The 56447-nt window shown below is 56.7% G+C and carries 54 protein-coding genes and 1 tRNA gene (2 of these 55 cut by a window edge); 31 read left to right on the top strand and 24 right to left on the bottom strand.

What is annotated here, in order from left to right; genetic code table 11:
- A protein-coding gene (locus ACQY4Z_RS14480; protein ID WP_428522380.1) for a peptidylprolyl isomerase crosses the window boundary here: on the bottom strand, positions 1–840 show its 5' portion. 9 nt of this gene lie to the left of the window's left edge; 840 of the gene's 849 nt are visible here — the first part of the coding sequence; its start codon is at positions 838–840; its stop codon lies beyond the left edge, outside the window.
- Positions 841–1124: 284 nt separating this feature from the next.
- Here ACQY4Z_RS14480 and secA point away from each other — a divergent pair, with 284 nt between their 5' ends.
- Genes secA through ACQY4Z_RS14450 form a run of 6 tightly spaced genes read left to right on the top strand, consistent with a single transcriptional unit; the run spans position 1125 to position 9127 of the window.
- Positions 1125–3893 carry a preprotein translocase subunit SecA gene (secA, locus tag ACQY4Z_RS14475; protein ID WP_428522378.1) on the top strand — a complete coding sequence of 923 codons (2769 nt, stop codon included), beginning with the start codon at positions 1125–1127 and terminating at the stop codon, positions 3891–3893.
- Between the two features lie 60 nt (positions 3894–3953).
- Positions 3954–5075 carry a glycosyltransferase family 2 protein gene (locus ACQY4Z_RS14470; RefSeq protein WP_428522376.1) on the top strand — a complete coding sequence of 374 codons (1122 nt, stop codon included), beginning with the start codon at positions 3954–3956 and terminating at the stop codon, positions 5073–5075.
- Entirely contained in the window at positions 5065–5496 is a 432-nt protein-coding gene (locus ACQY4Z_RS14465; RefSeq protein ID WP_428522374.1) for a GtrA family protein, read from the top strand. The genes ACQY4Z_RS14470 and ACQY4Z_RS14465 overlap by 11 nt, the downstream gene beginning before the upstream one ends.
- 18 nt (positions 5497–5514) lie before the next feature.
- Positions 5515–7035 carry a glycosyltransferase family 39 protein gene (locus ACQY4Z_RS14460; protein ID WP_428522372.1) on the top strand — a complete coding sequence of 507 codons (1521 nt, stop codon included), beginning with the start codon at positions 5515–5517 and terminating at the stop codon, positions 7033–7035.
- A gap of 43 nt (positions 7036–7078) precedes the next feature.
- Positions 7079–8299 (top strand): adenylate/guanylate cyclase domain-containing protein, encoded by a 1221-nt coding sequence (locus ACQY4Z_RS14455; protein WP_428522370.1) that lies wholly within the window; start codon positions 7079–7081, stop codon positions 8297–8299.
- Between the two features lie 30 nt (positions 8300–8329).
- Positions 8330–9127 (top strand): alpha/beta fold hydrolase, encoded by a 798-nt coding sequence (locus tag ACQY4Z_RS14450; RefSeq protein ID WP_428522368.1) that lies wholly within the window; start codon positions 8330–8332, stop codon positions 9125–9127.
- 89 nt (positions 9128–9216) lie between these two features.
- Here the strand turns inward: ACQY4Z_RS14450 and ACQY4Z_RS14445 are convergent, their stop codons facing one another.
- Together ACQY4Z_RS14445 and ACQY4Z_RS14440 are read right to left on the bottom strand one after the other, a co-directional pair.
- The gene (locus ACQY4Z_RS14445) at positions 9217–10401 is read right to left on the bottom strand and encodes an NAD(P)/FAD-dependent oxidoreductase (protein ID WP_428522366.1); all 1185 of its coding nucleotides are present in this window, start codon (positions 10399–10401) and stop codon (positions 9217–9219) included.
- Positions 10402–10517: 116 nt separating this feature from the next.
- Entirely contained in the window at positions 10518–12524 is a 2007-nt protein-coding gene (locus ACQY4Z_RS14440) for a methyl-accepting chemotaxis protein (protein ID WP_428522364.1), read from the bottom strand.
- Between the two features lie 141 nt (positions 12525–12665).
- Between ACQY4Z_RS14440 and ACQY4Z_RS14435 the strand changes: the two genes are divergently transcribed.
- Entirely contained in the window at positions 12666–13541 is an 876-nt protein-coding gene (locus ACQY4Z_RS14435) for a DMT family transporter (protein WP_428522362.1), read from the top strand.
- On the opposite strand, the gene ACQY4Z_RS14430 is transcribed toward ACQY4Z_RS14435, so the two are convergent.
- The gene (locus ACQY4Z_RS14430; RefSeq protein ID WP_428522360.1) at positions 13538–14422 is read right to left on the bottom strand and encodes a YihY/virulence factor BrkB family protein; all 885 of its coding nucleotides are present in this window, start codon (positions 14420–14422) and stop codon (positions 13538–13540) included. The genes ACQY4Z_RS14435 and ACQY4Z_RS14430 overlap by 4 nt on opposite strands.
- Before the next feature lie 155 nt (positions 14423–14577).
- Between ACQY4Z_RS14430 and ACQY4Z_RS14425 the strand changes: the two genes are divergently transcribed.
- Positions 14578–16266: an acyl-CoA dehydrogenase family protein gene (locus ACQY4Z_RS14425; protein WP_428522358.1), complete on the top strand. Its 1689-nt coding sequence runs from the start codon at positions 14578–14580 to the stop codon at positions 16264–16266.
- Between the two features lie 33 nt (positions 16267–16299).
- On the opposite strand, the gene ACQY4Z_RS14420 is transcribed toward ACQY4Z_RS14425, so the two are convergent.
- On the bottom strand, positions 16300–16707 hold the full coding sequence (locus tag ACQY4Z_RS14420; protein WP_428529565.1) for a DUF4399 domain-containing protein: 408 nt from the start codon (positions 16705–16707) through the stop codon (positions 16300–16302).
- A gap of 198 nt (positions 16708–16905) precedes the next feature.
- Between ACQY4Z_RS14420 and ACQY4Z_RS14415 the strand changes: the two genes are divergently transcribed.
- Positions 16906–17286 carry a YkvA family protein gene (locus tag ACQY4Z_RS14415; RefSeq protein ID WP_428522356.1) on the top strand — a complete coding sequence of 127 codons (381 nt, stop codon included), beginning with the start codon at positions 16906–16908 and terminating at the stop codon, positions 17284–17286.
- Here the strand turns inward: ACQY4Z_RS14415 and ACQY4Z_RS14410 are convergent.
- Positions 17281–17745: a translation initiation factor IF-3 gene (locus ACQY4Z_RS14410; protein WP_428522354.1), complete on the bottom strand. Its 465-nt coding sequence runs from the start codon at positions 17743–17745 to the stop codon at positions 17281–17283. The genes ACQY4Z_RS14415 and ACQY4Z_RS14410 overlap by 6 nt on opposite strands.
- Positions 17746–18050: 305 nt before the next feature.
- Between ACQY4Z_RS14410 and infC the strand changes: the two genes are divergently transcribed.
- Complete coding sequence (infC, locus tag ACQY4Z_RS14405) at positions 18051–18590, top strand: translation initiation factor IF-3 (protein ID WP_409687307.1); 540 nt, start codon at positions 18051–18053, stop codon at positions 18588–18590.
- A gap of 17 nt (positions 18591–18607) precedes the next feature.
- Here infC and ACQY4Z_RS14400 read toward each other — a convergent pair whose 3' ends face one another.
- Complete coding sequence (locus tag ACQY4Z_RS14400) at positions 18608–19555, bottom strand: GlxA family transcriptional regulator (RefSeq protein WP_428522352.1); 948 nt, start codon at positions 19553–19555, stop codon at positions 18608–18610.
- A gap of 94 nt (positions 19556–19649) precedes the next feature.
- Between ACQY4Z_RS14400 and ACQY4Z_RS14395 the strand changes: the two genes are divergently transcribed.
- Positions 19650–20489: an MBL fold metallo-hydrolase gene (locus tag ACQY4Z_RS14395; RefSeq protein ID WP_428522350.1), complete on the top strand. Its 840-nt coding sequence runs from the start codon at positions 19650–19652 to the stop codon at positions 20487–20489.
- A 4-nt stretch (positions 20490–20493) separates the two neighbouring features.
- Here the strand turns inward: ACQY4Z_RS14395 and ACQY4Z_RS14390 are convergent, their stop codons facing one another.
- A complete protein-coding gene (locus ACQY4Z_RS14390) occupies positions 20494–21504 on the bottom strand; it encodes a Gfo/Idh/MocA family protein (protein ID WP_428522348.1) in 1011 nt (336 codons plus the stop codon).
- A 71-nt stretch (positions 21505–21575) separates the two neighbouring features.
- Complete coding sequence (gene ppk2, locus ACQY4Z_RS14385; RefSeq protein WP_306149619.1) at positions 21576–22481, bottom strand: polyphosphate kinase 2; 906 nt, start codon at positions 22479–22481, stop codon at positions 21576–21578.
- 187 nt (positions 22482–22668) lie between these two features.
- On the opposite strand from ppk2, the gene ACQY4Z_RS14380 reads away from it, so the two are divergent.
- Genes ACQY4Z_RS14380 through ACQY4Z_RS14350 form a run of 7 tightly spaced genes read left to right on the top strand, consistent with a single transcriptional unit; the run spans position 22669 to position 30615 of the window.
- Positions 22669–23313, top strand: coding sequence for a TetR/AcrR family transcriptional regulator (locus ACQY4Z_RS14380; RefSeq protein WP_428522346.1), 645 nt, complete (start codon positions 22669–22671; stop codon positions 23311–23313).
- Positions 23310–24917 carry a carboxyl transferase domain-containing protein gene (locus ACQY4Z_RS14375; RefSeq protein WP_428522344.1) on the top strand — a complete coding sequence of 536 codons (1608 nt, stop codon included), beginning with the start codon at positions 23310–23312 and terminating at the stop codon, positions 24915–24917. Before ACQY4Z_RS14380 ends, ACQY4Z_RS14375 begins: the two co-directional genes overlap by 4 nt.
- A gap of 4 nt (positions 24918–24921) precedes the next feature.
- The gene (locus ACQY4Z_RS14370; protein ID WP_428522342.1) at positions 24922–25344 is read left to right on the top strand and encodes an ASCH domain-containing protein; all 423 of its coding nucleotides are present in this window, start codon (positions 24922–24924) and stop codon (positions 25342–25344) included.
- A 2-nt stretch (positions 25345–25346) separates the two neighbouring features.
- Positions 25347–27341: an acetyl/propionyl/methylcrotonyl-CoA carboxylase subunit alpha gene (locus tag ACQY4Z_RS14365; protein WP_428522340.1), complete on the top strand. Its 1995-nt coding sequence runs from the start codon at positions 25347–25349 to the stop codon at positions 27339–27341.
- A complete protein-coding gene (locus ACQY4Z_RS14360; protein WP_428522338.1) occupies positions 27328–28959 on the top strand; it encodes an AMP-binding protein in 1632 nt (543 codons plus the stop codon). Before ACQY4Z_RS14365 ends, ACQY4Z_RS14360 begins: the two co-directional genes overlap by 14 nt.
- Positions 28960–28972: 13 nt before the next feature.
- Complete coding sequence (locus tag ACQY4Z_RS14355) at positions 28973–29833, top strand: hydroxymethylglutaryl-CoA lyase (protein ID WP_428522336.1); 861 nt, start codon at positions 28973–28975, stop codon at positions 29831–29833.
- Entirely contained in the window at positions 29830–30615 is a 786-nt protein-coding gene (locus tag ACQY4Z_RS14350) for a crotonase/enoyl-CoA hydratase family protein (RefSeq protein ID WP_428522334.1), read from the top strand. The genes ACQY4Z_RS14355 and ACQY4Z_RS14350 overlap by 4 nt, the downstream gene beginning before the upstream one ends.
- A 12-nt stretch (positions 30616–30627) precedes the next feature.
- Here ACQY4Z_RS14350 and ACQY4Z_RS14345 read toward each other — a convergent pair whose 3' ends face one another.
- From ACQY4Z_RS14345 to pcaQ, 4 genes are all read right to left on the bottom strand, one after another.
- Positions 30628–31443 (bottom strand): hypothetical protein, encoded by an 816-nt coding sequence (locus ACQY4Z_RS14345; protein WP_428522332.1) that lies wholly within the window; start codon positions 31441–31443, stop codon positions 30628–30630.
- Positions 31444–31648: 205 nt separating this feature from the next.
- On the bottom strand, positions 31649–32458 hold the full coding sequence (locus ACQY4Z_RS14340; RefSeq protein ID WP_428522330.1) for a response regulator: 810 nt from the start codon (positions 32456–32458) through the stop codon (positions 31649–31651).
- A gap of 201 nt (positions 32459–32659) precedes the next feature.
- A complete protein-coding gene (locus tag ACQY4Z_RS14335; protein ID WP_428522328.1) occupies positions 32660–34417 on the bottom strand; it encodes a thiamine pyrophosphate-requiring protein in 1758 nt (585 codons plus the stop codon).
- Entirely contained in the window at positions 34414–35334 is a 921-nt protein-coding gene (gene pcaQ / locus ACQY4Z_RS14330) for a pca operon transcription factor PcaQ (protein WP_420339637.1), read from the bottom strand. The genes ACQY4Z_RS14335 and pcaQ overlap by 4 nt, the downstream gene beginning before the upstream one ends.
- Before the next feature lie 94 nt (positions 35335–35428).
- Between pcaQ and pobA the strand changes: the two genes are divergently transcribed.
- The 7 genes from pobA to ACQY4Z_RS14295 are packed head-to-tail and all read left to right on the top strand — an operon-like array spanning position 35429 to position 41349.
- Positions 35429–36598, top strand: coding sequence for a 4-hydroxybenzoate 3-monooxygenase (gene pobA / locus ACQY4Z_RS14325; RefSeq protein ID WP_428522326.1), 1170 nt, complete (start codon positions 35429–35431; stop codon positions 36596–36598).
- The gene (pcaD, locus tag ACQY4Z_RS14320; RefSeq protein WP_428522324.1) at positions 36598–37389 is read left to right on the top strand and encodes a 3-oxoadipate enol-lactonase; all 792 of its coding nucleotides are present in this window, start codon (positions 36598–36600) and stop codon (positions 37387–37389) included. Before pobA ends, pcaD begins: the two co-directional genes overlap by 1 nt.
- The gene (gene pcaC, locus ACQY4Z_RS14315) at positions 37382–37771 is read left to right on the top strand and encodes a 4-carboxymuconolactone decarboxylase (RefSeq protein WP_428522322.1); all 390 of its coding nucleotides are present in this window, start codon (positions 37382–37384) and stop codon (positions 37769–37771) included. The genes pcaD and pcaC overlap by 8 nt, the downstream gene beginning before the upstream one ends.
- Positions 37772–37794: 23 nt before the next feature.
- Entirely contained in the window at positions 37795–38520 is a 726-nt protein-coding gene (pcaH, locus tag ACQY4Z_RS14310; RefSeq protein WP_428522320.1) for a protocatechuate 3,4-dioxygenase subunit beta, read from the top strand.
- A 2-nt stretch (positions 38521–38522) separates the two neighbouring features.
- Positions 38523–39143, top strand: coding sequence for a protocatechuate 3,4-dioxygenase subunit alpha (gene pcaG, locus ACQY4Z_RS14305; RefSeq protein ID WP_428522318.1), 621 nt, complete (start codon positions 38523–38525; stop codon positions 39141–39143).
- 7 nt (positions 39144–39150) lie between these two features.
- On the top strand, positions 39151–39987 hold the full coding sequence (locus ACQY4Z_RS14300) for a 3-keto-5-aminohexanoate cleavage protein (protein WP_428522316.1): 837 nt from the start codon (positions 39151–39153) through the stop codon (positions 39985–39987).
- A gap of 54 nt (positions 39988–40041) precedes the next feature.
- Positions 40042–41349, top strand: a complete 1308-nt coding sequence (locus ACQY4Z_RS14295; protein WP_428522314.1) for a lyase family protein — start codon at positions 40042–40044, stop codon at positions 41347–41349.
- 63 nt (positions 41350–41412) lie between these two features.
- Here ACQY4Z_RS14295 and ACQY4Z_RS14290 read toward each other — a convergent pair whose 3' ends face one another.
- The 3 genes from ACQY4Z_RS14290 to ACQY4Z_RS14280 are packed head-to-tail and all read right to left on the bottom strand — an operon-like array spanning position 41413 to position 44312.
- A complete protein-coding gene (locus tag ACQY4Z_RS14290; RefSeq protein WP_428522312.1) occupies positions 41413–42768 on the bottom strand; it encodes a TRAP transporter large permease in 1356 nt (451 codons plus the stop codon).
- Between the two features lie 6 nt (positions 42769–42774).
- Positions 42775–43284 carry a TRAP transporter small permease gene (locus ACQY4Z_RS14285; protein ID WP_428522310.1) on the bottom strand — a complete coding sequence of 170 codons (510 nt, stop codon included), beginning with the start codon at positions 43282–43284 and terminating at the stop codon, positions 42775–42777.
- Positions 43284–44312, bottom strand: a complete 1029-nt coding sequence (locus tag ACQY4Z_RS14280) for a TRAP transporter substrate-binding protein (RefSeq protein WP_428522308.1) — start codon at positions 44310–44312, stop codon at positions 43284–43286. Before ACQY4Z_RS14280 ends, ACQY4Z_RS14285 begins: the two co-directional genes overlap by 1 nt.
- A 375-nt stretch (positions 44313–44687) precedes the next feature.
- Here ACQY4Z_RS14280 and ACQY4Z_RS14275 point away from each other — a divergent pair, with 375 nt between their 5' ends.
- The gene (locus tag ACQY4Z_RS14275) at positions 44688–45011 is read left to right on the top strand and encodes a hypothetical protein (protein ID WP_428522306.1); all 324 of its coding nucleotides are present in this window, start codon (positions 44688–44690) and stop codon (positions 45009–45011) included.
- Between the two features lie 152 nt (positions 45012–45163).
- Here the strand turns inward: ACQY4Z_RS14275 and ACQY4Z_RS14270 are convergent.
- From ACQY4Z_RS14270 to ACQY4Z_RS14260, 3 genes are all read right to left on the bottom strand, one after another.
- Positions 45164–45239 (bottom strand) — tRNA-Thr (locus ACQY4Z_RS14270).
- A 181-nt stretch (positions 45240–45420) separates the two neighbouring features.
- On the bottom strand, positions 45421–47373 hold the full coding sequence (locus ACQY4Z_RS14265) for a heme biosynthesis HemY N-terminal domain-containing protein (RefSeq protein WP_428522304.1): 1953 nt from the start codon (positions 47371–47373) through the stop codon (positions 45421–45423).
- 78 nt (positions 47374–47451) lie between these two features.
- On the bottom strand, positions 47452–48789 hold the full coding sequence (locus ACQY4Z_RS14260) for a mitofilin family membrane protein (protein ID WP_428522302.1): 1338 nt from the start codon (positions 48787–48789) through the stop codon (positions 47452–47454).
- Positions 48790–48847: 58 nt separating this feature from the next.
- Between ACQY4Z_RS14260 and ACQY4Z_RS14255 the strand changes: the two genes are divergently transcribed.
- Both ACQY4Z_RS14255 and ACQY4Z_RS14250 read left to right on the top strand, forming a co-directional pair.
- Positions 48848–48997 (top strand): hypothetical protein, encoded by a 150-nt coding sequence (locus ACQY4Z_RS14255; RefSeq protein WP_428522300.1) that lies wholly within the window; start codon positions 48848–48850, stop codon positions 48995–48997.
- 6 nt (positions 48998–49003) lie between these two features.
- Positions 49004–49402: a hypothetical protein gene (locus ACQY4Z_RS14250; protein WP_409687116.1), complete on the top strand. Its 399-nt coding sequence runs from the start codon at positions 49004–49006 to the stop codon at positions 49400–49402.
- Positions 49403–49455: 53 nt separating this feature from the next.
- On the opposite strand, the gene ACQY4Z_RS14245 is transcribed toward ACQY4Z_RS14250, so the two are convergent.
- Positions 49456–50085 (bottom strand): uroporphyrinogen-III synthase, encoded by a 630-nt coding sequence (locus ACQY4Z_RS14245; protein ID WP_428522297.1) that lies wholly within the window; start codon positions 50083–50085, stop codon positions 49456–49458.
- A gap of 88 nt (positions 50086–50173) precedes the next feature.
- On the bottom strand, positions 50174–51100 hold the full coding sequence (gene hemC, locus ACQY4Z_RS14240) for a hydroxymethylbilane synthase (RefSeq protein ID WP_428522295.1): 927 nt from the start codon (positions 51098–51100) through the stop codon (positions 50174–50176).
- Between the two features lie 96 nt (positions 51101–51196).
- Between hemC and tsaD the strand changes: the two genes are divergently transcribed.
- Positions 51197–52303 carry a tRNA (adenosine(37)-N6)-threonylcarbamoyltransferase complex transferase subunit TsaD gene (gene tsaD / locus ACQY4Z_RS14235; protein ID WP_428522293.1) on the top strand — a complete coding sequence of 369 codons (1107 nt, stop codon included), beginning with the start codon at positions 51197–51199 and terminating at the stop codon, positions 52301–52303.
- Positions 52304–52309: 6 nt separating this feature from the next.
- Here tsaD and ACQY4Z_RS14230 read toward each other — a convergent pair whose 3' ends face one another.
- Both ACQY4Z_RS14230 and ACQY4Z_RS14225 read right to left on the bottom strand, forming a co-directional pair.
- Positions 52310–54085, bottom strand: coding sequence for a creatininase family protein (locus ACQY4Z_RS14230; RefSeq protein ID WP_428522291.1), 1776 nt, complete (start codon positions 54083–54085; stop codon positions 52310–52312).
- 148 nt (positions 54086–54233) lie between these two features.
- Complete coding sequence (locus tag ACQY4Z_RS14225; RefSeq protein ID WP_428522289.1) at positions 54234–54632, bottom strand: hypothetical protein; 399 nt, start codon at positions 54630–54632, stop codon at positions 54234–54236.
- A gap of 236 nt (positions 54633–54868) precedes the next feature.
- On the opposite strand from ACQY4Z_RS14225, the gene ACQY4Z_RS14220 reads away from it, so the two are divergent.
- Positions 54869–55345 carry an NUDIX hydrolase gene (locus tag ACQY4Z_RS14220; protein ID WP_428522287.1) on the top strand — a complete coding sequence of 159 codons (477 nt, stop codon included), beginning with the start codon at positions 54869–54871 and terminating at the stop codon, positions 55343–55345.
- Positions 55332–56339 carry an NAD(P)H-dependent glycerol-3-phosphate dehydrogenase gene (locus ACQY4Z_RS14215; protein ID WP_428522285.1) on the top strand — a complete coding sequence of 336 codons (1008 nt, stop codon included), beginning with the start codon at positions 55332–55334 and terminating at the stop codon, positions 56337–56339. The genes ACQY4Z_RS14220 and ACQY4Z_RS14215 overlap by 14 nt, the downstream gene beginning before the upstream one ends.
- A gap of 61 nt (positions 56340–56400) precedes the next feature.
- Here ACQY4Z_RS14215 and ACQY4Z_RS14210 read toward each other — a convergent pair whose 3' ends face one another.
- A protein-coding gene (locus ACQY4Z_RS14210) for a cytochrome b (RefSeq protein WP_428522283.1) crosses the window boundary here: on the bottom strand, positions 56401–56447 show its 3' end. It continues 475 nt past the right edge of the window; 47 of the gene's 522 nt are visible here — the last part of the coding sequence; its start codon lies beyond the right edge, outside the window; its stop codon occupies positions 56401–56403.

The following is a 56447-nucleotide window of genomic DNA, read 5'->3' as shown; positions in this document are numbered from 1 at the left end:
AGCTGGTTTCTCAGATTCTGCATTGGCAAGCTGCTCATCCAGGATCTCGATGGCAAATTCGTCCTTCAGCTCAATCATGCGCGCTTCATAACGCTCACGCGCAAGCTGCTGACGCAAGTTTGCCTCAACGGCTTCCAAAGCCGGCTTTTCCTGCTGGCGCTTGTCTTCCACCTTGATGACGTGCCATCCAAATTGGGTTTCAACAGGCTCTTTGGTGTAGGCACCCGGCTCCAAAGCGAAAGCTGCCTCTTCAAATGGCGGTACCATCTGACCTTTTCCAAAGTAGCCAAGATCACCACCGTTCGGTCCTGAAGGGCCCGTCGATTTCTCTTTGGCCAATTCCGCGAAATCCGCGCCGCCATCGAGTTCTTCGATCAGGGCCTCGGCTGCAGCTTTGTCCTCGACCAGAATATGACGGGCATTGATTTCTTCCGGACCTACGAAATCAGCAAATTCCCTTTCATAGGCGGCCTTAACGTCCTCATCGGTGATAGCAGCATTGATCTTCTGGCCGAGATAGGCATTGCGCAATGCGCGCAGTTCGAGGAATTCGAGCTGTTTCTTGAATTCCGGATCCTGATCCAGTCCATCGTTCTTCGCAGCCAGAGCCAGCAGCTCCATGTCAATCATGACGTCGAGCAGCAACTGGCGCCATTGCGCCGGCGGAAAACGTTGCAGCTCTTGACCCAAGTCCTGAGCGGCAAACGCAATATCGGCTTCCGTAATGACCGCATCGCCTACCTTGGCAACGACATCGTCCGGTTCGGCCGCCGACAAGGAAGCCGATCCGAGCGTCAGCGCCATGAAGGAAATGGCAAGAGCCTGGACTGGCCTGCGCATCGAATTTCGGAGCATGAGAAAACCTTTACCTATGGGAACATATCTCTTTTATCCCTCGAAACACGAGGGCTCGGGTACATTGCCTATTCCAGCAGCGTTGACAAGCATTCACCCCCCTCTTATCTCTCGGGCGGCCCTGCTGCGAGGCTGGGATGGCATCTTTTCGGCCGCATGAGTTGGCCAGCGCGCTGCGCTACGTGTGCAACGTGTACAACAAATTGAGACGATTTCATGGGCAGGTGTCAGATTGCCAGTGACACCGACCGTAAAGGAAGGACCGCCACATGGCTGGCCTCGGCGCAATAGCACGTAAGTTATTCGGATCTTCAAATGACCGGAAAGTGAAGTCATTCCGGGCGAGAGTTGAGCAAATCAACGCTCTGGAAGCTGAGATCCAGGCTTTGTCGGACGAGGACCTTCGCGGCCAGACGGAGAAATTCCGTGACCAGCTGAAAAACGGCGTGTCCCTGGACGATATCCTTGCGCCTGCTTTTGCGACAGTCCGAGAAGCGGCCAAACGGGCCCTCGGCCAGCGCCATTACGATGTCCAGCTGATCGGCGGCATGGTTTTGAACTCCGGTCAAATCGCGGAAATGCGAACGGGTGAAGGTAAGACCCTTGTGGCAACGGCCCCTGTCTACCTGAACGCCCTACTGGGAGAAGGTGTGCACGTCGTCACCGTGAACGACTACCTTGCCCAGCGTGACAGTGAATGGATGGGACAGGTCTACAAGTTTCTGGGACTGTCTGTTGGTTGCATCACCCATGGCCTGTCGGATGAAGAACGCCGCGCGGCCTATGCGGCTGATGTCACCTATGGAACGAACAACGAGTTCGGTTTCGACTATCTTCGCGACAACATGAAACACGACCGTGCCTCGATGGTTCAGCGCGGTCATGCCTACGCCATTGTTGACGAAGTCGATTCAATCCTGATCGATGAAGCGCGAACACCGTTGATTATCTCCGGTCCCCTGGAAGACCGGTCTGAATTCTACAACACCGTAGATGCTTTTATCCCAAACCTTGTCGAAGAAGACTATGAGCTCGACGAGAAGGCCCGGTCAGCAACATTTACCGAAGCCGGCAACGAGAAGCTCGAGGGCCTGCTCGCAGAAGCAGACCTTCTGAAAGGCGATTCGCTGTATGACGTGGAGAACGTCTCGATCGTTCACCATCTGCAGCAAGCTCTGAAAGCTCACAAACTCTTCCAACGGGACAAAGACTACATCGTCCGCAACGGCGAGGTTGTCATCATTGATGAGTTTACGGGCCGCATGATGCCGGGCCGCCGGTTCTCCGAAGGATTGCATCAGGCGCTGGAAGCGCGCGAAAAAGTTCGCATTCAACCTGAAAACCAGACGCTCGCATCAATCACGTTCCAGAATTATTTCCGCATGTACGGCAAGCTTGCCGGCATGACCGGCACGGCTTCAACCGAAGCGGACGAATTTGCCGACATTTATAAGCTGGAAGTCGTTGAAATTCCGACCAATGTCGCCGTTAAGCGAGCTGATGATGACGATGAGGTCTACCGGACCTTCAAAGAAAAATTCAACGCGATCGTCAAACTGATCGATGAATGCAAGGAACGACGGCAGCCGATTCTTGTTGGCACGACCTCAATTGAAAAGTCAGAGATCCTCGCCGAGCTTTTGAAGCAACATGGCTACAAACAGATCGATTTGAGCGATCCGGCCGCCTTCGCGGCTGCGCAAAAAAAGGACGGCGGCAAGGCGAAGGTCTTTGCAGTTCTAAACGCACGCTATCACGAGCAGGAAGCCTTTATCGTTGCTCAGGCTGGTTTACCAGGTGCGGTCACAATCGCAACCAACATGGCCGGCCGTGGCACAGACATTCAGCTTGGCGGCAACGCCGACATGCAGATCGACATGACCCTCGGCGATATGCCGGAAGGGGAAGAACGCGCTGCGAAGGAAGCTGCCATTCGCGCCGAAGTCGAAGAGCTCAAGCAAGAAGCGCTGTCTGCTGGTGGTCTTTATGTGATCGGCACCGAACGGCATGAGAGCCGCCGCATCGACAATCAGCTGCGTGGCCGGTCCGGCCGTCAGGGTGATCCGGGCCACTCCAAGTTTTTCCTGTCGCTTGAAGACGACCTTATGCGGATCTTCGGTTCCGAGCGCATGGACTCCATGCTCCAGAAGCTCGGTCTTGAAGAAGGCGAAGCGATCATCCATCCGTGGATTAACAAAGCTCTTGAAAAGGCGCAGCAAAAGGTCGAGGCGCGAAACTTCGATATCCGGAAAAACCTCCTGAAATTCGACGACGTTATGAACGACCAGCGCAAGGTCGTCTTCGATCAACGTATCGACCTGATGGACAGCGACGCGATCCAAGATGCCGTGACGGATATGCGGCACGACGTGATCGACGACCTGGTCGCGAGCCACATTCCAGAACGTGCTTATCCAGAACAATGGGACACCGAAGGACTTCAGGAAGAAGTCCGCAAGTATCTGAATCTTGATTTGCCGATCAAGGACTGGGCGGCGGAAGAAGGTATCGCGGATGAAGAGGTCAAGGAACGGCTGACACGGACGGCTGACGAGGCCATGGCCCAAAAAGTCGCCAAGTACACGCCGGAAGTCATGCGCCGGGTCGAAAAGGCGATCCTACTTCAAACGCTTGATAATCTTTGGCGGGAGCATCTGGCCAACCTGGATCATCTTCGCTCTGTCGTCGGCTTCCGCGGATATGGTCAGCGCGACCCGCTACAGGAATACAAAACCGAGTCTTTCACTCTGTTTGAATCCATGCTGGCTCAACTTCGTCAGGTCACGACGGCACAGCTCCTCCGCGTGGAGTTGGTAACAGAGCAGCCGCCGGAAATGCCGCAGATGCCGGAGATGCATGAGCATCACATCAACCCGCTGACCGGTGAAGACGAAATGGCGCAAACAAGAGGTCAACCGCAAGCAAGCCGGGAACGCGATCCGAACGATCCTGCGACTTGGGGAAAAGTCGGCCGCAATGAGGCCTGCCCTTGCGGATCTGGCAAGAAGTACAAGCATTGCCACGGTGCGCTTGTCTAAGTCGGCGCAAACTCCCGATTAACCAAACTGCCGGTGTTCAGTTTTGGACACCGGCTTTTTTTGTTTGCCAAATTTGCAGCCGCGCGCTCCAAAAAGCTGGTGTTTCTTCATCTTTTCCGGCAGGTTGCCGCCAAGATCCAAACAGCCATCGTATCAATGCAGCCGAACCAAGCCCCAAGAATCTACGTCTCCCGCCGGAAGGATGCCCGGCCAGTAAACCCGATGATCAGCGTCATCGTGCCGGTCTACAACGAAGAAGACGTTATCGGTCACTTTCTGGAGGAGACCAAACGCGTTCTTGAGGAAACAGGGCTGCAATACGAATATGTTTTTATCGACGACGGCAGCCGGGATGCCACGGCTGACATACTGACGGATAGGCTTGCCAACGGCTTACCCGGACGGCTGCTCGGCCTCTCTCGGAACTTCGGCAAGGAGGCGGCCCTTTCTGCCGGTTTGGAGGCCGCCAAAGGCGACATCGGCGTCATCATTGATGCAGATCTTCAAGACCCACCCGAATTGATCCACCAAATGATTGATGGCTGGCGGGCCGGCTATGATGTGGTTTATGGCCTGCGGGTGGATCGAACATCAGACACACTGATGAAGCGGTCGACTGCAGGCATGTTCTACAAGGTCTTCAACAAGCTTTCGAACATTGACATGCCTCCGAACGCCGGTGATTTCCGCCTGATCGACAGGGCGGTAATTGATGCGCTGCTTCAGTTGCCGGAACGAAACCGATTTATGAAAGGTCTGTTTGCCTGGGTGGGTTTTCCCGCCATGGCTGTTCCTTATGAACGCCCCCCGCGGAAGGCAGGCGACGGCAAGTTCAACTACTGGAAACTCTGGAACTTTGCGCTCGACGGCATCACGGGCTTCACAACCATGCCACTGCGGATGTGGTTCTATGGAGGCGCTCTGGTGTCAATCCTCGCTTTCGCATATGCCATCTATCTGACCGTGAAAGTGATGATTTTCGGCATCGACGTCCCCGGTTATACATCTCTCATGGTCGCAGTCCTGTTTTTCTCAGGCATGCAGCTGCTTTCGATCGGTATGATTGGTGAGTATGTCACTCGGCTGTTCAACGAGTCCAAACAGCGGCCTGTCTATCTACTTCAAGACGTCATCGAAAGCAGGCAGGCCTCAGCCGCAAAAAAAAATGCCAATGACAGCTAATCCAAACCGGCAAACCTTGAAAACGGAAGCAAATGCTGCTGGAAAATTCGCGCTTGTCGGCATTGCGGCAACGCTGACACATGCTGTTGTTGCGGGCTTTCTACTGGAAAGCGGGTTACTTCAAGCAATGCTGGCGAATCTCGCCGGGTTCATCGTTGCCTTTGGCGTCTCTTTTGCCGGTCATTTTTACTGGAGCTTTTCGCATCTGCGCCAGAAGAAATCCGCTTTGAAAGCGATGTTGCGTTTTTTCCTCATCGCAGGCGCCGGTTTTGCATTGAACTCCAGTGTTCTGGCGCTTTGGTTGAAGCTCACACCGTGGCCGGATCTGCTTGGATTGATGGTTTCAATCGCCATTGTTCCAGGTCTCACGTTTATAGCGGCCCGTTTCTGGGCCTTTTCGTATCCCCAAGTCGGTCCGTAACGGGATTGGAGATTGTTGATGACCGCCAGCCGCGCTGCGCTTCTATATACGGGGGTCTTGTGCCTACTCTATGCGCTCCTGCCGAGCTTGACCTTTCCAAATCCACCACTGGATGTCGTTGAGGGATTTGCCTGGGGAAGAGATATTCAGCTTGGCTACACCAAACACCCACCGATGCAGGCCTGGCTCCTTGAACTCAGCTATCACCTGACCGGCGGGCACGCCTATGGGGCCTATTGGTTGAGCGCACTCAGCATCGGTGTGGGGTTCTGGTTCATCTGGCTGATTGCCCGGGAACTTGGATTTTCCGAAAGACAAGGGTTTTGGGCTATCGTCCTGACGAGCGTGACTTTTTACTTCACCCTCCCGGTACCGGAGTTCAACCCCAATATCCTCCAGATACCGATCTGGGCGGGAATGGTTTATCTCTTTTTGCGCGCTTTGAACTCAGGCGCAGCGCGATACTGGATCCTTCTGGGGGCACTCGCCGCCGTTGGCTTCTACACCAAATATTTTGTCTTCCTGTTGATCGGCACAATCGGCCTTTACGCCCTTGTTTACGCTGATGGCCGCAGATATCTCGCAACCACGGGGCCCTGGATTTGCACACTTTCGTTTCTTTTCGTGGTGGGGCCGCATCTATATTGGCTGTATGAGACAGACTTCCTGACTTTCCGCTATGCCATCGGCCGCAGCAACGCGGCGGGATCATGGGTCGACCACGTCTACAACCCGGCTAACTTCTTCGTGGCGCAGCTGGCCAATCACGCCGGATTGTTTCTGGTCGCTCTCCTGGGGTTCAGCTGGCAAACGCTAAAATCGGCAAAAATATCTTGGTCCACGAGCAACGACGCAGATCTGACTGCACATGCCGATAGGTTTCTTCTCTGGTTTTCCCTTGTACCTCTTGCCGTGGTGCTTCTGGCCTCTGCCGTGACCGGCAGTGAATTCAAACACATGTGGGGCACACCTCTTTTCGTTCTGTCCGGACTGATGGCTGTCCGGTACCTCCATATTCCTGCTCTTTGGTCAGCACCGAAACGCGCATTTGCAGGCACTCTCGTCATTCAGGCCATTTTTCTTGGTGTCCTCTTTGGGCAGGCTGTTCTGGAGCCCCTCTGGAAGACCAAACAGTCCCGTATTCATTATCCGGGCAAGGCAACCGCGGAATTCCTGTCTGACGTCTGGGAAAAGGAAACAGGTACGGAACTGGCGTATGTCGCCGGAGATGAGTGGACGACAGCCAATGTAACCCTTCATGCCCCATCGCGGCCTTCAATGTTTTTGGAGCACAACACAACATTGAGCCCGTGGATCGACTTGGATGATGTCCAGAAAAAAGGGGTGATGATCCTTTGGCGCGGCGAAAACTCAGGACCTGCAGGCCGGATTTTGGAACTCTATCCAAACGCCAGCGGCCAGGGCCAACACACGATGCCGTTCCACTCTTATGGCACCTTTCCCGACCTCATCCTCAATTGGATCATTGTACCGCCGGGAAGCGTCGCCACATCTGTAGACGAAGAACGCACCGATTAGAAAGCCTGATGGCAACAGCACGAAAAGGGTCTAACCTCCCCGCATGATCGACATGATGGAAATCGATGGCATCGAGGACTGGCTGATCGGCGAGGCCCTCGGCGACCCCGAGATGACACCTCTTTTTGCCGAGTTATGCGAGCGCCTGCGCCAATGCCACGTTCCAGTCGATCGCGCAATTCTTGTCTGGTCGACGCTTCACCCCATGATTGAGGCGGAAATCGCCTTTTGGGAAAACGGCGGCGAGGTCTACCATGAAAAGATCGAGCACTCCGAAGAAGATACGGAAGACTGGCTGCAAAGCCCCATTCGGGCAGTTTTGATCAATGAAGAGCCGATGCTTCGCCGGCGGTTGACCAATGCCAATGCACAAACCGAATTTCCGCTCCTGAACCGTCTGGCCTCGGAGGGTTACACGGATTACCTGGTTATACCGACCCACATGGAGATACCTGCGATCAAAGGTGAGTATCCAAACACCGGGATCATCCTAAGCTGGGCAACTCGGGAAGAAGACGGGTTTTCTGAAGATGCCCTCAACGCGATACACTATATCCAGAAACGGCTAGCCCTCGCTGCAAGGGCCGTGCTTCAAGGCCACATAACAAAAATCATCGCCGAAACATACCTCGGCAGCATCGCAGGAACCAAAGTACTGAATGGACAAATCCGCCATGGAGATGGCGAGACCATCGACGCGGTGATTTATTACAGTGACATGCGCAATTCCACGGCTATTGCAGATGCCCTGGGTCCCGAAGATTATCTCAAGTGGCTGAATACATATTTTGAAGCAACTGCTGGCGCGGTTCTCCAGCAGGGCGGCGAAGTCCTCGACTTTATCGGCGATGCGGTTCTGGGTGTCTTCCCAACACAAAAGGGATCACTCTCAGAAGCGGTCCAAAGGGCCATTGCGGCGGCGGATGAGACCCGGCGGAGGCTCCATGACATCAACAAAACCGTCTCCAGCGATCACACAATGAACGCAGGCATCGCTCTTTCGACCGGCCGTGTCATGTTCGGCAATATCGGCGTTGCAAACCGGCTGACCTTCTCGGTTATTGGTCAAACGGTTCACGCCGCTGCGCGGATCGAACATCTGACCAAGCGGATCAAGTCCGACGTTCTCATGACCAGTGAAATCGCTGAATTTGCGGGCGATCGCGCACAGAATACTGGAGCCTATGAGCTGGACGGCTTTACCGACCGCCAACCGCTTTTTTCACTTGAACCTCTGCCCGTTCCCGGCGCACCACACTCCTGATCTCAATTTCTTGATACCAAACGGATACCCATGACAGACCTTCGCCCAAATCCCCGCACGACCCTGCCCTTTCGCGAACAAGTCTGCGAGACCGGAGATGATGGTGCACCTGTCATCCTGCTCCATGGCTTTGGAGGCGACCGCCAAACCTGGGTGAACATTCAAACTGGCCTTGCCAGCCGCAAACGCTCTCTGGCGTTTGATCTGCCGGGGCACGGTGACGCTTTGGATTGGCCCAAGGTCGGTCACGCTGGGATTTCGGCAAAGGCCGTCACACAATCCCTTGAAGCGCTGGAAATGAAGCGCGTGCATCTGGTTGGCCACTCCATGGGCGGCGCTGTTGCCGCATTGGTTGCCCTGCGTGCACCGGAGCTGGTTGCCAGTCTTACGCTTTTGGCGCCCGGTGGATTTGGGCCGGAAATCAATCATCGGCTTTTGCGGCGCTATGCGGTTGCCTCCGAGACCGCGGAAATGGAAGTTCTTCTCGAGCAGTTCTTCGGCTGGGAATTCAAGCTTCCCAAATTCCTCGCAAAAACCGCTGCAGAAAGCCGGGCCCGACCAGGAGGCGCGGCAACTCTGTCGGCGATCGCCGACGAAATCATCGACGGCTCCGTGCAAAAGACTTTGCCGCGGGACGACATGGCAGCGCTTCCAATGCCGATCAAGGTGCTTTGGGGAACTCAGGACCGTGTTCTACCGACACGGCAGGCGCACAAGCTGCCTGGCATTGTTGCCACGCACATCTTTGAGCGCGTTGGTCACATGGTGCATCTGGAAATACCAAAAGAAACCACCCGCCTCATTCTTCAAAACGCGGCTGCAGAATAAGGCGCTCGGCCAGCCGACATGCTGAGGGGTCTTTGCAGGAGCGTTATCGATTTTCAACGCTAACGCTCCTGTATTCAATAGCTGATCGTCTATGCGTCCGGGAGCAAATCGTCCCGCCAGATCTCGCCGATCACCCGCCGCGCCATCATGTGCGAGCGCGGTGAATTGATGCTGTCGACCGCAATAAGTGCATTTTCTTTCAGATACGCAACGTAGAACTTTTTAGCGGCTAGGTCGCCGACAACGATTGTCTTGTCATACCCTTCCGACAGGCCCGCGATCTGCAGCTTGATTTCATACTGATCCGACCAGAACCACGGCAAGGGATCATAATCGACGTCCTGCCCCAGCAACGCCTGGGCCGCGACTTTGGCCTGATCAATCGCATTTTGGACGCTTTCCATCCGCACAGAGCGTGAATACCGCCCAGAATAAAACCGGGTGCAATCGCCAACGGCGTATATGTCCGGATCGCTTGTCTGAGCTGCACCATCAACAAGAACACCGTTGTCTGTATCCAGCCCCGCATCTGCGGCCAGTTGATCATTTGGCTCGGCGCCAACGGCGACAAGCACAAGGTCGGCCGGGACACTGTCCCCATTGCTCAGCTTGATGGATTCGACCGCCTCTCCACCCTCAAGCGCTTCAATGCCTGTGTTCAAACGCAGTTGAACGCCATTATCGGAATGCAGTTTCGCGAAAAAGCCCGACACAGTTTCGCTCACGACCCGCTTCATCGGCCGGTCCTGAGCTTCAATCACGCAGACATCCTTGCCGAGCGCGCGGGCCACTGCAGCGACCTCCAGACCGATGTAACCGGCACCGATGATGACGAGGTTCTGGCTCTTCGACAAACGGTCACGGATCGCATCAACATCGCCAATGGAGCGCAATGTGACCACGCCGTCTTTTTCAGAGCCTTTGATTGGAAGGAGGCGCGCTTTGGTTCCCGTCGCAAGGACCAGTTTTCCGTAAGATATGGTGTCGCCGTTTTCCAGCTGAACACGTTTTGCCGAACGATCGATCCCAACGACACTTGTGTTTGGGATGTGGTCGATAGTGTTGGTCGTGTAGAACGCCGGCGGCCGGAGCCAAAGCCCCTCGGCGCCAATTTCACCAGCCAGGAATTTTTTGGACAGTGGCGGGCGTTGATAAGGTGGATGAGCTTCGTCGCCAATGAGCCGCAACGCGCCTTCAAAACCGCCTTGACGAAGCGATTGAGCGACCTGGGCACCAGCTTGACCAGCCCCGACTATGACGATCTCGTCCTGCATCCCGTTTCACCTTCTTCGTGCAATCAGACTCGTCCCTAGCACGAAGAAAAGCCGCCCGCCAGCGGGGCATTAAGTCCCGGTTGGCAAAGCGGCTTTTGAAACTTCTCGCCTATGCGTTAGGCGCTGCGAACACCTTGCAGGAATGTCGCGATTTCCTGACGGATCAGCCCGCCCTGCTGAGACAGGGATTGCGCCAGTTTATCGACCTCAGCACCATTGGTTCGGGCGAGTTCTGCAGCGGATCCCACGCTCGTCATACGATCGGCTGCTTCATCAGACCGCTGAGACGCACTGGAAACGTTGTCGGAAATCTCTCGGACCGCCTGATCCTGGTGCTGAACGGAATCTGCAACCGAAGATGCCAGGTTTTCCATGTCGGAGATAATTTTGCTGACATCCTCAATGGCCTGCACAGCGTGACCGGACGATCCCTGGATGGCTTCAATCTGGATCGCGATCTCTTCCGTCGCTTTCGATGTCTGATCAGCCAATTGCTTGACCTCGGCTGCAACAACCGCAAAGCCCTTACCCGCTTCACCTGCACGCGCGGCTTCAATGGTTGCGTTCAGAGCGAGCAGATTGGTTTGACTTGCAATGTCCCGGATCAGGCTCATGACTTCGCCGATCCGTTCTGCCGCGCTGGAGAGCTCCTGCATGGTCGAAACCGTTGTGGAGGCACTTAAAACGGCTTGCTGAGCAACTTCCGTAGACCGGGTTGCCTGATTTGAGATCTCGGCAATCGAGGCTGCCAATTCGTCCGCAGACTGGGCTGCCGATGTGACATTTTCCGCAGCTGTTCTCACCGCACCCGTTGCACCAGACGATTGATCCGCCACATCGTCGGCCGCCTGTTCCATTGATTGGGATGTCTGGCGCAATTCGTCATTGGCCCGGTCCAGGCTGCCGAGCGCGTCAGTTACCGTGCCTTCAAACCGGCCGATAATGTCTTCCAGACGGGCGACACGTTCTTCACGGGCCTTGTTTTCCTGTTCCTGGGCTGCTGCAAGCTGCGATCTCTCGACAGCATTGTCCCGGAAGACCAAAACCGTCCCTGCAATGGCAGCAAGCTCAGTTTTCCCCTTTGCTTCCGGCAAGGCGATGTCTGTCTGACCACCCGCCAGAGCTTCCATGGCTTTCTGGAGATGCGCCAACGGTCCGGCTACCGATTGACCAACTAAAAATGCGATTGCGGGCAACAAGATCAGCAAACCAAGAATGGTTCCACCAATTGCATATGTTGCGATCGACCGGGCTGTCTCGAGTTGAGTGGCAGCCTGCGCCTGCAAGTCTTTTGCAGCGGCATTCAGGGCGTCGATGTGTGGCGGCACCAGTTGGAAAAGGTTTTCCAGGAGGGCGGTGCTGCTCGTCTCCTGCTCAACCGCTGCCGTATACTGGGCAAACGTCTCCTGATACGCCGTCATGTTATCGGCGAGCTCTTTCTTGATCGCATCTTGAATGTAGACCCTCTTCAGCAGTTTTTCGAACGCCGCAAACTGCTCATCGAAGACGCCGATTGCTTCGGGCGTGCTGTTGAGGGTGAATTCCTTTTCCGCGAGCTGCACAGCGAGAATAGCGCGCGCCAGCTTTTCAAAGTCCGGGCCGCCGCCAAACTTCATTTCTTCAAACAAACGATCTTTCACTGCACCAGTGAGCGAATCGAGGCGTGCCAGCTGCCCATCCTGGTTCGTATATCCGATTTGTTGCCGGACGCTGTCCAGCATCTCGAACGCGCCGCTTGTGCCCTCTAGCGTATCTTTCACATCGGCAACCTGGGCGGCGTAGCTCGCCGCGGCAGGATTGTTTTCCAGCTTGGCAACCAAATTCGTCGCGACAATCATTTCGGTGGTAAATCTTTGAAACGCTTCGGCAGAGGGCGCTGCAAAGTATTGATTTTCAATAATCTGCAGCCGTGCTGCCGTCTCAGAGAGCGCAGCCACTTCTTCGGCCAGATCGGCACTTTGGTTCATCCTGCTAAAAGCCGAATTCAGCTCGCCCTGGCTCCAGAAATAAACCCCGCCGATAATGACGAGGCCAACGACTGTCACAAGGCTGAGCGCCATAACCCGCACTTTGACCGAGAGTTTGGACAAAACTCCAAAAGTTGATTGCGCACCGATTGCCACTGGCTTATGTCCCCTGAGAGAAATAGTGTTTCCTCAGAGTTAGCTAAAATTGCCAATTTCCGGTTAATCTGAAAATCATTCTTTTTCATTTCCCCTCATCGACCACTTTGCTGGTTTGGCGAACCACCCCCGGAGATTGACTTGGCATATCTGGCCAAAATTGCCCCTGCGCTTTTTGTTCTTCTATGGTCAACCGGTTTTATCGGTTCAAAGCTGGGCGCGCCGTACATCGAACCAATGGCTTTCCTGACGGTCCGGTTCGCTGCGGTCTTGCCCATTTTGTTCCTTCTCGGTCTGTTTTGGGTGAAATCCTGGCCGAAGGACAAAAAGGCAATTGGCCACTGCATCGTGACCGGCATGCTGGTCCACGGGATCTACCTGGGCGGCGTTTTCTGGGCCATCAAGCAAGGGATGCCTGCTGGAGCTTCAGCGATTATCGTCGGATTGCAGCCGGTTCTGACAGCTATTTTTGCAGTTGGTATGATCGGAGAAGTGATCAGTCGCAAACACTGGATCAGTATGGCGATTGGCCTGAGCGGCCTCGGTCTTGTGCTTGGACCCAAGTTTGATCTAGCCGGGTCTGGCATCACACTCGTTACGATCAGTGTTGTCTTCTTTTCTGTTATCGCAATCAGTGTTGGCACGGTTTATCAAAAGCGCTTCGTACCCAACACCGATCTTCTGGCAGCAACCTTCTGGCAATATGTCGGCGCCCTTTTGGTCACAACACCACTCAGCCTTTTCGAGACTTGGCAAATCACGTGGTCGGGCGAGTTGATCGTAGCGCTTGCCTGGCTTGTTTTGGTGCTTTCGATCGGCGCAATCATGTTGTTGATGCTGCTCATCCGCCAGGGCGCGGTTTCGCAGGTGGCCAGCCTGTTTTACCTCGTGCCGATCGCAACAGCCATTGAGAGTTACTTCCTGTTTGGAGAAACCCTCTCAATGATCCAGATCGCTGGCATAGCTTTGGTGGTCGGCGCGGTCTTGATGATCCGCGCGGCTCCTAAACGGACCTAAGCCTGCTGCTGCCGACCCAATTGACGATTGCGGAAGGCACGTTGCCGCGCGATCGCGGCATTGAGCTCGCCGCCCAAGATGAAGGCGAGCGAGCAGATATATAGGAAGATCAGCGCGGTCATGATCCCCGCCAGGCCGCCATATGTTGAGACATAATTGGCAAACCGGGCGAGATACGCCCCGAAGGCACTGCCTGAAACGATCCACAAGAGCAGGGTGGCAATCACACCCGGCCAGATGTCTGAAAACGACCGCTTTCCAGAGGGCAGCAACCAGTGCGTCATGAAAAGCCCGACAATCAACAATGACCCGGCCAGCGTGTAGCGGGCAATGTTGATCGACAACAAAAATGTTTCGACCTGAGGCACAAATCCTCTAAGAGCCTCGATCCCAAGCGGCGCAAGAACGACAAGAAACGTATAGGCCAGAAGGATCACCGCGCCCAGGATCACAAGAGCCAGCGATTGAATGCGCAACAGGATAAATGACCGCTTTTCAACCTGCCGGTAAGCCCGGTTCAGCGCCGTTCTCAGCGCCTCGACCCCATTGGATGCAAACCACAATGCGGCCACCGCACCAAAGGTGAGCAAATCACTGCGCGGGACTGTCAGTACATTTTCGATTTCACGGACGACAGGAGCCGCAACAGTTTTCGGCCAGGCGTCGAAGACAAGTTCAGACACCGTGTCTGCCGCACCGACCATTCCAAAAAAACCCGCAAGAGACGCAATGAAGATAAGCAAAGGGAAAATCGCGAGCAGGCCGGACAACGCCACATGGCTGGCCATAGCAAAGCCGTCATCACGTGAAAAATGACCGATTGCATCTTTCAGCACAGCAAAAGACGCCTTGGCAAAAAGGTAAAGACTCATAGGTTTCATGTTGCTTGGCCGGGAGCTGTCGTCAAGTCTGTGCTCTCGTTATGACAGCCCCCTTCGAAAGACCAACAAGTTTTGGCTCGACAAAGCCCGGTGTGCGACGCAACATAGCTTCAAGAAAACGCGCGCGCGCGCAACAAATGAAAACGGAGATGCCAATGTCCACCGCAGCCGTGAAGGCCGCAGAAATGCAGCCGACTCTATCTGAGCGAACCAGCGCGATCGTCCATAAATTGGACGGTCTTCTGGATCTTGCAGCGCAGCGAGTGCGCGAACGCGTTACGGTGGACGGGCGGATTTCTTCCAGCCGGATGGAAGAAGAACAACGTGCAACACACGGGCTGGCGTGGCTCGCAACATATGTCGAAGCACTCCGCCAGCTCGATGCCTACGCACAGCGTTTGACGGAGAGTGGCCGCTACGGCGATTTGGAAGACAAGATCGTTCAGCTGGGTTTCGCGGAATACGTGGCGCAGATCTTCGGCGGCATCCCGATGAACCAGGGGGAATTCGTCCGCCTCGCCGATCTTGGCATTTCCGATGACGAGGTCCGCTCGTTCCGGACCGCAGACATGGATGCCGTCATTGCGACAGGCAACACCATTGAAGTTCGCGAAGGACTCACGGAGCTGATCCGGGCTCAGGCAGGACAGTCGACCTTCGGTGATGGCGGTCTTGATGAAACCATGGAGCAGATCCGCAACGAAATGCGGAAGTTTGCTGAAGACACCGTCGTGCCCAATGCCCATGAATGGCATCTGAAAAACGAGTATATTCCGCTCGAAGTCGTCAGCCAGATGTCGGAACTCGGCGTTTTCGGCCTGACCATCCCAGAGGAATACGGCGGTCTCGGCCTTGGCAAGGAAGCAATGTGTGTTGTCTCCGAGGAACTCTCCCGCGCCTATATCGGTGTTGGCTCGCTTGGCACCCGGTCGGAGATCGCCGCTGAACTCATCCTGTGTGGTGGCACCCAGGAGCAGAAAGAACATTGGCTTCCGAAAATCGCCTCCGGTGAAATCCTGCCGACCGCCGTTTTTACCGAACCGAATACCGGCTCAGACCTCGCCTCGCTCAAGACACGGGCGGTGAAGGACGGCGACACCTGGAAGATTTCGGGCAATAAGACCTGGATCACCCATCCGGTGCGCGCAGACATCATGACCCTCTTGGCCCGGACCAATCCGGCTGAACCCGGATACAAGGGCTTGTCGATGTTTATTGCCGAAAAGCCGCGCGGAACGGATGAAGATCCGTTCCCGGCAGATGGCATGACCGGCGGCGAGATCGAGGTTCTTGGCTATCGCGGCATGAAGGAATACGAGATCGCCTTCGATGATTTCGAAGTAAAGTCGGAAAACCTGCTGGGTCAGGTTGAAGGCGAAGGCTTCAAGCAGCTAATGCAGACATTTGAGGGCGCCCGAATCCAGACCGCAGCCCGCGCCATTGGTGTTGCGCAATCCGCACTGGATATCGGACTGCGCTACGCAGAGGATCGCGTTCAGTTCGGCAAGGCGTTGATCAGTTTCCCGCGCGTTTCCGACAAGCTCGCACTCATGGCGACCGAGACCATGATTGCCCGTCAGCTGACGTATTTCTCCGCCTGGCAGAAAGATTCCGGCAAGCGCTGCGACCTGGAAGCTGGCATGGCCAAACTGCTTGGGGCCCGTGTCGCGTGGGCCGCTGCGGACAACGCACTGCAGATCCATGGCGGTAATGGCTTCGCTCTTGAATACGCCATCTCCCGCGTACTGTGCGATGCCAGGATCCTGAACATCTTTGAAGGTGCAGCCGAGATCCAGGCGCAAGTTATCGCCCGCCGATTGCTGGAAACCCGCGGCAACGCATGATCAAACAATAGGGCGCCAATAGGCGCCCTTTTTCTATTCAACCGTGATCGTGATCCGCTCGGACATTACTGGCGGGTTGTGTGGGATGTGACTCCAGTCGCCCAAAACCAGCTGCAGCGTGTGTTCGCCGGGCGCCAACTCAACTGTGGTTTCGGTCTGCCCGCCGCCAAAGTGTTTGTGATTGTCATCGGCCGGGATGGCCTCGTTGAGTTCTTCGCCTTCGATCGTTTCATCGATAATCAAATGGTGATGACCGGTTTTTTCTTTTTCAACACCGGCCGGCGCCACGCCCATTCCGGTCAAACCGAACTGGATAAAGACCGGGCCTCTGACACTGTCACCGTCCTTCAAATTGATGAAATAGACCTTTGCACCGTCCGGGGATGGGGTTTCACCGGCATTTGCCGAAACCGCTAATGGCAAGACGAGGCACAAAGCCATCGCAGAAGATTGAAAATATGATCTCATAACGATCCTCCCGTTAAAGAAACGCCCCTCAGCCCAAGCATTACGCTTCTCATCACTGATGAAAGTGACAATAATCACACAAACACGCCAGGAACGCTTGGTAAACTTTATTTGTAATTCTGGCTCACATGCCCATATCACTTGTATGTCGCGAACAGGAATTACGTTGAAATGACCTCCTCATCCCCATTTGAAGATCTGGGATTCGACCCGGAAATTCTCGGACCGGAAGAGGAACAAAATGAAACGGTCCGTCAGAAACTGTTAAAAACAGCCCGGAAGGCGGCGCGCCAAGTTCCGTTTATGGAAGATGTTGTCGCCGGGTACTACTGTGCGCTTGATCCTGCCACGCCGACAAAGGTGCGCGGGACCTTGCTTGCTGCTTTGGCCTATTTTGTTTTACCGCTCGACGTGGTGCCGGATTTTATCCTGGGCGTCGGGTTTGGAGATGATGCAACGGTGCTGATGGCAGCGATTTCGATGATCCGGGCCCATATTCGGCCAGACCATTACCAGGCCGCCAGAGATGCTTTGGAGGACGGAGAACTATAAGTCTTCGTCCGTTGCTTTCTCGTCATGCGGTAGACCTTTTGTCCGCGGGTGCCAGCTCCCGGCGGTCCGTCCGGCAATGATCCAGTAAACAGCCCCGGAAACGAAGCCCGCTGCCAGCACAACCGGACTACCGGGCCTTAACCCAGCATCCGCTGTCCCATCAAGTGTCCAGAGTAGAAATGCGATGGCACCGGCGCTTGCAAGATAAAAAACAATCCCTGACAACCGCGCGATTTCGGAAACCAGTATGACACAAGCTGCAGGGACGAACGCAACAGCACCTACGACACTCGCAGTGACAAACGCCGTTCCGATCATGGCCGCAAACGCAGCGGGATCGGTCTCCGGAGATCCAGGCTGAAACAGCCCCCAGGACAAAAACAATCCGCAGGCGATAACGGCTATGACAAAGCCCACGATGATTTTGATGAGCTGCCAGATGAACAACGTTCCGTTCAATCGGATCTCCTGCTTCGGCAATGGAGGGTCAAATTGGCGCCCGGACCATCCAATTGCAAGACGCCACTGATTCCCAGCGTCGAGCAAGATTGAAAATGTAACAAGATCGCGCGCCGCTCAAAAAAGATCTGTCAAAGGCCCAAGATCGGTGTTTTTTGTTGACTTTTTGGGCGTTTGGCACGAGCTTAGGAGCTGGCGTTCAAGAAGACGCGGCGAGACCCTTGGAGCGAGCGTTCCGGGGCTGTTTGCGTATCTGAAACGGCTTGAAGGCCAAATAGACTGAAACCGCAGAGGAGTTTGCGACCATTCGCCGTCCGTTCCGCGCCCCGCCTCCCACGAAGGAAGGCCCGCGCACAAACCAAGAAATTCGCGTTCGCGAAGTCCAGCTTATTGACCACGAAGGCGCCAACCGCGGCGTTATATCGACCGAAGAGGCGATGGATATCGCCATGGATGCCGGTCTGGATCTTGTAGAAATCCAGCCGAATGCCAATCCGCCGGTCTGCAAAATTCTGGACTACGGCCGATACAAATATCAGGCACAGAAGAAAGCTGCAGAAGCCCGCAAAAAGCAGAAGACTGTCGAGATCAAAGAGATCAAGATGCGTCCGAACATCGACACCCATGATTATGAGGTGAAAATGAAAAACATGCTGCGCTTCTTCAACGACGGCGACAAGGTGAAGGTCACGCTCCGTTTCAGGGGCCGCGAAATGGCGCACCAGGATCTCGGCATGAAGCTTTTGCACAAGGTTCGTGATGAGACCTCGGAAATTGCCAAGGTGGAATCCCATCCGAAACTGGAAGGCCGCCAGATGGTGATGGTCTTGGCACCGCTGAAGTAAGCGACCCGCCAGAAACGTTACAGAACCCCGCCAATCGGCGGGGTTTTTTGTTGCCCATCGTGGCGGGCAAAGTGTTTGCGAAAGGCGTTTGGAGTGAGCCCCGTCAGTTTTGTGAAAAGCCGACTAAAAGACGGTGGATCCTGATAACCGACGGCAAAGCAGATATCCGATACAGTCCGGCCCGTTTCGATCAACAAACCCCTTGCCCGCTCTATGCGCAACTCTTGCAAGTATCCATTGGGCGTCATCCCTGTCGCAGCCTTGAACCGGCGCAAAAACGTGCGATCCGGCAGCCCGGAAGCGCTGGCAATTTCCTTAACGCTCAGGACATCTGCATATCGCGCGTCGATCAGGTGTTGTGATTTTAAGATAGCCGCATCGCCATGCCGCAGATGCGGTGAGAACCGCCTGAACCGGCGCTGGTCCCGGCGGCGCATATCGACGATGAAATAGCCAGCCGTGCGCGCCGCCACGCCGTACCCGAGAAATCGTTCGATGACCACCAGACCAAGATCAACCCAGGCCATCAAACCACCGGCCGTGATGAGGTCGCTGTATTCGATCAACAATTGATCGGTATTGAAGGACATGTCGGGGTAGCGCTTGGACAGTCCCTGCTCCAGCCCCCAATGCGTGGTTACCGGCCGTCCGGCAGCAATTCCGGCTTCTGCGACAAAGGTAACCCCGGTGCAGGCGGAACAGACAACCGCACCCTTCCCGTGCTGGTAAGCTGTGTATCCTGGCAGTTCCGGCACATCGGCTGCACGCACCTCCGATGCAGAGGGCGGCAGGATCAGTGCGTCGAACGACCAGCCTCCCGGCTCAAAGGTCGAGATCGTTTCAACGGCAACCGAATGCTCCGAAATACTTGCGGCATACCCAAGCACATCCTGAAGCCCCAGGACGGCTGATTGAAGACATCCCGGATAAGCCAAAATCGCCAAACTGTAGGAGCGTGCAACCATCTGGCGTATCTAGCACAAGATTTGTCATTTGCGCCAATCGCACTCATCGGCACCCTCTGTACATTTGAGGGCAATGGAAATTCATGGAGCTCTCATGTCAATTACAAGCACCACAAGTCCTCTGCACATCGGCGACATCGCAATCACGCCACTTTCAGATGGCCACCTCGATATTCCCGCCGCCTATTTCTCCAATGCAAGCGATGAAGAGATCCAGGCGGTCAGTCCGACCACACGATTTGGCGCAACATGCTGGCTGATCGAAACCGGACACAAAAAGGTTCTCGTTGATGCCGGGTCCGGAACTTGGCTAAAAGCGCGTTTTCCCGAGACCGGATGCATCACGGCAGCGGGCTCATCCCTGATAAACGCGGCCAACGACATTACAGACATCATTCTGACTCACATGCACGCCGACCACATCGGCGGCCTGGTTGCGGATGGTCAAAGCCTCTTTCCAAACGCAACAGTCCATCTCCAAAACAGCGAGTGGGCGTTCTGGACCGACGAAAATCTTGTAGAGGCCGTGCCGGAGGACAAAAAACCCATCGTCCACCTGATCCAATCCTTGGCGCGCCCAATCGCCTCCCAAATCAGACTTCACGACGGGAGCGCCGACCTGGAGAATGGAGTTCACGTCGCCGGTGCTCCCGGACACACGCCCGGCCATCAGATCGTCAGGATCTCAAGCGGCGGCAAGCAAGCGATGCTGCTCGGGGACGCCTTGGTGTCCGGCGCTCTGCAGTTTACAAATCCTGACGTCCACTATGCTTTGGACAGCGCTCCTGAGACTGCGGCAGCAACCCGGAAAACTCTGTTTGCAGAACTCGCCGCCGAGCAGATCCCTTTCGCGGCAACCCATCTTGACGCCCCGGACTTCGGCACTCTGACAGCAACCGGTAGCGGCGGATACCATTTCAAGCCTTTGGCTTAGGGCTTTAGCTGAGGGACACCCAACCACCGTCCTTTGCGGATTGAAACAACGCATCCAGAACTGCCATGTTCTGGATTGCGTCCTCGACTCCATAAGGAAGGGGTACTTCACCAAGAATGGCACGGCCGAAGACATCTGCCATTTCGGCATACTGATCGCAGGGTGCGATGGTCTCGGTCACCACGGACCCATCTCCGAGCTTTGACCCGTCATCGAGCCTCAATTCGGTCGCCCCGCCTTGCGGCGCGTTGACGGGAATAAGAAGTTCGAGCCGCTTCTTCGTTCCAACAAGCTGGAAACGCTGGTGCGGCGTCAATTGGGTGGACACGGTGAAACTCAAATGACGGCCCTGCCCGAAGTCCAGCATGGCACTCGTTGTCCGGTCGGTTCCGAATTCCGGATCCCGGTCGATCAGCGCAACAACACGGTGCGGCTCAGCGTCAAAGAAATACCGGCCGGCCAGCATCGTGTAGCAACCGATATCGAGCAGCGCGCCACCGCCTATGTCGGCATTGTTGCGGATGTTCGCCGGATCCGCGTTGAAATAGCTGAAGAACCCCTGGATCGCTTTCAACTCGCCCAATTCTCCGGACCGGACCAAATCACGAGCACGGATCCATTGCAGATGGGCCCGCACCATAAAGGCTTCCCCAATCAACCGGCCTTCCTGCACACGCAGAAGCTGACGGGCCTCGTCCGCGTTGAGGGCGATCGGCTTCTCGCACAGAACATGTTTTCCGGCAGCTGCCGCCGGCAGGGTCAACGGAACATGCAGATGGTTTGGAAGCGGATTGTAGATCGCATCGATATCCGGATCGGCCAGAAGGTCCTCGTAGGTCCCATAGGCTTTGGGAATTCCAAGCTGATCGGCCGCGTCCTGGGCACGCTCGAGGCCGCGGGAAGCAATAGCAGCAACATGTCCGGTCTGGGACGATTTTATCCCAGGAATGACCTTCTCCCGGCCAATTTTTGCCGTTGACAGAACGCCCCACCGGATTTGCTTCGTGCCACTCATGTTAGTCTCCTGCAACTCAAACAAAAATCCCGGCCAATGGCCGGGATTGCCAATTTCTTCCACCAAAACAATCAGTATTTATCAGGAACGTAAAGGTGTTCCGGAAGAACTTTGCGCTCGTAATCCGGGTTAAACCGGCGTTCCGGCAGGGTGATTGGATCATGCGGCACGTCTTCGTACGGCAGCATCGACAAGAGATGGCTGATGCAGTTGAGGCGGGCCTGCTTTTTGTCATTTCCTTCCACGATGAACCACGGCGCTTCAGGAATGTTGGTCCGCTCGAACGTCTCTTCCTTGGCCTTGGTATAGTCTTCCCAACGCACGCGGGATTCAAGATCCATCGGCGACAGCTTCCACTGCTTCAACGGATCATGAATGCGCATCAAAAAGCGCAGCTGCTGCTCTTCATCGGTGATGGAGAACCAGTATTTGATCAACCGGATGCCGGAGCGGACCAGCATGCGCTCAAATTCCGGCACGTCGTTGAAAAATTCCTCGACCTGATCTTCGGACGCAAACCCCATCACGCGTTCAACGCCTGACCGGTTGTACCAGGAGCGATCGAACAGCACCATCTCACCAGCCGCCGGCAGATGCGGCACATAACGCTGGAAGTACCACTGGCTCTTTTCGCGGTCTGACGGTGCGGGCAAGGCAACGACACGAGCCACCCGCGGATTAAGGCGCTGCATGATCCGCTTGATCACACCGCCTTTGCCAGCAGCATCCCGGCCTTCGAATATCACGACGATCTTTTCGCCCGTGTGCTGGACCCAGTCTTGCAGTTTCACCAGCTCTGCCTGGAGCATCAACAGCTCGTGGAAATAGGTTTTCCGGTCGAGGGGGGATTTGTGCTTCTTGTCAGCAATGTACTGAAGATCCTTGGCGATCAGGAAATCATCGATTTCCATCTCGAGTTCTTCATCCATGCTGTCGGCCCACTCGTTTTCCACCCAGGTCTTGGCGTCCTCACTCATCCGACTGTTCCTTATGCATAATTTAAACGCGTCTCACCTGCACTGAGAGCCCGAAATCCATGACAGGAGTTTGACACTAGCGTCAGTCAATGAACCGTCGCAATGCGCTCCCTCAAAGTCCACACCTCGATATTCGCTTGCTAAATAAATGAACGTTCATTAATATGACGGCATTGGAGGAGACATAATGGCGCTTTCAGCACGCCCGCAGCCGCGGCAACGCGGCCTGGAAACTGCAGAAAAGGTTCGAAAAGCGGCCCTGCGGCTTTTTGCGGCGTCAGGATACGCAGCCGTATCCATGCGGGACATCGCAACCCAGGTCGGCGTTCAGCCGGGTGCGCTCTACAATCACTTCCCCACCAAGCAGCACATTTTGAAAGACTTGATGCTGAGCCACATGGCCGACTTGCTGGCGGCTTGGGACACTGCAGATTTCCCGGATGAAACCGACCCGATCGAACGCTTTGTGCGATTTCACATCCGGTATCACCTGGAACGCGCAGATGAAGTCTTCATCGCCTATATGGAGTTGCGCAGCCTTGACGCCGAGAACTTCGCGATCGTCGAGGCCGAGCGCCGGCGCTATGAAACCATTCTGACAGAGATCTTGAGCGAAGGCGCAGCAAGCGGCCGCTATCACATCGACAACGCCAAAGTGACGACACGTGCGATCATCGCCATGCTGACCGGCATTCCGGCCTGGTACCGGCCCGGCGGCGATCTGTCGAAAGAAGAGATCGAAACGCTTTACCTCAACATGGTGCGCAAAAGCATCACCCCAGAAACGAACGATAATCCTGGCAATCCAGACACCGGAGACCGGATGGCATGAGCATCCTCAAATCGAGCCTTTCGCCCAAGAGCGCCGAGTTCACCGCCAACAAGGCCGCGCATGAAGACGCCATGGCGCAAATCAAGGACGCCGCACAGACAGCGCTGGACGGCGGCGGGGAAACCGCCCGTGAACGCCATGTCTCCCGTGGCAAGATCCTGCCGCGCGAACGTGTCTCCCGTTTGCTGGATCCGGGCTCGCCGTTTCTGGAGGTCGGCATGCTGGCCGCCCACGACATGTATGACGGTGCAGCACCGTCGGCCGGCATGATTGCGGGTATTGGCCGGGTCGAAGGACAGGACGTCATGATCCTGGCCAATGACGCGACCGTCAAAGGCGGCACCTACTATCCGCTGTCGGTCAAGAAGCACCTGCGCGCCCAGGAAATCGCCGAGCAGAACAACCTGCCATGCGTCTATCTGGTCGACAGCGGCGGTGCCAACCTGCCCAATCAGGACGAGGTCTTTCCGGACCGTGACCATTTCGGCCGGATCTTCTTCAACCAGGCCAACATGTCGGCGAAAGGCATTGCCCAGATCGCGGTCGTGATGGGCTCCTGCACGGCTGGCGGTGCCTATGTTCCGGCCATGTCGGACGAGACCATTATCGTCAAGAACCAGGGCACCATTTTCCTTGCCGGTCCGCCACTGGTGAAAGCGGCCACCGGGGAAGAAGTGTCCGCGGAGGACCTTGGCGGCGGTGACGTCCATACCCGCCTGTCCGGCGTTGCCGATCACCTTGCCCGCGATGACGCCCATGCGCTTGCCATTGCTCGCCGGTCCATCGCCAGCCTGAACCGTACCAAGGCCTCGCAGCTTGCCCTGCAGACACCGGAAGATCCGCTCTACGATCCGGAGGAAATTCTCGGCGTCGTCCCGGCGGATTTGAAGACCCCCTACGACATTCGCGAAGTCATTGCACGCGTGGTCGACGGCTCAAGGTTTGACGAGTTCAAGGCCCGCTACGGCACAACGCTGGTCTGCGGCTTTGCCCATATTCACGGCATGCCGGTTGGCATCATCGCCAACAACGGTGTTCTCTTCTCCGAAAGCGCCGTCAAGGGCGCGCATTTCGTCGAACTCTGCTCCCAGCGCAAGGTGCCTCTGGTATTCCTGCAGAACATCACCGGCTTCATGGTCGGCCAGAAATACGAAAGCGGCGGGATCGCGAAGGATGGCGCCAAGCTGGTGACCGCCGTTGCCACGACGAAGGTTCCGAAAATCACCATGCTGGTCGGCGGATCTTTTGGCGCCGGCAACTACGGCATGTGTGGCCGGGCCTACTCGCCGCGGTTCCTGTGGACCTGGCCCAACTCGCGCATCTCCGTCATGGGTGGGGAGCAGGCCGCTGGTGTTCTGGCAACCGTTCGCCGCGACGGTATCGAGCGCAAGGGCGGCAGCTGGTCCAAGGAAGACGAAGCCGAATTCAAACAGCCGATCATCAACCAGTTCGAGGAACAGGGTCACCCGCTCTATGCGTCAGCCCGGCTTTGGGACGATGGCATCATAGACCCACGCAAAACCCGCGACATTCTGGGTCTTTCTTTGTCGGCGTCCCTGAACGCCCCGATCGAAGACACCAAATTTGGCCTGTTCCGGATGTGATGTGATGACCTTGGAAGAACTCAAAAAGAAATATCCGGGGGCAGAAACCTTCAAGTTCGGCGACGGACCCGAACTCAGCAGTTTTCTGATCGGCTTGGTCCGCGCAGGTAAAAAGACCGCGACGTGCGGTGCTTTGCGCGACTTTGCAGACGGCGGCGAAGCGATGCCCGAAGTCGGACGCACGGATATCGTTCTCAACTGGGACGGGTCTCCGGCCCTCGTCGTTGAAACGCTCGAACTGACCCAAACCCGTTTTTGCGATGTGTTGGCGGACTTTGCACTTGCAGAAGGTGAGAACAACACACTCGAAGGCTGGCAAAAAGACCACCAGAGCTATTTCGAGCGCAATGGCGGCTTTGATCCGGAAATGATGCTCGTGTGCGAACGATTCAAAGTGGTTGAAGACCTTAAGACGGAAGGCATCTGACAATGTTTAAGAAAATCCTCATTGCCAACCGTGGTGAAATCGCCTGCCGGGTTATGGAAACAGCCCGCGAACTCGGCGTTAAAACCGTGGCTGTCTATTCCGACGCCGATGCAAACGCCAAACACGTTGCGATGGCCGACGAAGCGTACCGCATCGGCCCGGCTCCTGTCTCCGAGAGCTATCTGCAGATCGCCAAGATCATCGACGTCTGCAAACAAAGCGGCGCAGAGGCGGTCCACCCGGGATACGGCTTCCTGTCGGAAAACCCAGACTTCGTTGACGCGCTGGACGCGGCCGGGATCACCTTCATCGGCCCGAGCGCAGATGCCATCCGCGCCATGGGCCTGAAAGACGCCGCCAAGGCACTGATGGAAAAGGCTGGCGTTCCGGTCGTGCCGGGCTACCACCGAGAGACCCAGGACCCCGGGTTCCTGCAGATCCAGGCCGGCAAGATCGGCTATCCGGTTCTGATCAAGGCGCGCGCTGGCGGCGGCGGCAAAGGCATGCGCAAGGTTGAACGGGCGGAAGACTTTATCTCCGCGCTCAAGTCCGCCCAGCGCGAAGGCGAGGCAAGCTTTGGTGACGGCCGGGTCCTCATCGAAAAATATGTCGCCAAACCGCGTCACATCGAAATCCAGGTCTTCGGCGACAATCATGGCAATGCCGTGCATCTGTTTGAGCGCGACTGCTCGCTGCAAAGGCGTCACCAGAAGGTCATCGAGGAGGCTCCGGCTCCCGACATGCCGGAAGAGATGCGCACGGCCATGGGTGAGGCGGCCGTTAAGGCGGCCAAGGCGATCAACTATTCCGGTGCCGGCACCATCGAGTTCATCGTTGACGTCTCCGAAGGTCTGCGCGCCGACCGCTTCTATTTCATGGAGATGAACACCCGTCTGCAAGTTGAGCACCCGGTAACGGAGCTGATCACGGGACAGGACCTCGTCGAGTGGCAGCTGCGTGTTGCCTCCGGAGAGCCTCTGCCGAAGGCGCAGGAAGACCTCTCGATCAACGGCTGGGCTTTTGAGGCCCGCCTTTATGCAGAAGATGCACCGAAAGGCTTCTTGCCTGCGATTGGTACGCTGGAGCACCTCGTTCTTCCCGAAACCCAGGCCCGCGTCGACAGCGGTGTCCGGGCAGGAGACGAGATTTCCCCCTTCTATGATCCAATGATTGCGAAGGTGATCGTACACGGTCCGTCGCGTGATGCCGCGCTTGGCAAGTTGCTCGCCAGCCTGGAGGCGACGGAAGTTGCCGGTTGTGTCACCAACGCCGGGTTCCTGGCTGCGCTTTGCCGCCACGAAGGCTTTGCCAACGGGGACGTCGACACCGGCCTGATCGACCGCGATCTGGAAAGCCTGATCGCCGAGCCGGAGATGCCGGAAGACGCAATCGCGCTTGCTGCACTGACCGCGCTTGGCCTCACCCGCCCAGCCGAGGGCAACGATCCGTTCGACACACTTGCAGGATGGCGAATTTGGAGTGCCTCCCGCCAGTTCGCGCTTCTTGAAATTGCCGGTGAGCGCAGGGATGTTGAAGTTCACGCTCAAGGTCAAAACAAGTTCACCGTGCAGCTCAGCAGCGGTCCGAAAGATTTCACTCTGGTTCAGGTGGATGACAGCACCATCACCTATGACAGCAACGGCCACCGGGCTTCCGGTTCCGTGGTTCACGATGGCAAAGGGCTCACGGTCTTCATGTCCGGCCATGCCTTCAAGGTTGGACTGCCGGACGCGCTGAGCTCTGATGAGGAAGCTGCCGGTGCGGGCGATCAGCTGATTGCCCCAATGCCGGGCCTTGTGAAAATGCTGAACGCCAAGGCCGGCGATGCGGTCACCAAGGATCAGCCCTTGATCATTCTGGAAGCCATGAAAATGGAACACACGCTGAAAGCCCCGCGCGATGGGGTCATTGGTGAAGTGATGGTCAATGAGGGTGAACAAGTGACCGACGGAACGATCCTTCTGGTTCTGGCGGAGGAAACCAATGCTGCTGCCTGAGGCAAAAACCTACAAGGAGCTGACCGAGAGGTTTTCGTGGCAGATCCCGGAGCGGTTCAACATCGGTGTCGCGATTTGTGACGCCTGGGCCGACAAGGAACCGCGCCGCGAAGCTCTGGTCTATGCCGAAGAAGGCCAACCCGCTCACAGCTATTCCTATGGCGCGTTGAAACGGCTTTCCAATCAGCTGGCCAACCTTCTGAAGAGCCGGGGTATTCAGCAGGGTGACCGGATCGGCATCTTGATGCCGCAACGCCCGGAAACAGCCTTTGCTCATATCGCAGCACTGAAACTCGGCGGGATTTCAATCCCGCTGTTCGTCCTCTTTGGCGAAGAAGCCCTGGAATACCGGCTCAAGGATTCTGGTGCCAAGGCCGTCATTACGGACGAAAGTGGAGCGGCAAAACTGGAAAAGATCCATGGCAGCTTGCCCGAGCTGACAACCGTCTTTTGCGCAGATGGCGCGCACCATGGCGCTGATGATCTTTGGGCCGCAATGGATGGCCACGAAGAGACGTTCGAACCCGTCGATACGCAGCCAGACGACCCGGCCATCATCATCTACACCTCCGGCACGACCGGGCAGCCAAAGGGCGCACTCCACGGGCACCGGGTTTTGCTTGGGCACCTCCCCGGCGTTGAGATGAGCCATGACTTTCTGGGTCAGCCTGAGGACCGGATCTGGACACCTGCGGACTGGGCCTGGATTGGCGGCCTGCTGGACGTGCTGATGCCGGCGCTTTATCTTGGCGTGCCGGTGGTCGCCTGCCGTTTCAAGAAGTTCACTGCGGAAGCGGCCTTCCAGCTGCTACAAGACCAAAACATCCGCAACGCTTTCATCCCACCAACGGCGTTGAAGATGATGCGCCAGCTCGATGCCCCGGAAGACCGCTGGCAATTGAATTTGCGAACCGTCGCCTCCGGCGGCGAAACCCTCGGTGCCGAGCTCATTGACTGGGGCCGCAAAACCTTCGGCCGGACAATCAACGAGTTCTACGGCCAGACCGAATGCAACATGATCGTTTCAAACTGCTCTGAAATCATGAACGCACGTCCCGGCATCATGGGCAAGACGGTTCCGGGTCACGAGCTGGCTATCGTCAGTGATGCTGGTGAGGTTCTGCCCTCCGGTACCTTCGGCAATATCGCCGTCAAACGGCCCGACCCAGTCATGTTTTTGAAGTACTGGAACAACGAGGCCGCCACGCAGAAGAAGTTCGCCGGTGACTGGCTGCTGACGGGGGACACGGGCGAGATGGATGGGGACGGCTGGATCCGTTTCGTGGGCCGGGACGATGATGTCATTACTTCCTCCGGCTACCGGATCGGGCCCGGCGAGATCGAAGACTGCCTGATCAAGCACCCCGCTGTTGCGATGGCCGGTGTCATCGGGAAACCCGATGCCCAGCGCACCGAGATCGTCAAGGCCTACATCATCCTGAAGCAGGATGTCGAACCGTCCGATGCCTTGGCCAAGGAGATCGCCGACTTCGTCAAGATCCGGCTGGCCGCCCATGAATATCCGCGTGAAATCGAGTTCGTTGACGCTCTACCGATGACCACCACCGGCAAGGTCATCCGGCGTGAGCTCCGCGCCCGCGCGGCTGAGATTGATTAAGGAAAAAGCGCTCATGTCCGAGTTTGTCACCATCTTCGAAATGGGTCCACGCGACGGGCTTCAAAACGAAAAGCGGTTTGTCCCGACGGAAGACAAAATTGCGCTTGTCGACCGTCTTTCAGAATGCGGGTTTCGCAAGATCGAAGTCACCAGCTTTGTCAGCCCCAAATGGGTGCCACAAATGGCCGATGCGCAAGAGGTCATGGAAGGGATCTATCGCCATCCGGCTGTCGTCTATACGGTTCTGACACCGAACGTCAAAGGCTACACGGCCGCTCTGAAGGTCTCTGCGGACGAGGTGGCAATCTTCGGCTCGGCATCTGAAGGCTTTTCAAAGAAGAACATCAACTGCTCGGTCGCAGAAAGCATCGAACGTTTCAAGCCACTGCTGGAAAAAGCCCGTCAGGACGAAATGCCGGTGCGCGGCTATGTCTCCTGCGTCACCGATTGCCCTTATGACGGCCCCACGCCGCCCGAAAAGGTCGCCGAAGTCGCAAAGATACAATACGAGCTTGGCTGCTACGAGATTTCCCTTGGCGACACCATCGGTGCCGGCACGCCGGAAACCATCGGCCGGATGCTCGACGCCGTTCTGGATGTGGTTCCGGCGGAAAAGGTCGCCGGGCATTATCACGACACCAAAGGCCGGGCGCTGGAAAACATCGAGGTCAGCCTTGAGAAAGGCCTGCGCACGTTCGACAGCACCATTGGCGGGCTGGGGGGCTGTCCCTATGCCCCCGGTGCCAAGGGCAACGTCGCGACAGAAGCTGTTGCGGAGCTCATGCAGCGCCGCGGTTTTGAGACCGGTTTGAGACTTGAAAAATTGGCCGAGCTTGCCGAATTCGCAAAATCCCTTCGGAGTGACACCGCATGAGTTTTGAGACGATCACGATTGAAACGGATGACCGCGGCGTTGCCACGCTGACCTTGAACCGTCCGGAAAAGCACAACTCGCTGTCGGCTAAAATGATCGATGAGCTCTCTGCAGCTGCAGACCAACTCGGGTCTGATGGCTCGGTTCGTGTCGTTGTCCTGACAGGCGCAGGTGAAAGTTTTTGCGCCGGGGGCGATCTTGCATGGATGCGCGAGCAGATGGCGGCTGACCGCGGCACACGCATGGCCGAAGCCCGCAAACTCGCCATGATGCTGAAGGCACTGAATGAACTGCCAAAACCTGTGATTGGCCGGGTCCAGGGACAGGCCTTCGGCGGCGGCATCGGCATGATGAGCATCTGCGATACTGTCGTTGCCGTCGAAACTGCGAAGTTCGGCCTGACCGAGGTTCGGCTTGGCCTAATACCGGCGACCATCAGCCCCTACGTCCTGGCCCGGATGGGCGAAGGCAAGGCGCGCCGGGTGTTCATGTCCGCGCGCATTTTCGGTGCGGAAGAAGCCCGGGATCTTGATCTCGCCGCCAAGGTGGTGAGCGCCGATGACCTCGATGCGGCCATTGAGAAGGAAATCAAACCTTATTTGAGCGCCGCTCCGGCAGCGGTTGCAGCCTCCAAGGCCCTGGCCCGCTCGCTTGGGCCGGTCATTACAGATGCCGTCATCGACGACACTATCCGGAGGTTGGCTGATACGTGGGAAACCCCGGACGCCAACGAGGGCACGTCAGCGTTTTTTGAGAAGCGAAAACCGGCCTGGACCCACTAGGGTTCGCAAGCGTCACGCATTCCGGCGGGCGTGTTCGATCAAAGCTGCGATCCGGGCGACATCAAGTTGCTCGGATTTTGGTGCAGGCTGCTCAACGCGGTACATTTTTTCCCGCCGCCGCCGGATCTTCTTGCGTTGCCACTCGCTGATGCCCTCCGGCAGATCCACTTCGGCACGGTCCATTCCTATCAGAACCCGTTGAAGATCCGGAATGAGTTCTGATGAGATCGTAAATGTCGCCCCGTCATCACGCCGGAAGACCAGTGTTTTGGTTGTTTCCTGACCGTTCAGGAGCACGGCTTTTTTCCGGCCACTGGAACCGACCGTCGACTGGAACCATGCAACCGGGCCGGACGCATGCCACTGCTTCACGCTGACCTTTTCAAGAGCTGTATAGGGCACACGGACCCGCAATCCGAATTGCGTGAACTCGAAACCATTTCCGAAGAACCGGACCCAGGACGTTTCCTGGCGCACGGCAACGGTGAAGAAAACGAGAGACAAGCTGGCCGGAAGCAAGCAAAGCAGAGCCAGGGCAGCCAAGGCCCCTGTTGCCGAGGCGAGACCGAGGACTGCAGGTGGCAGAAAAAACAGCCCGAACCCAAAACCAATGAGATCCAGCGTCAGAACAGACGGGCGCGACTCTGGCCGGATCGCTCCGGATGCTGGCTGCGGGCGCGGCGGCGCAAGATAAATCGCAGCCGCGGCAACCAGGCACATGATGCTGCTGAGCAGCGTCATGAAGTAAAACCAACCCGCGATGCCCAGCACTGCCAGGCACAAGGGAAGGATGCGCCGGAGATATTCTAGCCGTGCCGTCTTGCCCACGCTGCGCTCCTTGATGTCGGGGCGAAATCGCTACAAACCCGCTGGAGTTTTGATTCTTACATTGAATCGACTTGGCAGCTTGTAATCAAGGCAGGCTGAGAACTATCCAAAATGATTGTAGGAAAAGGGCAAATAATACCGGGAAAATTTGAATATAATCCCGGCAAAACGATTGGTTCGAGACCGGAACAGTGTCCGGGCTTGCCTACGAAGCCTTCCGCTCCCGCTCCATGAAGCTGAACATGTCCCGCACTTTTCCGAATTTCGGTTTATCTATTTCCAGAAATTCGTGCATCATCGTGTCGATATCGGCAGGGGTGAATGGCTTCTTCAAGAAGCCGGTAATGCCGATGAACGCCGCGGATCGTTCGAGATAAGTCGTGTCGTTTGTTGACATCATGTAGATCCCAATCTTGCTGGACAAATCCCGGATAGAGCCCGCCAGTTCCAAGCCATCGACCCCCGGCATGTGAAAATCGGTCAGAATGAGCTCAAACTTGCCGCGCGCAAGCGCCTTCAAAGCGGCATCTGCACTGTCTGCTTCAGAGATTTCAAATTCAAACCGGCTGCTTTCCAAAACCTTCCGAGCCAGTTTCCGCATGGTCCCGGAATCATCCACGACAAGTATCGGATAGGACCGGGTCATCACGCGGAACGTTGCCACGATTTCGCCAACGTCACCCGGCTGGAATGGCTTTTGAAGAAAATGGTAGGCACCGAACTTCTTGAGAACTGTTTCAGCACGGTCATCCAGACTGCTGGACATGGCGACGGTCAAACACTCGTTTGACTGCGTTTCTTTCATTGCAGAGACCACTTCCGGGCCATTCAACCCCGGCATGTGAATATCAATGAAGGCGATATCGACTTTCTTTTTCTGAAGATACGCCAAGGCAGCCCGGCCATTATCAACAGTCTCGATTTCGATGTAACGTTCGCCCCGATGGAGCTGAATACCCTCTGCAACGATTTCCCGTGCTATGGCGCTGTCGTCCGCTATCAGGACACGGATCATTTTGTGTATCAACGCAGACTTCCCTCATAGACAGGCATGTCGCCAATTCAAAACCAATCAAATACTGATACCCAAAAAGTCCTATAGAAGAAGTTACCATCAAACTTAATTTTAGAATAAATCATCCGATTGTTAGGATAAAATTCGATTATTCATACGCCATCGGAATAACGTGGTTAACGCCAAACTAATAGTCGAAGTTTATCTCATTACAGAGATGTCCAAGAGTGCTAGCTGCCTCTTTTGTTCTACATGCACAAGCGCATTACGTAACGCTTCTTCTAGGCCTCCCCCCTGCTCGACACGAGCAGCGTAGGCGCGGCTGGCCTTGGCAACATGCGTAAAGTCCGGCACCGGCGACAATTGGGTCAAAGGCATCCTGTTGCTTCGGGCCGCATAGCCCTCCGGATAATGATCCAGTACAGACTGGCGCACCGCACCCCACTCTGCATTGTTCAAAACGATCACAAGGATCGGCAGGTCGAGAGCTTCGGCAATTTGATGACAGACCACCGGGTTGGAAAACATGTACGACCCGTCTCCCATGGTCGCTACAATGGTGCGATCCGGTGCGCCGAGCTTCATGCCAAGAGCGGCTGGAAAACACCAGCCGAGCCCGCCCGCATGGGGCTCCTGATACCAGGCCTGCCAGTGGTTTAAACTCATCGGCGCAGGAGGGCAGCCGAGTTCTGAAAGCACCGACGCTTCACGATCCCCCAATACGCGGGACAGGCACAGACTGACCAAATTCTTGGTGATGCCCCGCGCTCCATCGGCTTCAGCCGATGCCAAGACAGCTTGCTGGTTTGCTTTGTTGCGCGCAGCCCATTGAGCTCGTCTCGGTGCTGCTTTTTCGCACAGTTCAAGCTCATCCAAAGCTGCCTTCAAAGCGACGATTCCCGGCTGCACGTCCGATGCGATTGCCAGATCACATTGGAAATTGCGCACAGGCACTTTGCTGAAGAGCGGGTCCTGGCCAAGGTGTATGACTTTGCATCCGGGCTTCAGCTTGTGTTTGTCCGGTGCCCAGGGAGCCAGACTGTCGATAACGAGAACGACATCTGCGGTTTCCAGAAGAACTGCCGGATCGTTGCCTGCAGCCATCGGATGATCGAGATCCATCGCAAGCCGCACAGACCAGTATTGGCAGACAGGCATGCCCCATCGCTCCGCCATCCCGGCAAGAGCTGCAAAGCCATCGGCGCCACCGGCTCCGCGCTGTGCGAAAATCACTGGATTGTCAGCTTGGGAAATAAGTTCGGCTGCCCGTGCAATGGCGCCTTGGTCGATACCCGGCTGCGGCGCGACCATAATCGCCGGCGAGCCCAATTGGTCTGCCGGGCAAGGCTCACATAGGACCTCGCGCGGCAAGCTCACATAGACCGGACCGCGCGGTGTTGTCTCGGCAAGCGCTTTCGCCCGGTCAACCGTTTCGACAGCCTGCTCGGGAAAGCGCAGCTCATAGTCCCATTTGCAGGCTTCACGCACCAGAGCGGTTTGATCGCGCATTTCCTGTCCCCAGCCGATCGGAACGGTTCGCGATCCGAACCGCCCTTGTTCCGTGGTCGGGGTTCTCCCGGAGAAGAGCATCATTGGTATATTTTCGATGGAAGCGTTGATCGCGCCAATCGCGCAGTTGGCGAGACCAACATTCGTATGCGCCATCACTGCAGCTGTTTTGCCGGTACCGAGGTAATAACCATGCGCCATGCCCATGGCCGCACTTTCGTGCGGGATGACAATCGCTTCCGGTAGATCGATGTTCTTGGCATCAGCCTCGGCGAGACCTTCGATCACGGGCGGGAAATCCGTTCCGGAATTTGCAAAAATATAGTCAATGCCGATCGCCTTCATCCGGCTGAGCAGAGCCCCTCCGGATGTGATGGATACAACACCTTCTGTCGCACTTTTGGAAGGCGAAGTATTGCTATTGGCAGAAGTCGTCGCAGTCTTGCTCATGAGGAAAGTTCCAAGTCTTCAATGGCGGTCTGAACAGCCAGCCGGAACACCTGCTCGGCCGGGCTCGGCTGGGCATCGGGGCGCGTCATCAACCCGATCGGCCCTTTGGTGATGTCGCTTTCGAAGGGTAAGCGGATCAAATCGCCATCAGCCGTTTCATTGCGCACCACACCGGAAGAAATAATCCAGACAGCATCCGACTGACGCGTATAAATACGACCGAATGCGCCGGACACGGTTTCGATCCGGTTCGGAATTTCCGCCACGCCGTTGGCGATCAGATACCGCTCAACCAAAGGGCGGATGGCCGACCCTTCCGGCGGATAGAGCACCGGCCAGTCGACAATACGTTTTATGTCCGGCGCCTCCAGGAGCGGATGACCAGCCCGGACAACGAACTCGACCCGCTCAGAATAAAGCTGCGTGAACGAAACTCCTTCCATGGTGACCGGGCGTCCGAGGCGGCCAATCACCAGATCGATTTCACCCAGCCGCAACCGCTCGATGAGATATCCATGCGGACCATCCAGGATCTTCAGCATAACCGTTGGCGCCAGATCCCGGAATTCACGGATGGCAGCGGGCAAGAAGCTTCCCGAAACACTCGGCAAAGCTCCAACGGTCAAAGTGGCCCGCGCTTCCTCACCGGCGTTGACCACACCGTCCAGCCCCTGCTGGAGGCTGGCTAGGGAAATTTGGGCAAAATGCAGGAACATCTTGCCTTGCGGCGTCAACGATATGCCGGCGCGGCTGCGGGTCATCAGTGTCGCGCCAATCGTTTCCTCCAATTCCTTGAGGGTCTTGGATATGGCCGGTTGAGTAAGGTTCAGCTTGTCGGCAGCGAGCTTCAGACTGCGTTCCTGCGCAATCTCGACAAAACATTGGATGTGCCGGAATTTTATCCGCCGATCGATCATTTACTTACCCATTTTGGAAATCAAATGACCTAATTTGTCATTTTACTTCACCATTTCAGATAAACAATATGCTCAAAAACGCGGGGAGGTCTAGATGCGTACTCAAGTTGTCATTGTTGGAGGAGGTCCCTCCGGGCTCCTACTGGGGCAACTTTTGCACCTGAAGGGGATCGACGCGGTCGTTCTGGAGCGCAGGACCAAGGATTATGTGCTTGCGCGGATCCGGGCCGGTATTCTGGAAACGGGTCTGGTTGAACTGATGCGCGAAGCCGGCGTTTCCGAGCGCATGGACAAGGAGCGTTTTGTCCATACAGGCACCTGCATTTCCTATGAAAACGAGATGTTCTCGATCAACTTCGAGGACCTGATCGGCAAGAACGTCATCGTATACGGCCAAACAGAGGTGACACGCGACCTCTATGAAGCCCGCGAAACTTCTGGTGCAAAGACCATATTCGAAGCAGAGGGTGCCGCAATCCACGACGCCGATACGGACGCACCATACGTCACTTACATGAAGAATGGCAGCGAGCACCGGATCGACTGCGATTTCGTGGCAGGGTGCGACGGCTTTCATGGAGTCAGCCGGAAAACCATTCCGGATACTGTCCGCAAAGACTATGAGAAGGTCTTTCCGTTCGGCTGGCTGGGTATCCTGTCCGAAACGCCGCCCGTGCACGAAGAGCTGATCTACGCCAACTCCACCCGCGGATTTGCACTCTGCTCCATGCGCAATGAAAACCTGTCCCGCTATTACGTCCAATGCGAGCTCAGCGACAAGGTCGAGGACTGGAGCGATGAGGCGTTCTGGGAAGAACTCAAACGCCGCCTACCGGAAGACATTGCGGAAAAGCTCGTCACTGGGCCGTCGATTGAAAAATCAATCGCGCCTTTGCGCTCCTTCGTGAGTGAGCCGATGCGCTGGGGCCGATTGTTCCTCTGCGGCGATGCTGCGCACATCGTGCCTCCGACTGGGGCAAAGGGCCTCAACACTGCTGCGTCAGATGTTCACTATCTCTACCGCGCGCTTTCAGCCTATTACCTCGACAAGGACAGCACCGGCATCGACACCTACTCGGAAACGGCGCTGGCGCGGGTCTGGAAGGCGGAGCGGTTCAGCTGGGCGACCACCAATCTGCTGCACCGGTTCCCGGATCAATCCGAGTTTGATCTGAAAATGCAGCGGGCCGAAATTGAATCTCTGCATTACAATCCGACCGCCCAAAAGTGGTTTGCCGAAAACTATGTGGGACTGCCCTACTGATGCACATCGCACGCCTCACAAATGCGGACATTCACTGGCGCGAAGACGGCGACCCGGCCGGCACGCCCGTCGTGTTTGCAAATTCCCTCGGCACCGATTTGCGGCTCTGGGACAAGATCATCGAGCGTCTTCCCGAAGAAGGCTTCCGCTACATCCGCTTCGACAAGCGCGGCCACGGCCTCTCCTCCTGCCCCTCTGATGTTTACTCCATAACGGATCTGGTCGTAGATCTGGAGGAATTGCTCGGCCATATCGGCTTATCTCAGTTCTCGCTGGTCGGTCTTTCCATCGGTGGGATGATTGGACAACTGCTGGCCCATCGCCAGCCGGATCGCATGACGAGTCTTGTTCTGGCCTGCACAGCGGCAAAAATGGGCACAGAAGACATGTGGCAGACCCGGATTGCCGTAGTCCGCAAAGGCGGTGTCGAAAGTATCGCCGACGCTGTTCTGGACCGCTGGTTCTCCGGCCCTTTCCGGCACTCTGACGAATGCATTGCCTGGCGTAACATGCTGAGCCGGACGCCAGCTGAGGGTTATATCGGCTGCAGTGAAGCCCTGGCCGTAACGGATCTCACCGCGACAACCTCCGAATTGACGCTTCCCGTTTTGGGGATTGCCGGATCTGAGGATCTGGCCAGCCCTCCGGAACAGGTAAAGGCCACCACGGACCTGATCCGTGGCAGCCGGTTTGTCGAGATAGCAGCCGCCGGTCACCTGCCCTGTGTTGAGCAGGCCGACGTCTTTACGGCCCATTTGCAGGATTTTTTGAAGGAGAGCGCTCATGTCTGACCGGTATGAGCAGGGTCTGGATGTCCGCCGCTCCGTTTTGGGCGACACCCATGTTGATCGCGCCGAAGCATCCAAGACGGATCTCGATGCGCCCTTTCAAACACTGATCACCGAGGCGGCCTGGGGAACGGTCTGGGCATCTGGCGGCATCAGCCCGCGCGAGCGCTCCATGTTGACGCTGGCCCTATTGGCAGCTCTTGGGAATTTTGAGGAAATTGCCATGCACATCCGGGCAACGGCCCGGACAGGTGCTAGCAAGCAGGATGTTCTGGAAGCCTTCCAGCATGTCGCGATTTATGCTGGAGTTCCGCGGGCCAACCAGGCGCTCAAGATTGCCAAGGACACTTACGCGAACATGGAACGGGAGGAGGCGGGCGAATAACGCCGGCCGGGAGGAACGCCACAATGAAACCAGGCCTCTATTACCAGCGTGACCGGCAATGGCAGCCGCCCGCGCTGACGCCGGACTACAAGACCAGCGTTTCCAGATCCCCTCAGTATTCGATGATCAGTCTGGAAACGACAGTCAGCGAAATTACCGGACCCGTCTTTGGACACAACGACATCGACCCAATCGACAAGGATCTCCTGTCGAACTACGCAATACCGGGTGAAAGCCCCATTGGCGAGCGTATCATCCTTCATGGACGGGTTCTTGACGAGAATGCAAAGCCAGTTCCGAACACACTGCTCGAAATCTGGCAAGCCAATGCCGGTGGCCGCTACCGGCACAAGAAGGACACCTATCTCGCGCCGATTGACCCGAATTTCGGCGGCTGTGGCCGCACGCTAACGGACGAAAACGGGTACTACGCGTTCAGAACCGTGAAGCCCGGCGCATATCCCTGGCGCAATTGGGTCAACAACTGGCGGCCGGCCCATGTCCATATCTCCATCTTCGGTTCCGCTTTCGCCCAGCGCCTGATCACGCAGTGCTACTTTGAAGGCGACCCGCTGATCGCCAAATGCCCGATCGTGAACTCCATTCCGGACCCGGACGCGGTTGATCAACTGGTCGCACGGCTGGATCTCAACGCCACCATTCCCCTCGACACCATCGCCTACAAGTTCGACATCGTGTTGCGCGGGCGCCGGTCAACGCTGTTTGAAAACCGGCTGGAGGGGAACTAATCATGCGCCAGACACTGGGCTATTTGAAAGAAACCCCCTCCCAGACGGCGGGCCCTTATGTCCACATCGGCCTTGCGCCGGGAGCCGCCGGCTTTGACATCTACGCCCAGGAGCTCGGGCATGACATTGCCGGGCCGAATGCCGGCGGCGAACGCATTCGCGTTGAGGGCCGTGTCATTGATGGCATGGGGTCTCCGATCAAGGACGTGCTTCTGGAAGCCTGGCAGGCCAATGCAAACGGCATCTACGCCCATCCGGAACATCCTGGTGCAGTTGAGGACGGGTTCAGGGGCTGGGGCCGGGTCATTCCGGATTTCGACACCGGCTACTGGACTTTCGAGACAGTCAAGCCGGGTGCGGTCACGGATCTGAACGGCCGTCAAATGGCTCCGCATATCAGCCTCTGGATCGTGGCACGCGGGATAAATGTTGGCCTGCAAACCCGGCTCTATTTTTCAGATGAGACATCCGCCAATGCAGCCGATTCGGTGCTCAATCTGATCGAGTGGGAGCGCCGCCGCGCAACGCTGATTGCAGAACGGACGGACAGCGACGGCACGCCGGTCTACCGGTTCGATATCAAGCTGCAAGGCGAAGACGAAACCGTCTTTTTCGACATTTGAGGCGGACATGAGCAAACCCTGCATCATCTGTGTTGCGATCACCGGTTCGTTGCCGACAAAAGAAAACAATCCGGCTGTGCCGGTCACGGTCGCCGAACAAGTTGAAAGCACGCACGAGGCCTTTGAAGCCGGCGCCACAATCTGCCACGCCCATGTGCGCAAGGAGGATCAAAGCCCGTCTTCGGATCCGGAGAAATTTGCCCGATTGAAAGAAGGTCTTGAAAAACACTGCCCCGGCATGATCATCCAGTTCTCGACGGGCGGGCGCTCAGGCGCAGGAAAGGTACGCGGCGGTATGCTCCCGCTTGAGCCGGACATGGCCTCCCTTTCCGTTGGCTCGAACAACTTCCCGACGCGGGTTTACGAAAACCCGCCGAATCTTGTGGATTGGCTGGCCGCAGAAATGCGGACTTACACCATCAAGCCGGAGATCGAGGCTTTCGATCTCAGCCACATTCACCAGGCAGCGGCGATGAACAAGGACGGCCGCATACCAGGCAGTCTCTATGTCCAGTTCGTCATGGGTGTGAAGAACGCTATGCCCGTCGATAAGGATGTGTTCGACTATTACATCAAGACCGTCGAACGGCTTGTGCCGGATGCCGAATGGTGTGCTGCCGGCATCGGTCGTCACCAGCTGACCATTAACGAGTGGTCGATCGCGGCCGGAGGGCATACCCGCACTGGACTGGAAGACAACATCCGCCTCGACAAGGACAGGCTTGCTCCGTCCAATGCGGCTTTGGTCAAACGGGCGGTTGAGCTCTGCGAGAAGTACGAGCGGCCGGTTGCGGACTGGCAAAAGGCCCGAGAGATCTTGCAGATTCCGCTCAAAGCCGCTTGACGGCAAGTCTTTGTTGTTTCTTGATCAAGCTCCCTTTGTTTGAGCCCAGTTTTCATGCCTGTTTCCCTGTTTTCCAGCCCGGTTTTTTCCGATCTTTACTCCGACGCCGATCTGGTTTTGCGGCTGGATGAGGACGCCGATCTCCTTCATATGATCCGGTACGAGCAGGCTCTCGCAAAGGTACAAGGCGCCCTCGGCGTCATTCCGGAAGGTGCGGCTGCAACGATCGTCTCTGCGCTGGAAACCAGTGAGATTGAGCCGAATGCTTTGAGTAGCGGCACCCGGTCTGCTGGAATTCCCGTTCCCGCACTTGTGGCTTCTTTGAGAAAGATCGCCGGTGACGACGCAGGCAGCTGGCTGCACTGGGGAGCCACCAGCCAGGACGTGATGGACACCGCACTGGTTCTCCAGGCAAAGAGCTGCCTCGATGTGCTGGAAGAACGCCTTGGCAGACTGATCGACACTTTGGAAACAGAAAGCGTGCGGCACGCCAATCAACTTCTGGCTGGGCGGACACGGTCGCAGATTTCAACACCTGTCACGTTCGGATACCGGATTGCACAATGGGCACACGGCCCAATCGATGCTGAGGCCGACCTGCCAGATCTTCGCAAGAAAGTTCTGAAAGTCCAGTTCGGCGGGGCTTCCGGTGTTAACAGCGCGATTGTCCCAGATGGAGCGCGTGTCGCAGAAGCCCTTGCCAAGGAACTCAAACTCCATTTTTCGCCATCCTGGCACACGAACCGGTCGAACATCCTTGCTCTGTCCGCCTGGCTGCAAGCCCTCACCGCAGGTCTTGCCAAAATGGCCGGCGATCTTCTTCTCCTCAGCCGATCAGATATTGCGGAGGTCTCGTCGGGAACAGGCGGCGGATCCTCGACAATGCCGCAAAAGGCCAATCCAGTTCAGGCCGAAGCCATTCTGACGCTCAACACCATCGTGCAAACGTCCGCAGGCGGGATTGCGGCAGCGGCCAGTCCGGCAGAAGAACGTGACGGCGCCCGCTGGCCACTGGAATGGGCATTCTTGCCCCAGATGCTGATTGCAACCGGCGCAGCCCTCCGTCACGCCCAAGCGCTTGCAGACAGCATGTCTGCGAACCCGGACCGAATCTCTTCTGGCTTGAAGAACCATCCGGAAATCATGGCAGAGGCCGCAAGCTTCGCGCTTGCCAAGAACGGCGTTCCGAGGGCAGAGGCCAAAGACATTGTTGCCAAGGCCGCGTCACAGGCTGACTTCAAATCAACCTTGAAGGAACTGGCGCCCAACGGGATCGACTGGGACACCGTTCTTGATCCGGCAACGGTCATACCGGCCTGCAAGGAAATGACCACCGAGATATTCGCCCGGCGGTCGAGATAGCCTCCCCGCTTAGCGGTGAACGCGAAGTTTGACAGGTTTCAAACCAACAAATCGCGATATGAGCTAACTCAGCACACTCGGCAACCACAGCGTCAGCGCCGGGAAACTGACAAGCAGCACCACACGCACCAGCTCCGCGCCAAAGAAGGGCGCAACACCTTTAAACGTCTCGATCATCGGCGTGTCGCGGGCCAGGGAGGAAATCACGAACACGTTCATCCCGACGGGTGGCGTAATCAGTCCCAACTCCACCACTATAAGCGCGAGGATGCCGAACCAGATTTTCAGATCTTCAGTGCTCATTCCGAACCCGGCGCCGTCGGCGCCCTGATAGATCCCGCCATTGATCTCAACCAGAACCGGCCAGAAAAACGGGATCACCAGCAAGATCATCGACAGACTGTCCATCAGGCAGCCGAGCAGGATAAGCGCAACGAGCAGGAGGATCAGGACGGTCATCGGCTCAAGACCCGAACCGGCGATCCAGGCGGCTGTTTCCTGAGGCAGGCGCACCCGCGACATGAAGATCTTTAGAAGTTCCGCACCAAGGATGATCAGATAAATCATACCGGAGGTCGCAGCTGTTTCCTTGAGCGCGCCCAGCATGTCCGGCCAGGAAAACTTGCGCTGCAAGAGACCGAAAACCAGCACGAGAAACACACCGGCAGCAGCAGCCGGGGTCGGGTTGAAAAAGCCGAAATAGATACCGCCGATCACAAGAGCAAAGATCAGCAGAACCGGGATCATTCCGGCCGTTGCCTCGATGAACTCCCGGCGGTCCGGCACCCCGCCTTTCGGGCCGGCCTCCGGTTTGATCGCCACATAGATGGCAATGGTCAGCAAGAAGAGGACGACGGCCAGCAGGCCGGGCAGGAACGCCGCCATGAACATCGTCACGATGTTCGCTTCAACGATGATCGCGTAAATGATCAGGACTACAGAAGGCGGGATCAGGATCCCGAGTACTCCGCCAGCCGCCAGTGTCCCGGTGGCAAGGGCCCCGGAATACTTGTAGCGGCGCAGTTCCGGCAATGCGACCTTGCCCATGGTGGAGGCCGTCGCAAGGGACGAACCACACACCGCCCCGAAACCGGCACAGCCGGCAATTGCCGCCATCGCCGTGCCACCGCGCAGCCATCCAAGCCAGGCATTTGCCCCACGGAACAGCGCCTGGCTGAGCCCCGTCTTGGAGGCGATCGCCCCCATCAGCACAAACATCGGCACGACGGACAGGTCGTAGATCGAGAACTGGCCGTAAGCCAACGTCTTCAACTGGCTGAAGACCAACGCCGGACCGTTGAGCAGCATGGTTCCGACGCCGCCGACCAGGATCATCGCGTAGGCAATCGGCATCCGGATCGCAATCAGGATGATCAGCGCGACGAGCCCGCCCACGCCGAGAACAACAGCGTCTGCCATGTATCGTTATCCTTTCGACAGGGCTGATGTGTCACGCATCAAAGTGACGAGCGCTGCAAGGGCCAGTAAGACAAGGGAAACAAGGATCGGAACAAACGCCAACCAGTGCGGGATCTGCAAGATCGTGGTCGTATAACCGTATTCTCTTTGGTCGAGCATCCCGTGGAACATGCGCCAGATCAGCAGAGACGCAAACCCAAGCGCAACCAGTGAGCCCAGCAATGTGAAGAACGCGATCAACCGCTTCGAGGCTCCAGCTGTGAAAATATCCGCTGACACATTGGCGCCCGTCAGCTGGCAATAGGGCAGGAACGCAAAGACTGCGATCGCAACGCCCATTTCCGTCAGTTCAAAGTCACCGGGGAAAGGCTTACCGAACATGGACCCGATGATGGACATCATGTTCACCGCAACGACGGCCAACAGAACACCGCCGCCGAGCAGAGCCCACACCGTAATGGCCCGGCTAGCAATCCCGGTGAACCCGGAATTGCCTGTTTGGTGATCTGCCGGCATCAGTTGGACGCGTTGTTCGCGACAGCGGCGCGGGCCTTGTCGACAAGCCCGTTCCCGTCAATGCCCTTGCTGGAGACTTCTTCGACCCAGCGGCCGACAACCGGCTCAAGCGCGGCGTTGAACTCCGCGGTTTCTTCCGGCGTCAAGGTAATGTGCGTATTGCCTGCCTTCACAGCGAGCCCGATGCCAAAATCATCCGCATCGGCCCAGATGTCGCCGACTTCCTTGGACCATGCGGCATCGGATGCATCGCGGAAGGCTTTCTGGACATCTTCCGGCAAGCTGTCCCAGCGATCCTTATTCATGGACACCTGGAACACCGTCGTGCCAAAGCGTTCCTTGTCCGCACCTTCGATCTGGTAATTGGTCTGCTCCTGGATCTTCAGCGGCGGAATGATTTCCCAAGGGATCATAGCCCCGTCAATCACACCCTTCTGCAGTGCAGGTGGAAGTTCCGGCACCGGCATTGCAACCGGGGACGCGCCAAGCGCTTCAATCACCCAGGCGCCCGTGCGTGTCGGGATCCGGATTTTCTTGTCCTTGAGGTCTGCGACTGACCGCACTTCCGTGTCGCGCATATGAATGCCCTGACCGGCATGCACATGGAGGAACATGACCTCAACACCCTTGTAGTCGTCTTTCAGATCGCTCTCGAAGAGTTCCTTGAGCGCCAGGTTGGTCGCCGCGGTGTCGTTCTTGTGAACCCCCGGCAGCTCAAAGACTTCAGAGCGCGGGAACAGGCCGGGCGTATAACCGTTGACCGTCCAGACGAGATCGACAACACCGTCGCGAACCTGGTTGATCAGCTCCGGCGGACGGCCGCCTAGTGTCATCGCCGGATAGATCTCGATGGAGACCTTGCCACCGGAGTTTTCCTCCACCTGCTTGGCCCAGGGCACCAGCATCTTGGAGTGTGCCGGGGCCTTTTCGCCCAGGAAGTGGTGCAGCTTGAATTCGTGATCTGCAGCCTGCACTGATGTTGCGCCGAGCGCCAACAGGGCTGCGCCGAAAACCGCCTTGAAATCCATGATCGTTCCTCCTCCTACGCCGGAAATACAAGAAATAGACCAGTCCGGCTGTGGCCGCGCCTCATTCGCGCTGTTGGTTGCCCAAGCTTATCGGGTGCAAGGTGCCGCTGGCACACAAATTTTCACCCTATTGAAGCCTATCCCACCATTAAACAGGAGACATGTCTCCTCCCGAATTCAGTTTTTACTAATTCACTTGGTAATGTAAAATGACATAATGTTGGAATTGATTTCCCTTTTTGGAAACTAACTGCCGATTACCCGTGGCATCAACACCAGCCAGTCCCCGAGGCATCATCTCAGCCTGTACTCTGTTGAGGGAGCCGCATAGAGTGAGGTGCAGCCTCTTATGAGAACACTACAGGAGATAACTGGATGATGAGCCAACTGTCAGCGCGGATGAGCGTTTTTGCTGTTGCGGCATTTGCGATCGGCTTCAGTGCAGCCGCGCATGCTGACGATGCCATTTCCAAGGTCAAAGCGGCAGCACCTTTGGCGGTTTGCGAGATTACGCCAAAGGAAAACGGCAAAGCCTACGTCATATGGCATTTGACGGCCTTTGATGGAGACGGCACCCGCTACTACCGGGCGATCACCAGCAACTTGATCGAATTGATCGTCAGACCGGACGGCTCCATCCAGAGCGATGCCAACCCATGCACGAATGAACTGACATTCTATTCATCGAGTTATCGCTGAGCTGTCAGGATACTGCCCAAGTGGTGGCGCATTCATATGCGCCGCGGATCGCGGTGCCGCGCTCTTCATAGATTGTCATAACCTTTGAAGAAGTGGTGCAAATGAGAAAAGCGTTCAAGTAGGCCGAAGGCCGATAGCGCAATAAGAGATGGTGGTGCCGCTGATAGGACTCGAACCTACGACCCCATCATTACGAATGACGTGCTCTACCAACTGAGCTACAGCGGCTTAGCTCTTGAACAACTCCAAGAGACGATCTCAAAGGCAGTCCTCAAAAACTGGCGCTGCCCGAGTGGGCCGCTAATTACCGGAGCTTCGATCCGGATGCAAGGGCTTTTCCGGGTCCGGGAAATGATGACCACACGTTCAGGTCGTCGGTACTTTCCGGATTGAAGCTTCCCTCCCCAGCCTAGTTAAAGAACCGGGGGCGGGAACCTTTCTTCTTGTCGTCCGCATCCTCGTCATCATCCGTGCCCGGATCATCCGGCATCCGCGAGAGAGGAAATTCAATCGGACGATCTAAGTCCTCGTCTTTGGCCTTTTTCTCATCAGACTTGCTGTCCTCAGATGTACCATTAACGGCGGACGCAGGTTCAGCTGCCTGTTTGTCTGGTCTGGCGTCTGAAACAACCTTTTCAGCCTCGTCTGTTTTGGCTTTTTCTGCATCGGCATCTTTTTCAGGTGCCGCGGCAGCGGAAGCCTTATCCGACGGAGTTGAAGCTACTGGACCGTCCGGCAAGTCCTTGAGGGCCGGAGCGAACTTCACATCGTCCGTTGTCCCCTCATAGCCTTCCTTCTTAACCGGAGCAGCAGTCGCTTTTGCGTCGGATTTAGCGTTTGGCGCAGGCTCCGCCTCATTGGTCGTTTTTGACGGCTCCTCGCTTTGAGGCTCGGCCTTCAACTCAACGACCTTGGCATCGGCAGCCTCTTCCGGTTTTTCATCGGACGCCTCTTTGGTTTGCGAAGGTGCGGTCGCCGCCGGCTCGACAGGCTCTGCAACAGGTGCCTGGGCTGGTGCAGCCGCAGGCAGAACAGGGGCCTCAAACAGGCTGTCTTCCAACAGAACACTATCTTCCTCGTTGAGGCTGCCCGGCGAGGACCATTGGAACGCATCCAGCTTCCCGGTCACAGGCGACACGGCCTGCCATTCAGAAGACACCACGCCGTCGGCGATCCAGACCTTGTCGAGCGGCGCCTTGACCGCCCGTGCAAGCCAATCGCGGACCCGGCCTTTGTCGCTGGTCTCTGCCTCTTCCACTTCGGCCATCAGGATGAAGGCCGCACGGGTCGGCTCGGATTGCAGCACTTTCTTCAGCTGTGTGCGGGCCTCTTCAAATTCGCGCGCTTCCAATGCAGCCTTGGCGATCGCGATGGCCCCTTCTGCGGTGTTGGCGCGTTGCGCCGCAAGGTTTTTGGCACGCTTCAGCCTGTCAACAGCTGAATCGCCCGTGCGCACATGGGAATAGGTTTCGGCCAACTCCGGGTGCGGCGACAACCGCCAGGTCGCCTCGATCACTTTCGACGCCTTGCGGATATCGCCCCGGCGGGTCGCCAGCCGAGATGTGATGACAGCGGCTGGAACCAAGTCCAGTGCCAACCCGTGCGCCTCTTTTGCCAGCGAGAAGGCCCGGTCCGGATCGTTGTCCTCCAGTTTGTGGGCAAGCGCGGTGAGGATGACTGCGCGCTGACGGCGATAGGCCTTTTTATCCAGGAGCTTGGACGTGTAGTTCCGCTCAAGGGTTTTCAACGCCTCATCCCAATGATGGGCAACCGCCTGATACCCGAGAACGGCTTTCCCGGCCCACTCAAGACCCGGCGCGGATTTCGCGGCCTCTTCGGCGTAATGGCGCGCGGCGACCGGTTCCTTCAGGCGTTCTGCCTCGACGAACAGGCCATGTAAACCGAGCGTTTTGGTTTGCGGATCATCCAGCATGGCTTCAAAGCGCTGCCGCGCCTCGCCGTCCTTGCCGGCAAGCTGCGCCGTTTGCGCAAGAAGAAGTTTTGTCGCCGGTTCTTCGTTCAGCAGCTTGTCTGCATCAAGACCGTAGCGGCGTGCCATTTTGGCATTGCCCGTGCCAAGTGCAATCAACCCTTGCGACAAGGCTGTGTAACCTTTGTCCTTCCGGCGCTGCTTGAAGAAACGGCCAGCGATTTGCGGCGACTTCAGGATCGCGCGGATAACACCGACAACGACAAGAAACGCGACGAGAACAAGGCCCACCACCAGGGCAACCACCACCGGCGGCTGTTCCCAGACATAGCCGTTCCAGCTGACCGATATCGTTCCAGGCAAATCCGCCATCCAGGCAAACCCGAGGGCAGCCAAAAACAGCATGGCGAAAAAGATGAGGACGCGGATCATCGGTGTCGCTCCCAAAGTGCGCCGGACCATCCCGGCAGAATAAACTCAATTCCGGCCGGCCGTTGAACGGCCGCCGGCTCAGCTGTCGTTTTTCGCAAGCGCGCTCAGAACTTCCTGAGACGCCTTGTCCGTCAGCGCATCAACTTCAACCCGTGCCTCTGCCCGGTTTGTCCAGTCCGCCGCTGCCTCCTGGCCCGCTTGCGGTAGATCCTTGGAGGCCGCAAGCGCCGCGCTCAAATCTCCCTTGGAGACAGCATTTTCCATCCGCCGCAAGACAGCATCCGGTCCGGTGCCATCTGCATTACCCGGCCCGCGAACCGCCACAAGCGACCGGGCACTTGCCAGGAAACTCTGGAGGACGTCACCGGACTCGTCCGGTTCCGCAAAGGTCTGGTAGACGCTGCGCGCAACATTCGGGAACTGCGCGATCAGGACAGACACTGGCTCCACACCGGTCTTTGCGTGTGCTTCAAGCGCGGACAGGTCCATATCTGCCGGAAGGCCGGCTTTGACGGCTGCAAGCTCTGTCTCATAAGGACGGCCCGAATCTACCGCCGATTTCAATGCCGACACAGACAAGGCCCGCGCCGCAGTCTCCCGGGCTGTTGCATCACCCATGGTTGATTCAACTTGTGCCAGTCTCTTGGACAAGCTGTCGAGTTCGGCCCGCAAGTCTTCTAGCGCCGCATTGTTGGCAGCACCGACGGACTGAATGTCTGCCGAGAGGCTCGAAAGCGTTTCCGTGGCCCGCGCCTGACTGTCCGCAAGGGTCTTCAAGGACACATCTGAGGTCGACACCGCCGTTTGCGCAGCTTTTGCTGTTGCCTCGGTGTTCTGCAGACGCGTCTGCAGCTCGGTCAGCTGCGTCTCAAAACCTTTGACCTGACCTTCAAGGTCCGTCACGGAACCGGACAGTTTTTCCGTCTCTGACAATGCAGCCGTTGTGCCGCCTTCCAGTTCGGTAAGTCGGGACTCAATCGGGGCAAGATCAACGGGCGCCGCGGATTTCACCGTGTCTTCCAGGCTGCTCAGCCGGGTTTCCAGCGGCGCCAGATTTACAGGCGTTCCGTCTGCAGACGTTGCAGAACCGGAAGCCAGATCGGCTTTCAAGGCATCAAAGTCCTGCTTCAACGCATCGACGGCGCCAGACACATCAGCTCCACCAGACTGTGCAGCTTCTGCCAAAGACTGCTCCACGGCAGAGACTTTGCTCTCCAAATCCGAAAGAGCTCCGCTGACGTCTTGTCCCGAGACAGTCGTTCCGAGCGCGCTCAGCTGACTTTCCAGATCCGAGATTTTCCGTTCTGCTGCGGTCAGCGCGCGGGACATCTCCTGATCCTGCTCAGGTGTCAGCTTGACGATGCCGGCCTGATAGAGACCGAAGCCTCCGCCGAGCACCAGGACGCCGCCGATCACCGCGGCGATCAGAACACCGAACGCTCCAACGCCGCTGCTTTCCTGAGCTGCGGGCGGATTGGAGAAACTTGCAGATCCGGATGCGGGTTTCTGCGCCGAACTACTCGAACTGGAAGACGGTTTGCTCGTCGCCGCACTTGCCGATGTGCTGCTCGAACTGCTCTTTCCAGTGTCCGTAGCTGATGTCGTCGGCTTCGAAGCGGACTGAGAGGACGTGCTACTTGCGGCCGAACCAGCGGGCTTGGAAGCGGTCGACGAAGACGAAGTCGCAGATGACGCGGCGCTTGACGGACGCGTTGAAGATGTTGAGGAACTTGTCGTTGGGGACGTTTTCGACTCGGCGGGCTTGGACGATCCGGATGTCCCGGATGCTGTCGAAGACGGTGATTTGTCGCTCACCTTCTCCGGCTTCAGATCAATTGTGACCGGACGCTTCGATCCGGACGACCCAGAACTGGAGGCGGAGCTTCCCGATTTTGCGGATGAACCGGATCCTTTGCCATCGGATGATGATGTTCCGCCAGGAGTTTTGTTGTCACTTGCCATCTATCTCTCTCCCGCACCCAGCCAGTCCCAAGATCTTAACTATACACGTCTCTTTGCAAAGCGGTAGCACCGCGGCAAAGAGTCTTGCGCGCTGCAAAACAACGACTCCCCCGGTTCGGGTTAACACTCTGCTAACAACAGATCGAAGAGCGCATCTTCGCGCGGCGCGCTGGCGATATGAACGTCATTAAAGCCCTGGAGACCTGCTGCTGCTTGACCGGAAATTGCGTAGACCGGCAAATTGGAAAAAATGTGTTCTGGCAAATTGGCGCTGAGGAGCCTCGCGAGGATTTCGCCAGTGCGGCGCGAAAACACCAAAACACCATCATAGTCTTCATTTGCCAGCCCTGGGAAGACAGTCTTCGGCAGGTCCGGAACAGCCTCCATTCGGTAAACCGGAAGGGTCTGGCAAGTGATGCCACCCTTTTCCAGAAGCCCCCCGAGATCGCCCGATCGCTGTTCTGCGGACAAATAGAGGACCCTGCGTAAGTCAAATTCAGCCGAGGACAAGATCAGGCTGGCCAGACCCGCCACATCGGAATCAGCTGAGCGAACATCTTCAAAACCCAACGCCCGACAGGCTGCAGCGGTTTTGTCTCCAACCGTGAAGGCAGGCAGAGACATCAATTGTGCCAGCTGTGCGTGATGAGTGATAGTATCAACAGCACGGCGACTGGTGAGCGCCAAAGCGTCAACACCGGTAAGATCAAAACTTGGCGGCGGACAGGGGCAAAATTGCAGCAGGGGCATCTCGTCCGCCTCATGTCCCAAGGCCCGCAACCGATCGGCAGTTCTCTTGCAGTCAGGTTGCGGACGGGTCACAAGGAAACGCATCGGCTCAGTGGTTCGAGAGGAACCCGGGCCCCATCTTGGCTTTCAAGGCTTCACCTGCTGCCTGGCCGATTTGAACAGCATCAGCTGCGCGTCCGTAACGCACCTCATCATGAACCTCAGAGCCGTCCGGTTTCAAAACTGTGCCTTTCAAGGTCAACTCGTCGCCGTTCAACAGGGCCAGACCGCCAATCGGGGTTCTGCAGGATCCATCCAGAACCGCAAGGAACGCGCGTTCCGCATCAAGACGGATTTGGGTCTCCCGATCATGGATTGCCTGCAGCATTTCAAGCGTTCGTTCGTCGCCTTCACGGCTTTCGATGCAGATCGCGCCCTGGCCGACAGCCGGCAGAAAATCCTCGGTTTCGAGAAGACTGGTCACCTCCTCTTCAAGGCCAAGGCGGCGCAAGCCCGCATAGGCGAGCAGCGTCGCGTCCACTTCGCCCTCTGCAAGCTTGCGCAGGCGGGTCTGAAGGTTGCCGCGGTACATCACCACTTCAATATCGGGGCGAAGGCGTTTGATCATCGCCTGGCGGCGCAGCGAGCTGGATCCGACCACCGCGCCATGCGGCAAATCCATCAGGGTTTTGGCTTTGGGAGACAAAAATGCATCCCGAACATCTTCACGCGGCAGGAAGGCAGTCAGAGCCAAACCGTCCGGCAGAACGGTCGGCATGTCCTTGGACGAGTGTACGGCCAGATCAATACGCCTATCCAGCATGGCCTCCTCAATTTCCTTGGTGAACAGGCCTTTCCCGCCGACTTCAGACAAGGGCCGGTCCTGGATCTGGTCTCCGGAGGTCTTGATCACCACGATTTCGAAGGCGTCCTCTGGAAGGTCATGGGCAGCCATCAGCCGGGCGCGGGTTTCATGGGCTTGAGCCAGAGCCAGCGCGCTGCCCCGTGTTCCGATGCGCAAAGGATTTGATTGCAAGGTTTACCGTCCAAATGCTACGCCCGGCTAAAGACGCGCCGGGTCTGTTCGTTCTTTCTGGTATATGACCTAGCACAAATAACTGCGGCAAGACCAATGACCTTCGTCAATGAAAATCGAGCGGACACCCGATTAACGGTTCTGGGCATTGAAACAAGTTGCGATGAAACAGCAGCTGCCGTGGTGCGCGGACCGCTCGACAAAAACATTCTATCAAATGTCATCCGGTCGCAGATCGACGAACATACGGAATTTGGCGGCGTGGTGCCGGAAATTGCGGCCCGGGCGCATATCGAGATCCTGGACAAAATTGTTGCCGAAGCGCTCCAGAAATCAAAATGTTCCTGGGATGACATTGATGCTGTCGCCGCAACGGCCGGCCCCGGGCTCATTGGCGGTGTGATCGTGGGCTTCATGACTGCCAAGGCAATTGCCATGGCCGCCGGCAAGCCTCTTGTTGGAGTGAATCATCTCGAAGGCCATGCGCTCACTGCGCGCTTGACAGATGATCTGGACTTTCCGTTTTTGCTACTTCTTGTTTCTGGCGGGCACAGCCAATTTTTGCTCGTACGCGGGGTTGGCAATTATGACCGCCTCGGAACGACCATTGACGATGCGATTGGCGAGGCGTTCGACAAGACCGCAAAACTTCTCGGCCTGCCCTATCCCGGCGGCCCGCATGTTGAAAAAATGGCGAAAAAGGGTGACGTAGCTCGCTTCAAACTGCCGCGTCCGCTGCTCGATCGGCCCGGTCTGGACATGTCGTTTGCCGGCTTGAAAACCGCTCTTCGCACGCAGGCAAAAAAGCTGGAACCGGTCGATGATCAGACTGTTGCGGACTTGTGCGCAGCCTTCCAGCGCGCGGTCGCAGACGTACTTGCTGCGCGCACGAAATCGGCTTTGGAACTCTTCCGAGAACGTTATCCGGAGACAATACCGAGCATCGTCGTGGCAGGTGGTGTTGCTGCCAATCAGGAAATCCGCAGCAGCCTGCTCTCGGCTGCTGACGAGGCTGGTGCCCGTTTCATTGCGCCCCCCATGGCGCTTTGCACGGACAATGCAGCCATGATTGCTTGGGCCGGAATAGAACGTCTACTGGAAGGCCCCGTTGATGACATGAATCTGCCGCCCCGTCCGCGCTGGCCACTCGATCAGTCCAACGCCGGTGTCCTGGGGGCCGGAAAAAAAGGCGCGAAAGTCTAGGTGCCGTCAGAGACCGGGTTCCGGCAAGGCACGGATCTGCGCGAGGGCGGCTTGCACTTTCAAATCGAGCATGACCCAACCGATGTCCGCGCTGGCGAGGGACGGTTCTCCGATGACACCTGTTTCGCCAGTTGCGTTCAGCACGCCGGGAACAGCGGTGTTGAGAGCGCGAACGCCATCGGCTTTTAGTGCCAACACTTCCGATGTATCCCTTATGCCGGCATGCGTCCCGATCTGCTCCAAGCTGAACCCTTGTTCTTGAAGCTCAGCGATTTGCCCGTTTGCCTCAGGAAAATAGTAGTCACTGATCTGAAACACCTGGGCCGGGGCGGACGACCACCAACCACCGCGCATCCGGTCGGCTGCGGCCTGCTGACCACGTTGGGTGCTGCCACTATCACCAATGAAATAGACCCGTGAGAATCCGTGCTGCAGCAAGCTCTGCGCGGTACTCACCAAGATGTCCTCAAAAGTCTCTTCCGATATCGTCAAGGTCCCCGGAAAGCGCATGTGTCCCGTCGGCGGATCGATATCTCCTTCCGGGACGTAGGTGACAACAGGAGCAACCAGCGTCTCACCAAGTCCCGACGCCAATGCGCCAGCCGTGTATCGCACCACGATATTGTGCTTGCCAAGCACCATATGCGGACCATTCTGCTCTGTTCCACCAGAGGGAACGATCACTTGAGTATATCCAGCATCCAACGCCTTCATGACCTCTGTCCAGGTCAGGTCCTCAAGGTGCAGGGAGGGCGGGCTGTAGCCCTCGTCGGCCACACTGTCCTGCGTCGGCCCGAAAAGGCACAAAAGGCACGCTGCAATGACCGAAAAGACCTGCTTTACCCTTCGGCTGATCCGCCGCCAGGCCCAAATAAACGGCTTCCACAACATCTCGTGGGAGGCGTGAAAAGGATTGGCTTCATGCCCATCAATTCCGAATTTGAAGGTCTCTTTTTCTTTCGGAATATAAAGCGTCCCGAACAGCCAGTCCCACCAGGAGAAGACCAGCCCCATGTTCTTGTCCCAATGCCGGACTTCGCTGCTGTGGTGGATCTGGTGCATAGCCGGGCTGACCAGATGCCCGCTCAACCAGGCCGGATACGACAGCCAGATGTGCGAATGACGCAAGTTGTAGCCAAACAAATAGAAAAGAAAGATCCCGGCATTAATCCCGAGAATGGTCAGAATGTCAGGCGCTGGCCCGACAAACATCAACCAAAGCGCACGGGCACCCGCTTCACAGATGATCACTGCGGCGCCCGTTACGATCAGATCAACGGGCGACATCCTGAAAACTGTCAGCGGTGTCAACACCTCTGCAGAGTGATGAACCTTGTGGAACTCCCAAAGGATCGGGACTTTGTGCTGCAGGTAGTGCGTGAAGAAAACCGCGAAATCGAAGGCCAGCAGAAGCAGAAAAGAAAAGGCAAGAATGGACCAAAAACTATGGTCCGATGCTTCGCCCGCTTGCAGCGTTGCAGGTTCAACCCAAATGCCGTGGATGCTCGTTCCCAGCCAAGCCAAGGGAACAGCAACCAGAACACCCTTCAGCAATGCCATCCAGAAATAGTAGAGATAATCCTGCTTTGCAGACGGATGCAGATAAACTTCTTTAGGAAAACAGTATTTTAAAAACGCGGCCGCCGGCTTCCTGTAGCGGTACAACAGATAGACAATCACCAGTGTACTGAACGCATAAAGGACAAAAATTCGTTCGCCTGGAACTCCAATCGCTATGACAGAACGCACAAAAGACGCGACTGCAATTTCGAAGTTTTCCATGGTTTACGCCAATGCGGTTTTCGACATAACAGCGATAGGCTAGACTGGTTAATCTCCGGTTAGGAATTGCGCTGATAATCAGTCCTGACCTAGTATTTAGGGGCAATAATCAGACCGAATGGAGAGCCGGTCAAACCGGCTCCCGGTGTTATCCGACAACTCGGTGTCCCCGGCCACGCATGCAGTTCATGACGATTTGCTTGCGTTCGCCATGCGCGTTGAGAGCACCGCCACCGGCCCCGATCGCCCCTCCGGCCAAGGCCCCGGCAACCGCATTTCCTGCAGCGTTTTTGCCGTCGTCATCTTCAACTGCCGCAAGCACACCACCAATCGCAGCGCCGGCCAAGGCAGCCATCTTCGTTTCGTCATTGAAGAGACGCCGCTGTTCGGCAAGGCCTTTGCAGTCTCCAAGGTCCTTCTCGTAGGTGTAACCCATCGGACCATCTACAATCGGCCGGTAGTTGGAACCAGTTTGACCGCAAGCCGTGAGGCTTGCAACCAGTGCTGCAGTTACGGAAAGGCGCGGGAGAAGTGTGCCAAAAATCATCTGTGGGGCTCCGTTAAGCGAAAAAATGGGTCGAACGACCCCTGCCGCGGGAGATCTCCTAGTCGACCCAAAACAATAAATCAATTATTTTTTATTGTTTTACGATAATTTTTGATTTCGAAATATGTTTCCTAGTCACTATTTCAATCAAATCAAACAGATATGTATCTTGGTCTTTTTCTGTCCGTGCGGGACTGATACGAAACAGGCACCACAGCGCGCAGCGGAAACCTCCGATGAAGATCTTTCACAAAGCCTATGTCTATCTGACCTGCGGGCCGGAGCTCTTGGTGTTCGAAGAGGCTGACAATCCGCGGCCGGATCTTCAGGTGCCTGGCGGCACTCTGGACCCAGGTGAGAGTTACCTTCAGGGTGCCATCCGTGAATTTTCCGAGGAGACCGGACTAACCTTGGATATCGCTCTCGAATCGTTCGCCGACCAGGATCACTTCATCGACAATGTGCCCGGAATTCTCGATGGCCTTCATCGCAGACGGCATTTTCACGGTAAAATTCTGAAGAAGCCCGCTGATGAATGGGAACATTTTGAAATGACGCCAAGCGCGGGCGGAGCACCGATCCGGTTCCGCCTGTTCTGGGTTGATTTGTTCTCAAACGAAGCGCCGTCAGAGACCCGTTATTTTGAAGGGTTTGGAGCACAGCTTGAAGCACTACGGACGCGCATGGAAGGGCAGGTCAATGGGGGCCATTAAGTCGATCGGCGTCATCGGCGGCGGCGCCTGGGGCACCGCGCTTGCTTTGACTGCAGCTCGGGCTGGAACAACTGTTCGCCTTTGGGCACGGGATCCTGCAACAGTCTCTGAGATCAGAACCAAGCAGCAGAATACAAAGTATCTGCCGGGGATTACGTTCGATGAAGATCTGAATGCGACTTCGTCTTTGAAAGAAGCCGCGGATGCAGATGCCATCCTTCTTGTAACGCCAGCTCAATCCACCCGAGCCATCCTGAGTGCTCTCAAAAAGACCGGCGCTGTGCGGGGGCCTGTCGTCTTATGTGCAAAGGGCATCGAGCAGACCACCGGTGAGCTTTTGTCGCAAGTGATGAAGGAAGAGCTACCCGGCGTAGAACCAGGGGTCTTGTCCGGACCGAGTTTTGCTGACGATGTCGCTAAGGGCCTTCCGACTGCGGTCACAGTCGCAGCACACACGGCAAAAACCGCTCTCAGTCTTTGCGAAGCGTTGCAGTCGCCCTGCTTCCGCCCCTATGCCTCCATCGATGTCCTCGGCACACAAATTGGCGGCGCGCTCAAGAACGTCCTTGCCATCGCCTGCGGCGCAGTGGCCGGACGAAAACTTGGTGCCAGTGCGCAAGCAGCATTGACGGCCCGCGGCTTTGCTGAGTTGAACCGGCTTGGAAGCGCAATGGGGGCGCAGGGCGAAACCCTGACGGGCCTGTCCGGTCTGGGAGACCTTGTGCTGACCTGTTCGTCCACACAGTCGCGCAACTTTTCATTCGGGATGCGGCTCGGTGAAGGCTTTATGGCCTCGGAGCTGATCGCCGCCGGCGGCAAACTGGCAGAAGGAGCTTACTCGGCGCAGGTCGCCGTCAAACTGGCTCAAAAGCTTGAGATTGAGGTGCCCATTTGTGCCACCGTCGCCCGGATGGTCAGCGAAGATATGACGATTGACGAAGCATTGAATACGCTCATGGCCCGGCCGCTGAAATCAGAGACTGACTTTTTCTGAGACGCCGGGCAATGCGATACACTTCAGCATGAAAAGGCTGCCCTTCTCGGCAGCCTTGTCTTCAAGAGATTGCACTTTGTGGCACTTGTTCCGGTTTCCGGCCCTGCC

The organism is Roseibium sp. (assembly GCF_965276855.1).
Lineage (GTDB): Bacteria > Pseudomonadota > Alphaproteobacteria > Rhizobiales > Stappiaceae > Roseibium.
This window is presented reverse-complemented; position numbering and strand designations above follow the sequence as displayed.

What these genes read in the sequence shown, in the direction of transcription:
- ACQY4Z_RS14300 (WP_428522316.1), top strand. Translation starts at nt 39,151, where the DNA reads ATGAGCAAACCCTGCATCATCTGTGTTGCGATCACCGGTTCGTTGCCG.
- ACQY4Z_RS14340 (WP_428522330.1), bottom strand. Translation starts at nt 32,458, where the DNA reads ATGATCCGTGTCCTGATAGCGGACGACAGCGCCATAGCACGGGAAATC.
- ACQY4Z_RS14280 (WP_428522308.1), bottom strand. Translation starts at nt 44,312, where the DNA reads ATGGATTTCAAGGCGGTTTTCGGCGCAGCCCTGTTGGCGCTCGGCGCA.
- ACQY4Z_RS14370 (WP_428522342.1), top strand. Translation starts at nt 24,922, where the DNA reads ATGACCTTGGAAGAACTCAAAAAGAAATATCCGGGGGCAGAAACCTTC.
- ACQY4Z_RS14285 (WP_428522310.1), bottom strand. Translation starts at nt 43,284, where the DNA reads ATGCCGGCAGATCACCAAACAGGCAATTCCGGGTTCACCGGGATTGCT.
- ACQY4Z_RS14275 (WP_428522306.1), top strand. Translation starts at nt 44,688, where the DNA reads ATGATGAGCCAACTGTCAGCGCGGATGAGCGTTTTTGCTGTTGCGGCA.
- ACQY4Z_RS14415 (WP_428522356.1), top strand. Translation starts at nt 16,906, where the DNA reads ATGACCTCCTCATCCCCATTTGAAGATCTGGGATTCGACCCGGAAATT.
- ACQY4Z_RS14290 (WP_428522312.1), bottom strand. Translation starts at nt 42,768, where the DNA reads ATGGCAGACGCTGTTGTTCTCGGCGTGGGCGGGCTCGTCGCGCTGATC.
- ACQY4Z_RS14450 (WP_428522368.1), top strand. Translation starts at nt 8,330, where the DNA reads ATGACAGACCTTCGCCCAAATCCCCGCACGACCCTGCCCTTTCGCGAA.
- secA (WP_428522378.1), top strand. Translation starts at nt 1,125, where the DNA reads ATGGCTGGCCTCGGCGCAATAGCACGTAAGTTATTCGGATCTTCAAAT.
- ACQY4Z_RS14215 (WP_428522285.1), top strand. Translation starts at nt 55,332, where the DNA reads ATGGGGGCCATTAAGTCGATCGGCGTCATCGGCGGCGGCGCCTGGGGC.
- ACQY4Z_RS14460 (WP_428522372.1), top strand. Translation starts at nt 5,515, where the DNA reads ATGACCGCCAGCCGCGCTGCGCTTCTATATACGGGGGTCTTGTGCCTA.
- pobA (WP_428522326.1), top strand. Translation starts at nt 35,429, where the DNA reads ATGCGTACTCAAGTTGTCATTGTTGGAGGAGGTCCCTCCGGGCTCCTA.
- ACQY4Z_RS14390 (WP_428522348.1), bottom strand. Translation starts at nt 21,504, where the DNA reads ATGAGTGGCACGAAGCAAATCCGGTGGGGCGTTCTGTCAACGGCAAAA.
- ACQY4Z_RS14245 (WP_428522297.1), bottom strand. Translation starts at nt 50,085, where the DNA reads ATGCCCCTGCTGCAATTTTGCCCCTGTCCGCCGCCAAGTTTTGATCTT.
- ACQY4Z_RS14360 (WP_428522338.1), top strand. Translation starts at nt 27,328, where the DNA reads ATGCTGCTGCCTGAGGCAAAAACCTACAAGGAGCTGACCGAGAGGTTT.
- ACQY4Z_RS14350 (WP_428522334.1), top strand. Translation starts at nt 29,830, where the DNA reads ATGAGTTTTGAGACGATCACGATTGAAACGGATGACCGCGGCGTTGCC.
- pcaH (WP_428522320.1), top strand. Translation starts at nt 37,795, where the DNA reads ATGAAACCAGGCCTCTATTACCAGCGTGACCGGCAATGGCAGCCGCCC.
- ACQY4Z_RS14420 (WP_428529565.1), bottom strand. Translation starts at nt 16,707, where the DNA reads ATGGCTTTGTGCCTCGTCTTGCCATTAGCGGTTTCGGCAAATGCCGGT.
- pcaD (WP_428522324.1), top strand. Translation starts at nt 36,598, where the DNA reads ATGCACATCGCACGCCTCACAAATGCGGACATTCACTGGCGCGAAGAC.
- ACQY4Z_RS14265 (WP_428522304.1), bottom strand. Translation starts at nt 47,373, where the DNA reads ATGATCCGCGTCCTCATCTTTTTCGCCATGCTGTTTTTGGCTGCCCTC.
- pcaC (WP_428522322.1), top strand. Translation starts at nt 37,382, where the DNA reads ATGTCTGACCGGTATGAGCAGGGTCTGGATGTCCGCCGCTCCGTTTTG.
- ACQY4Z_RS14445 (WP_428522366.1), bottom strand. Translation starts at nt 10,401, where the DNA reads ATGCAGGACGAGATCGTCATAGTCGGGGCTGGTCAAGCTGGTGCCCAG.
- ACQY4Z_RS14380 (WP_428522346.1), top strand. Translation starts at nt 22,669, where the DNA reads ATGGCGCTTTCAGCACGCCCGCAGCCGCGGCAACGCGGCCTGGAAACT.
- ACQY4Z_RS14425 (WP_428522358.1), top strand. Translation starts at nt 14,578, where the DNA reads ATGTCCACCGCAGCCGTGAAGGCCGCAGAAATGCAGCCGACTCTATCT.
- ACQY4Z_RS14465 (WP_428522374.1), top strand. Translation starts at nt 5,065, where the DNA reads ATGACAGCTAATCCAAACCGGCAAACCTTGAAAACGGAAGCAAATGCT.
- ACQY4Z_RS14375 (WP_428522344.1), top strand. Translation starts at nt 23,310, where the DNA reads ATGAGCATCCTCAAATCGAGCCTTTCGCCCAAGAGCGCCGAGTTCACC.
- ACQY4Z_RS14395 (WP_428522350.1), top strand. Translation starts at nt 19,650, where the DNA reads ATGTCAATTACAAGCACCACAAGTCCTCTGCACATCGGCGACATCGCA.
- ACQY4Z_RS14365 (WP_428522340.1), top strand. Translation starts at nt 25,347, where the DNA reads ATGTTTAAGAAAATCCTCATTGCCAACCGTGGTGAAATCGCCTGCCGG.
- ACQY4Z_RS14295 (WP_428522314.1), top strand. Translation starts at nt 40,042, where the DNA reads ATGCCTGTTTCCCTGTTTTCCAGCCCGGTTTTTTCCGATCTTTACTCC.
- ACQY4Z_RS14230 (WP_428522291.1), bottom strand. Translation starts at nt 54,085, where the DNA reads ATGGAAAACTTCGAAATTGCAGTCGCGTCTTTTGTGCGTTCTGTCATA.
- ACQY4Z_RS14225 (WP_428522289.1), bottom strand. Translation starts at nt 54,632, where the DNA reads ATGATTTTTGGCACACTTCTCCCGCGCCTTTCCGTAACTGCAGCACTG.
- ACQY4Z_RS14455 (WP_428522370.1), top strand. Translation starts at nt 7,079, where the DNA reads ATGATCGACATGATGGAAATCGATGGCATCGAGGACTGGCTGATCGGC.
- ACQY4Z_RS14400 (WP_428522352.1), bottom strand. Translation starts at nt 19,555, where the DNA reads ATGGTTGCACGCTCCTACAGTTTGGCGATTTTGGCTTATCCGGGATGT.
- pcaG (WP_428522318.1), top strand. Translation starts at nt 38,523, where the DNA reads ATGCGCCAGACACTGGGCTATTTGAAAGAAACCCCCTCCCAGACGGCG.
- ACQY4Z_RS14335 (WP_428522328.1), bottom strand. Translation starts at nt 34,417, where the DNA reads ATGAGCAAGACTGCGACGACTTCTGCCAATAGCAATACTTCGCCTTCC.
- tsaD (WP_428522293.1), top strand. Translation starts at nt 51,197, where the DNA reads ATGACCTTCGTCAATGAAAATCGAGCGGACACCCGATTAACGGTTCTG.
- ACQY4Z_RS14430 (WP_428522360.1), bottom strand. Translation starts at nt 14,422, where the DNA reads ATGAAACCTATGAGTCTTTACCTTTTTGCCAAGGCGTCTTTTGCTGTG.
- ppk2 (WP_306149619.1), bottom strand. Translation starts at nt 22,481, where the DNA reads ATGAGTGAGGACGCCAAGACCTGGGTGGAAAACGAGTGGGCCGACAGC.
- ACQY4Z_RS14355 (WP_428522336.1), top strand. Translation starts at nt 28,973, where the DNA reads ATGTCCGAGTTTGTCACCATCTTCGAAATGGGTCCACGCGACGGGCTT.
- ACQY4Z_RS14220 (WP_428522287.1), top strand. Translation starts at nt 54,869, where the DNA reads ATGAAGATCTTTCACAAAGCCTATGTCTATCTGACCTGCGGGCCGGAG.
- pcaQ (WP_420339637.1), bottom strand. Translation starts at nt 35,334, where the DNA reads ATGATCGATCGGCGGATAAAATTCCGGCACATCCAATGTTTTGTCGAG.